This window comes from Promicromonospora iranensis, from assembly GCF_028994775.1.
GTDB lineage: Bacteria > Actinomycetota > Actinomycetes > Actinomycetales > Cellulomonadaceae > Promicromonospora > Promicromonospora iranensis_A.
In genome coordinates, this window is sequence record NZ_JAJQMN010000010.1 from 189,341 (window position 1) to 247,011 (window position 57,671).

The 57,671-nt window shown below is 71.7% G+C and carries 38 protein-coding genes (2 of these 38 running past the window's edge); 31 read left to right on the forward strand and 7 right to left on the reverse strand.

Features of this window, described 5'->3' with window-relative positions:
• On the forward strand, positions 1-1,542 hold the 3' portion of the coding sequence (gene typA, locus LUU90_RS19620) for a translational GTPase TypA (RefSeq protein WP_425596264.1). The gene continues 402 nt to the left of window position 1, outside the view; 1,542 of the gene's 1,944 nt are visible here — the last part of the coding sequence; the start codon falls outside the window, past its left edge; its stop codon occupies positions 1,540-1,542.
• A 103-nt stretch (positions 1,543-1,645) separates the two neighbouring features.
• Positions 1,646-2,749, forward strand: a complete 1,104-nt coding sequence (locus tag LUU90_RS19625) for a PIG-L family deacetylase (protein WP_275005517.1) — start codon at positions 1,646-1,648, stop codon at positions 2,747-2,749.
• Positions 2,750-2,768: 19 nt separating this feature from the next.
• On the opposite strand, the gene LUU90_RS19630 is transcribed toward LUU90_RS19625, so the two are convergent.
• Positions 2,769-3,287, reverse strand: a complete 519-nt coding sequence (locus LUU90_RS19630; RefSeq protein ID WP_275005518.1) for a hypothetical protein — start codon at positions 3,285-3,287, stop codon at positions 2,769-2,771.
• Positions 3,288-3,426: 139 nt separating this feature from the next.
• On the opposite strand from LUU90_RS19630, the gene LUU90_RS19635 reads away from it, so the two are divergent.
• The 5 genes from LUU90_RS19635 (at position 3,427) to LUU90_RS19655 (ending at position 10,714) form a co-directional block, all read left to right on the forward strand.
• Positions 3,427-3,795: a hypothetical protein gene (locus LUU90_RS19635; RefSeq protein WP_275005520.1), complete on the forward strand. Its 369-nt coding sequence runs from the start codon at positions 3,427-3,429 to the stop codon at positions 3,793-3,795.
• A gap of 449 nt (positions 3,796-4,244) precedes the next feature.
• Complete coding sequence (locus tag LUU90_RS19640; protein WP_275005522.1) at positions 4,245-7,799, forward strand: VanW family protein; 3,555 nt, start codon at positions 4,245-4,247, stop codon at positions 7,797-7,799.
• Positions 7,800-7,839: 40 nt separating this feature from the next.
• Positions 7,840-8,679, forward strand: coding sequence for a hypothetical protein (locus tag LUU90_RS19645; RefSeq protein ID WP_275005524.1), 840 nt, complete (start codon positions 7,840-7,842; stop codon positions 8,677-8,679).
• The gene (locus tag LUU90_RS19650) at positions 8,670-9,662 is read left to right on the forward strand and encodes a prephenate dehydratase (RefSeq protein ID WP_275005526.1); all 993 of its coding nucleotides are present in this window, start codon (positions 8,670-8,672) and stop codon (positions 9,660-9,662) included. Before LUU90_RS19645 ends, LUU90_RS19650 begins: the two co-directional genes overlap by 10 nt.
• A complete protein-coding gene (locus tag LUU90_RS19655; protein ID WP_275005528.1) occupies positions 9,659-10,714 on the forward strand; it encodes a prephenate dehydrogenase in 1,056 nt (351 codons plus the stop codon). The genes LUU90_RS19650 and LUU90_RS19655 overlap by 4 nt, the downstream gene beginning before the upstream one ends.
• Positions 10,715-10,736: 22 nt before the next feature.
• Here the strand turns inward: LUU90_RS19655 and LUU90_RS19660 are convergent, their stop codons facing one another.
• Positions 10,737-12,452 carry an FAD-binding dehydrogenase gene (locus LUU90_RS19660; protein WP_275005530.1) on the reverse strand — a complete coding sequence of 572 codons (1,716 nt, stop codon included), beginning with the start codon at positions 12,450-12,452 and terminating at the stop codon, positions 10,737-10,739.
• Positions 12,453-12,498: 46 nt separating this feature from the next.
• The gene (gene glgX / locus LUU90_RS19665) at positions 12,499-14,826 is read right to left on the reverse strand and encodes a glycogen debranching protein GlgX (protein WP_275005531.1); all 2,328 of its coding nucleotides are present in this window, start codon (positions 14,824-14,826) and stop codon (positions 12,499-12,501) included.
• A 73-nt stretch (positions 14,827-14,899) separates the two neighbouring features.
• Here glgX and LUU90_RS19670 point away from each other — a divergent pair, with 73 nt between their 5' ends.
• The 7 genes from LUU90_RS19670 to LUU90_RS19700 all read left to right on the forward strand — a co-directional run bounded on the left by LUU90_RS19670 (position 14,900) and on the right by LUU90_RS19700 (position 24,382).
• Complete coding sequence (locus LUU90_RS19670; RefSeq protein WP_275005532.1) at positions 14,900-15,745, forward strand: electron transfer flavoprotein subunit beta/FixA family protein; 846 nt, start codon at positions 14,900-14,902, stop codon at positions 15,743-15,745.
• 96 nt (positions 15,746-15,841) lie between these two features.
• On the forward strand, positions 15,842-16,819 hold the full coding sequence (locus tag LUU90_RS19675; protein WP_275005533.1) for an electron transfer flavoprotein subunit alpha/FixB family protein: 978 nt from the start codon (positions 15,842-15,844) through the stop codon (positions 16,817-16,819).
• 197 nt (positions 16,820-17,016) lie between these two features.
• Positions 17,017-18,195: a HesA/MoeB/ThiF family protein gene (locus LUU90_RS19680; RefSeq protein ID WP_275005534.1), complete on the forward strand. Its 1,179-nt coding sequence runs from the start codon at positions 17,017-17,019 to the stop codon at positions 18,193-18,195.
• A 126-nt stretch (positions 18,196-18,321) separates the two neighbouring features.
• Positions 18,322-20,520, forward strand: coding sequence for a PhoX family protein (locus LUU90_RS19685; RefSeq protein WP_275005536.1), 2,199 nt, complete (start codon positions 18,322-18,324; stop codon positions 20,518-20,520).
• Positions 20,521-20,810: 290 nt separating this feature from the next.
• Positions 20,811-21,974: a cysteine desulfurase family protein gene (locus LUU90_RS19690; RefSeq protein WP_425596269.1), complete on the forward strand. Its 1,164-nt coding sequence runs from the start codon at positions 20,811-20,813 to the stop codon at positions 21,972-21,974.
• Positions 21,974-23,251 (forward strand): tRNA 2-thiouridine(34) synthase MnmA, encoded by a 1,278-nt coding sequence (gene mnmA, locus LUU90_RS19695; protein ID WP_275005539.1) that lies wholly within the window; start codon positions 21,974-21,976, stop codon positions 23,249-23,251. Before LUU90_RS19690 ends, mnmA begins: the two co-directional genes overlap by 1 nt.
• A 93-nt stretch (positions 23,252-23,344) precedes the next feature.
• The gene (locus LUU90_RS19700) at positions 23,345-24,382 is read left to right on the forward strand and encodes a hypothetical protein (protein WP_275005541.1); all 1,038 of its coding nucleotides are present in this window, start codon (positions 23,345-23,347) and stop codon (positions 24,380-24,382) included.
• 124 nt (positions 24,383-24,506) lie between these two features.
• On the opposite strand, the gene LUU90_RS19705 is transcribed toward LUU90_RS19700, so the two are convergent.
• Positions 24,507-26,675 (reverse strand): prolyl oligopeptidase family serine peptidase, encoded by a 2,169-nt coding sequence (locus tag LUU90_RS19705; RefSeq protein WP_275005542.1) that lies wholly within the window; start codon positions 26,673-26,675, stop codon positions 24,507-24,509.
• 384 nt (positions 26,676-27,059) lie between these two features.
• On the opposite strand from LUU90_RS19705, the gene LUU90_RS19710 reads away from it, so the two are divergent.
• From LUU90_RS19710 to LUU90_RS19730, 5 genes are all read left to right on the forward strand, one after another.
• Positions 27,060-28,667, forward strand: coding sequence for an ATP-binding protein (locus tag LUU90_RS19710; RefSeq protein ID WP_275005543.1), 1,608 nt, complete (start codon positions 27,060-27,062; stop codon positions 28,665-28,667).
• Positions 28,664-29,077: a roadblock/LC7 domain-containing protein gene (locus LUU90_RS19715; RefSeq protein WP_275005544.1), complete on the forward strand. Its 414-nt coding sequence runs from the start codon at positions 28,664-28,666 to the stop codon at positions 29,075-29,077. Before LUU90_RS19710 ends, LUU90_RS19715 begins: the two co-directional genes overlap by 4 nt.
• A 110-nt stretch (positions 29,078-29,187) precedes the next feature.
• A complete protein-coding gene (locus tag LUU90_RS19720) occupies positions 29,188-29,541 on the forward strand; it encodes a DUF742 domain-containing protein (protein ID WP_275005546.1) in 354 nt (117 codons plus the stop codon).
• A complete protein-coding gene (locus LUU90_RS19725; protein WP_275005547.1) occupies positions 29,522-30,133 on the forward strand; it encodes a GTP-binding protein in 612 nt (203 codons plus the stop codon). Before LUU90_RS19720 ends, LUU90_RS19725 begins: the two co-directional genes overlap by 20 nt.
• Positions 30,130-31,392 (forward strand): cytochrome P450, encoded by a 1,263-nt coding sequence (locus tag LUU90_RS19730; protein ID WP_275005548.1) that lies wholly within the window; start codon positions 30,130-30,132, stop codon positions 31,390-31,392. Before LUU90_RS19725 ends, LUU90_RS19730 begins: the two co-directional genes overlap by 4 nt.
• Positions 31,393-31,476: 84 nt before the next feature.
• Here LUU90_RS19730 and LUU90_RS19735 read toward each other — a convergent pair whose 3' ends face one another.
• The gene (locus tag LUU90_RS19735; RefSeq protein WP_275005549.1) at positions 31,477-32,997 is read right to left on the reverse strand and encodes a flavin-containing monooxygenase; all 1,521 of its coding nucleotides are present in this window, start codon (positions 32,995-32,997) and stop codon (positions 31,477-31,479) included.
• Positions 32,998-33,153: 156 nt separating this feature from the next.
• On the opposite strand from LUU90_RS19735, the gene ligA reads away from it, so the two are divergent.
• Positions 33,154-35,559: an NAD-dependent DNA ligase LigA gene (gene ligA, locus LUU90_RS19740; protein WP_275005550.1), complete on the forward strand. Its 2,406-nt coding sequence runs from the start codon at positions 33,154-33,156 to the stop codon at positions 35,557-35,559.
• 10 nt (positions 35,560-35,569) lie between these two features.
• On the opposite strand, the gene LUU90_RS19745 is transcribed toward ligA, so the two are convergent.
• Complete coding sequence (locus LUU90_RS19745; protein WP_275005552.1) at positions 35,570-36,190, reverse strand: TetR/AcrR family transcriptional regulator; 621 nt, start codon at positions 36,188-36,190, stop codon at positions 35,570-35,572.
• Positions 36,191-36,305: 115 nt separating this feature from the next.
• Between LUU90_RS19745 and LUU90_RS19750 the strand changes: the two genes are divergently transcribed.
• The 3 genes from LUU90_RS19750 (at position 36,306) to LUU90_RS19760 (ending at position 41,921) form a co-directional block, all read left to right on the forward strand.
• Positions 36,306-37,361, forward strand: coding sequence for an SRPBCC family protein (locus LUU90_RS19750; protein WP_275005554.1), 1,056 nt, complete (start codon positions 36,306-36,308; stop codon positions 37,359-37,361).
• On the forward strand, positions 37,358-38,770 hold the full coding sequence (locus LUU90_RS19755) for a methyltransferase family protein (protein ID WP_275005555.1): 1,413 nt from the start codon (positions 37,358-37,360) through the stop codon (positions 38,768-38,770). The genes LUU90_RS19750 and LUU90_RS19755 overlap by 4 nt, the downstream gene beginning before the upstream one ends.
• Positions 38,771-38,882: 112 nt before the next feature.
• On the forward strand, positions 38,883-41,921 hold the full coding sequence (locus LUU90_RS19760; RefSeq protein WP_275005556.1) for a family 16 glycoside hydrolase: 3,039 nt from the start codon (positions 38,883-38,885) through the stop codon (positions 41,919-41,921).
• A gap of 143 nt (positions 41,922-42,064) precedes the next feature.
• Here LUU90_RS19760 and LUU90_RS19765 read toward each other — a convergent pair whose 3' ends face one another.
• Entirely contained in the window at positions 42,065-43,186 is a 1,122-nt protein-coding gene (locus LUU90_RS19765) for an ROK family transcriptional regulator (RefSeq protein WP_275005558.1), read from the reverse strand.
• Positions 43,187-43,321: 135 nt separating this feature from the next.
• On the opposite strand from LUU90_RS19765, the gene LUU90_RS19770 reads away from it, so the two are divergent.
• The 8 genes from LUU90_RS19770 to LUU90_RS19805 form a co-directional block, all read left to right on the forward strand.
• Complete coding sequence (locus LUU90_RS19770) at positions 43,322-44,860, forward strand: sugar ABC transporter ATP-binding protein (RefSeq protein WP_275005559.1); 1,539 nt, start codon at positions 43,322-43,324, stop codon at positions 44,858-44,860.
• Positions 44,861-44,895: 35 nt separating this feature from the next.
• The gene (locus LUU90_RS19775) at positions 44,896-45,834 is read left to right on the forward strand and encodes an ABC transporter permease (RefSeq protein ID WP_275005577.1); all 939 of its coding nucleotides are present in this window, start codon (positions 44,896-44,898) and stop codon (positions 45,832-45,834) included.
• A gap of 80 nt (positions 45,835-45,914) precedes the next feature.
• Positions 45,915-46,970: a substrate-binding domain-containing protein gene (locus LUU90_RS19780; protein WP_275005560.1), complete on the forward strand. Its 1,056-nt coding sequence runs from the start codon at positions 45,915-45,917 to the stop codon at positions 46,968-46,970.
• Positions 46,971-47,045: 75 nt separating this feature from the next.
• Positions 47,046-48,224 carry a Gfo/Idh/MocA family protein gene (locus LUU90_RS19785; RefSeq protein WP_275005561.1) on the forward strand — a complete coding sequence of 393 codons (1,179 nt, stop codon included), beginning with the start codon at positions 47,046-47,048 and terminating at the stop codon, positions 48,222-48,224.
• Positions 48,225-48,346: 122 nt separating this feature from the next.
• A complete protein-coding gene (locus LUU90_RS19790; protein ID WP_275005562.1) occupies positions 48,347-53,959 on the forward strand; it encodes a ThuA domain-containing protein in 5,613 nt (1,870 codons plus the stop codon).
• A gap of 110 nt (positions 53,960-54,069) precedes the next feature.
• Complete coding sequence (locus LUU90_RS19795) at positions 54,070-54,741, forward strand: hypothetical protein (RefSeq protein ID WP_275005564.1); 672 nt, start codon at positions 54,070-54,072, stop codon at positions 54,739-54,741.
• Between the two features lie 59 nt (positions 54,742-54,800).
• Complete coding sequence (locus tag LUU90_RS19800; protein WP_275005565.1) at positions 54,801-55,802, forward strand: sugar phosphate isomerase/epimerase family protein; 1,002 nt, start codon at positions 54,801-54,803, stop codon at positions 55,800-55,802.
• A 188-nt stretch (positions 55,803-55,990) separates the two neighbouring features.
• Positions 55,991-57,671 carry the 5' portion of a PQQ-dependent sugar dehydrogenase gene (locus tag LUU90_RS19805; RefSeq protein ID WP_275005567.1) on the forward strand. 989 nt of this gene lie beyond the right edge of the window, so the window shows 1,681 of its 2,670 coding nt (coding positions 1-1,681); it begins with the start codon at positions 55,991-55,993; its stop codon lies beyond the right edge, outside the window.

Here is a 57,671-nt window from a genome sequence, read left to right on the forward strand (position 1 = left end):
TTCGTGCTGCGCAAGGCGCTGGCGGCGAAGCTGCCCGTCATCGTCGTGGTGAACAAGGTGGACCGTCCGGACGCTCGCATCACCGAGGTCGTCGCCGAGACCACCGACCTGCTGCTCGGCCTGGCCAGCGACCTGTCCGACGAGGTCGAGGACCTCGACCTGGACGCCATCCTTGACGTCCCCGTCGTGTACGCGTCGGCGAAGGCCGGCCGTGCCTCCACCGAGCAGCCCGCCGACGGCGGCCTGCCCGCCAACGAGGACCTCGAGCCGCTGTTCGCGACCATCCTCGAGAAGACCCCGGCACCGACCTACGAGGAGGACATGCCGCTGCAGGCGCACGTCACCAACCTCGACGCGTCGCCGTTCCTCGGTCGCCTCGCCCTGCTGCGCATCCACAACGGCACCCTGGTCAAGGGCCAGAACGTCGCGTGGGCCCGCCACGACGGCTCGCTGCAGACCGTGAAGATCACCGAGCTGCTGGAGACCAAGGCGCTCGACCGCGTGCCGACCGACAAGGCCGGCCCCGGTGAGATCGTCGCCGTCGCCGGTATCGCCGACATCATGATCGGCGAGACCCTGACGGACGTCGACGACCCGCGCCCGCTGCCGCTCATCACCGTCGACGACCCGGCGATCTCGATGACCATCGGTATCAACACCGGCCCGCTCGCGGGCAAGGGCGGCAAGGGCCACAAGGTCACCGCCCGCCAGGTGAAGGACCGCCTCGACGCCGAGCTCGTCGGTAACGTCTCGCTCAAGGTCCTCCCGACCGAGCGTCCTGACGCCTGGGAGGTGCAGGGCCGTGGTGAGCTGGCCCTGGCCATCCTCGTCGAGCAGATGCGCCGTGAGGGCTTCGAGCTCACGGTCGGCAAGCCGCAGGTCGTCACCAAGATGGTCGACGGCAAACTGCACGAGCCGATGGAGCGCATGACCATCGACGTGCCCGAGGAGTACCTCGGCTCCGTCACGCAGCTCCTCGCGCAGCGCAAGGGCCGCATGGAGACCATGACGAACCACGGCACCGGTTGGGTCCGCATGGAGTTCATGGTCCCGGCGCGCGGCCTCATCGGCTTCCGCACGCAGTTCCTCACGGACACCCGCGGTACCGGTATCGCGGCGTCGATCTCCGAGGGCTACGAGCCCTGGCACGGCCCGATCGAGTCGCGCATGACCGGCTCGCTCGTCTCCGACCGCGCCGGCAAGGTCACGCCGTTCGCCATGATCAACCTGCAGGAGCGCGGCTCCTTCTTCGTGGAGCCCACGCAGGAGGTGTACGAGGGCATGATCGTCGGAGAGAACTCGCGCAACGAGGACATGGACGTCAACATCACCAAGGAAAAGAAGCTGACGAACATGCGCTCCGCCAGCGCGGACAACTTCGAGAACCTGATCCCGCCGCGCAAGCTCACGCTCGAGGAGTCCCTGGAGTTCGCGCAGGAGGACGAGTGCGTCGAGGTCACGCCCGAGGTCGTGCGCATCCGCAAGGTGCTGCTCAACGCCACGGACCGCGCCCGTGCGACGGCTCGGGCCAAGCGCAACTGACCCTCGCCCTTCGCTGAGTGCTGGGTATTTGCGGATGAACGACCGTTCTGACCGCAAATACCCAGCACTCAGTCTTTTCGCTGGCGGGGCTTTCTCGGGCGGCGTGCTTGCCGTCCACGCGCATCCCGACGACGAGACGCTGACGACCGGTGCCCTGCTGGCGGCCTTCGCGGCGGCCGGGCTTCCGGCCTGCGTGGTGACCTGCACCCGCGGGGAACGGGGCGAGGTCATCGCCCTGCCGGGGACTACGTCGGAAGGCCGGGCCGGTCTCGAGGGCGACGGACCGGCGCTCGGCGCCTACCGCGAGACCGAGCTCGCCGCTGCCCTGGCGCAGCTGGGCGGCGGCGTCGAGGGCGCCGTGGAGCATGCCTTCCTGGACGCGCTCCCGCTGCCGGGCCCCCGGGTGAGTCGGTCGAAGCACGTGCCGGACGCGTCAGGTGGCGTGCGATACGAGGACTCCGGCATGACCTGGGTGGCGCCCGGCGTCGCCGGCCCGGCACCGGACTCCCCGCCGACGGCGTTCGCGAGGGTGCCGCTCGACGAGCCCGCCGGCCGGCTCGCAGCCCTCGTCCGTGCGCGGCGCCCCGCCGTCGTCGCCACGTACGAGCCCGGCGGTGGCTACGGACACCCTGACCATGTGCGCTCGCACATGGTGGCGGTCCGGGCGCTCGAGCTCGCGGCGGATCCTGCCTGGCGGCCCGGCGATGAAGGTGCGCCGGCGGGGGAGGGTGCGCCGGACCCCGTCGTCGGACGGTGGGACGAGCCCTGGGCCGGTGCGGAGCTGTGGCAGGCGGTCGCGCCGGCGGACGAGCTGCGCGAGGCGCGAGCGACGCTCGCGGCACTCCCGGAGGCGACCGGACTGGCCGCGGCCGAGGCCCTCACGTTCCCGGACCCGACCGCCCCGCTGCCGCCGTTGGCGAAACCCGACCTGTCCGCGTGGTCGGCAGATGGTCAGGTGATCGGCAGTTCGAGCGGCCGATCACCTGACGTTCTGCCGATCACCCGGTCCGGCCGGGTGGTGCGGGTGGGTGTCGCGGGGATCGTCGGGCGGGTTGTCGCGGGGCTGCGGGCGCATGCTTCGCAGGTTCAGCATGCGACGGTCCTGACGCGGCCCGAGGGCACGGTCGCCGGGTGGTACGCCCTGTCCAACGGCGTGCTCGCCCCGATCCTCACCTTCGAGACGTACCTCGTCGGTCCGGCTGGATAGCCACGGGGCCGGCCCCCGCTCAGCGCTCCTGGAGGGCGTCCAGGCCGATCGCCATGGCCGTCACGAGCCGGCGATCGATGCGCGGGTCGTGGATGTCGACGACGTACCGGTCACGCAGGCCCCACTTCTTCTCCACGGAGAAGGCCGGCTGGCCGTCGATCAGGAAGTCGAAGTGGTAGGGCAGCCAGTCGATCTCGGAGAACCGGCGGACGATCGCGACCAGCATGCTGCGCTCGGCCCCGGTGGCCGTGCCCAGCCCCGGCTGCTCGACGTGCCAGGTCGTGCGGAGCAGCGACTTGGCGAAGTCCTTGCGGAACGAGCCGACCGGGTTGCCGCCGCCGTCGACGACGTCGTAGGTGGCGCCGAGGTCGATCATCTGGCGCGCCTTGAACCCGAGGACCGGCTCGCGCTTGGTGTCGTCGGTGTAGAGCGTCACCTGCTCACGGAAGGCCATGCGCTTCTGCTGGGCGAACGCGTAGAGCTCGCCCTCGGAGCCGTCCGGCCCGGCGCCGTGCACCTCGTATTGGTTGACCATCATGCGGATGCGCTGTCGAACGATCAGCCGCGTCTGTGCCTGGAGCGTATTCACCCGCCGGAGTGTTGCACATTCGCAGTGTCCTCCCAGGTGAATGCTGGATAATGGCGGGGTGAACTCATCCCGACGTCACCTCGGACGAATGATCGTGCGCACAGTGCTCGCCGTGCTGCTCGGCGTGGTCATGGGCGGCCTCGGGACGGTGGTGCACCGGTTCGGCGACGAGTCGTGGTACCTCGGCCTGGCTCTCGCCCTGGCTCTGACGGCCGCGGCAGGCGTGCTCGCACGCGCCTGGGCCGGGTACGGCACGCTGCTGGGATTCGGGGTCGGCTGGGTCGCCATGGTGCAGGCCCTGTCGCTGCCGGGTTCCGGGGGTGACGTCGTGGTCCCGGCGGGCGTGCTGGGCATGGTCTGGTCGTACGCGGGGGTGGCGGTCCTGGCGGTCGTCGCGTTCCTGCCACCGTCGTGGTTCGCCGAGGTTCCAGCACGCCGAGATCGGTCTGCTGCCTGACGTCTGCGGTCCTTCGCAGGCTGGTTCAGGATGGTGGTCAGGATTGATACACAACCTCCACCTCGGGGCGTCCGGTACGCGGCCTTGGGCGGGATTCTCGCTGGATAGGATGCCCGGCAGGGCGACCCCGTCCAGCGGATTCGCCGCAGGTCAGGTGCGCCCTTGGGGGACGCGGAGAGCCCGCGTCTCGGGTAGTTGCACGGAGCGTGCCGATGGGTCAGCCGACCGAGCGTGACGAACCGCTCGAGCCGACGTCAGACGAGAACGCCGGGACGAAGCCTGCCCCGGTGACGCCTCCCCGCTTGTCCCAGACGCGCCCTGGCAGCGTGCCGAGACAGGCAGCGAAGTCCTCGGTACAGCCGCCCACCCCCGGGGCAGCGCAAACCTCAGTACCGGCCGGTCACCCGACCGCTCAGCCGGCCCCCAGATCCCCAGAGAAGGCCCAGCCCGTGACCCCTCCGGAGCAGTCCGAGTCCCCCCAGGACCCGCGCCCGCCCGTCGTGCCGCCCGCAACAGCGCCCGCGGCACCCGAGAGCGCCCCTAGCAACACGGGAGCGGACGCCGAGGTGCCGGTCGGCACACCGAGCAAGCCCGAGTCCTCAGCCCAGGCCACGCCGTCGAGCACGCCGGAGACCCCGGGCGAGCCCGAGTCGCCGGCCACGCCCGCGGCGCCCAGCCGACCGGACGTGCCGGGCAAGGCTGCTGCTTCGAGCGAGCCGAGCGTGCCGGGTAAGGCCGCTGCTCCGAGCGAGCCGGGCGTGCCGGACAAGGCTGCGGCTTCCAGCGAGCCGGACGCGCCGGGTAAGGCCGCAGCTCCGAGCCAGCCCGACGTGCCGAGCAAGGCCGCAGCTCCGAGCAAGGCAGAGTCTCCGAGTGCGTCGGAGTCCTCGAGCAAGCCCGAGTCCCCGCGCCGGCCCGAGTCCCCGGGCAAGGGCGAGTCCCCGAGCACGCCGGAAGGACCTGGCAAGGCGGCGGCCGCGGACAAGGCTGCGGCCCCGGACAAGGCCCCGAGCAAGCCCGCCACCGACTCCGGGCAGAGCACGCCGTCGAACGAACCGGACGCGCCCGCCGTGGACGACTCCGACCCGGTAGCGGTGCTGCAGACCGTCGTGGAGAAGCTGGCGCCGCAGACCAAGGCAGCCGCCCCGAGGAGTGGATACACGCCGCGCGTCTTCGCGTTCGACCGTCCGCCCAAGACGGCGCCCGCGGCGACCGGCGCGGAAGATTCGGCGACGCAGCCGCAGGCCGGCCCCGCGAAGCCGGCTGAATCTGCGGCTGCGCAGTCGGCTGCCGCCACCCGCGCCGGCAAGGCCCCGGACGAGGCGACGACGGCAGGCTCGGCCGACTCAGCCACGGACCGCTCTGTGTCCGGAGGCGCTACCTCCGGAAGTCCTGCGTCTGGCAGTTCTGCGTCTGGCAGTCCTGTGTCCGGAAGCGCGGCGCCCGCAGCGGCGGCGTTCGGAGCCGCCGGTGCAGCCGCCGGTGCGACAGGAGCGGCCACGGCCGGTGCGGCGTCGACCGGGTCGACCTCCGCTGGTCCCGCTCCGGCAGCTCCCGGTTCCGCCGGTACGGCTGCCGCAGGCCGCGCCCCGGTCGCCGTCCCCCGGGCGAGCTCGTCGGGCGGCACAGCGGGCACGACCCCGCGGGACACCACGTCCGACCCGGCGACGGCTGCCGAGGCCACGGCGGGTATGCCGGCATCGAGCGCTCCGGCGCCGAGCAGCAACACGCCGGGCACCAGCAAGCCGAGCACCAGCAAGCCGGGTACCAGCAAGCCGGACGCCGAGCGGTCCGGACGGGAGCCGTCCGGCACCGAGCCGTCCGGCACCGAGCCGTCCAGCACCGAGCCGTCCAGCACGGCGACGCCGAGCACCCCCGCGCCGAGCCAGCCGGCGTCGGGCACGACAGGTGCCGGAGCCGCGGCCGCCACAGCAGCGGCGGCTGCCGCAGGGACCTCGGCAGCGGCAGGCGCGGCGGCGAGCGCTGCCGCGGCGTCCGCGCCGCCCCCGCCCTCGGTCCCGCCTCGTTCGCTCATCCCGCAGTCGGACGCGGTGCCACCGGGTCCGGGTGCGGTGCCTCCGCCGGGAGCGGGCCAGAACTCCTTCCTGAAGCCGCTGACCGGAGCGATCCAGCGGGTGTCACGCCCGCTCGCCGGTACCCGCTGGGCGCCGGTCCGTCCGGAGGGGGCACCACAGGCCACCTCCGCGCAGGCACTCGGCGGTCCGCAGGGCCCCGCCGGCCCGCACGGCCCCGGCGGGCCGGGCGCTCCGCAGGGCCCCGGCGGCCCGCAGGGCCAGGGGCCGTCCGGGCAGGATGAGTTCTTCGGCCTGACCGGCGACGGTGCCCCGAGCCGCGGTCCCAGGATCGCGCTGGTCTCCGTGCTGGCCGTGGTCCTGCTGTTCGCGATCTACGCCCTGGTGGCGTGGGGTGTGAGCGACAAGGCGCCGCGGGACACCACGGTGGCCGGGGTGAACGTCGGCGGCATGACGCAGACCGAGGCGGCAGCAGCGCTCACGGAGCAGCTGGCCCCCCGGGTCAAGGAGCCGATCGAGCTCACGGCGGGGGAGGGCAAGGCACAGCTCTCCCCGAAGCCGAGCGGTCTCGCGATCGACGCCGAGGCGACGGCGGCGGAGCTCACCGAGTTCTCGCTGAGCCCGACGCGGATGTGGGCGCACATGTTCGGCGGCTCCGAGGAAGAGCTCGTCCTCGCCGTCAACCAGAAGAAGTTCGGCGCCGCGGTGGCGGGCCTCGAGGAGTCCCTCGCGATCGAGCCCGTGGACGGCGCGGTCTCGTTCGTCGACGGTCAGCCGGTCAAGACCGACCCGAAGGAGGGTTCACGGGTCGTCGCGAGCGAGACCGCGCGGATCATCCAGGAGCGCTGGATCGTCCAGGAAGGCCCGTTCGAGCTGCCCGTCGAGCTGGTCGAGCCCGCGGTCACCCAGCAGGAGACGGACGACAGCTTCGCGGTGGCGCAGAAGGTCGTCTCGGCGCCGGTCACGGTGTCGGTCGGCGGTCAGTCGCCGGTGCTGTCGCCCGAGGTGCTGGCGGGGCTGCTCCGGTTCGAGCAGCGCGACGGCAAGCTCATCACCATCGTCGACCGGCAGGCGGCGGTCGAGGCGATCGTGAACGGAACCGATGACCTGCTGGAGGTTCCGTCCGACGCCCACTTCGAGTTCGCCGGTGGCAGGCCGACGGTTGTCGCGGGCAAGACCGGCACCACGCTCGATCCCGCCGAGGCGGGCAAGGCCGTGCGGATCGCCGCGACGACCGACGACCGGGAGACGTCGGTGGAGCTCGTCGAGCAGGACCCGAAGGAGACCGTCGAGTCCCTGGAGGCCCTGGGCGTCAAGGAAGTGGTGTCGGAGTTCCACACGCCACTGACCAACGAGCCGGTTCGCACCCAGAACCTGGTGCGCGGCGCCCAGATGATCACGGGCGACCTGATCAAGCCGGGCGAGACGTTCTCGCTGCTGGAGGCGCTCGCTCCGATCACCGTCGGGAACGGGTACTTCGACGCCGGCGTGATCGAGGACGGCAAGCACGTGGAGGCGGTCGGCGGTGGCCTGTCGCAGATGGCCACCACCACCTTCAACGCCGGTTTCTTCGCCGGGTACGAGGACGTCGAGCACCACGCGCACTCGTTCTGGTTCCCGCGCTACCCACCGGGTCGCGAGGCCACGATCTACGTGGGCGCCAAGGACATGAAGTTCACCAACGACACGCCCTACGGTGCCGTGATGCAGTCCTACGTGGCGGGCGGCGAGCTCTGGGTCAAGATCTGGAGCACCAAGCACTACCGGGTCGAGGAGAGCAACAGCGGCAAGACGAACATCGTCCCCAAGACGGTGGTCCACGACTCGTCGGCGGGATGCGAGCCGTACCCCGGCGGCGAGGACGGGTTCTCCATCACCATCAACCGCAAGGTCTACGTGGGCAACGAGCTGGCCAAGGAGAACTCGTTCAGCCACTCCTACAACCCCGACAACGCGATCGTGTGTGACTAGCGGTAAGGCCCGGAGGGCCGACCGGCGGTAGGTTTCGCACATGCTTGGACGTAGCGAGCGGGAGTCTCCCGCGCACGCGGTGTTTGCCGCGCAGATGGCGGGCTGGAACGACCCGGTCGAACTGCTGGATCTCGGCACCACGGCGGACACGCTCGCCACGGTGGCCGGTATCGAGGGCCTGGCGGCGGTGGTGCACCTGGGACACCCGGAGCACCCCGCGCCAGGCCTCGAGCGCGCCCTCCTGGAGGGTGCGTCGTCGCTCATCGTGACGGGCGCGGTAGCCGTACCCGGCCAGTGGGTCTGGGTCGGAGCGGGTGCCGCCGGGGGCCAGGTGGTGATCGACGAGGCGGGGATGCGCGACTGCGCGAACGTCCTGCGGAGCCTCGGGGCGAGCCCTCGCCTGGTGCCCACGCGGGCGACCGTCGAGGAGCGCATCGCCCTGGCGGGTGAGGGCGGGTCGCTGGTGATCGAGCGGACCCGTGTCCCCGCGGGCTTCACCGAGCTGCCCGACAGCGCCGCGCTCGCCGAGGGCGGCCCCGTCTGGTACGGGCTGCTGGAGTCGCGTGCCGACTGGCCGGAGTTCGCCGGCCCGGCGCAGGTCTGGCTCGCTTTCGGTCCGTCCGACGACCATCTCGGCTCTCTGCAGCCGACCCTCGCGCTCATCGCGGATGCCGGGCTCGACCTCGATCACCTGCGCAGCCAGCCGTCGTCGGCCGGGCCGCACGTGTTCTTCACGTCGTTCTCCTGCCCGGCGTCGGGCGTGCTGAACGACCTGGTCGCCGCGCTCACCGAGCGGGGCGTCGCGCACCGCACGCTGGCCGTGCTGCCGGGCGAGGCCTTCGTGCCGGGGCCGGACGCACTGACGCCGCGGTGGGCGTGACCGTGGCGGGCACCGAGCGCGGCACGCGCGTCGCCTACCTGGGGCCGGAGGGCACCTTCACGCACCAGGCCGCGCTGGAGTGGGCGCGCCGGCACGCCACGGCCGGCGGCGCCGCGGGTGACGTGACCGCCGAACCGCTGGACACGGTCAAGAACGTGCACGACGTCGTGGCCGACGGCGCCGCCGACGTCGGGGTCGTCGCCATCGAGTCCTCCGTCGAGGGCTACGTGGTGCCGTCGCTGGACACGCTGCTCTCCAGCGCGGACGTCGTCGCCGTGGACGAGGTGGCGCTCGACGTGTCGTTCGACGCGTTCGTACGCCCGGACCACGGCGAGCTCACCGAGGTGTCCGCGCACCCGCACGGCCTGGCGCAGTGCGCCGGCTTCGTCACGGGCACCGGGCTGGCGACCGCTCCGGCGTCGTCCAACGCGGCCGCGTGCCGCGACGCGGGGCCCGGGACCATCGCGCTCGGCCCCACGATCTGCGGCGAGCTCTACGGGCTGGAGACGTACGCCAAGGCCGTCGAGGACTTTCGCGGCGGCCGCACCCGGTTTCTCGTCCTGACCCGGCGGAGCACGGCCGACGCGCGGCTGGCGCGGTCGCGCGCGGCCGGCGCGACGGCCTGGAAGACGATGCTGGCGATCACCCCCGCGGTGACCGGGCCGGGGGTGCTGGCGCGGATCACCGCCGCGTTCGGGGACCGGGGCGTGAACATGTCGAGCCTGATCACCCGCCCGCTCAAGGCCCAGGAGAGCAAGTACGTGTTCGTGGTGACGTTCGACGAGGCGCCGTGGGACCAGGGTGCCCGTGAGGTGATGAGCGACCTGCTCGCGGCCGGTGACTCCCTCAAGACGCTCGGCCTGTTCCCCGCCGGTGCGGGCTTCCGGGCGCTCGACGGGGTCCTCGATCCCGACCACGTCCCGGTCGGCTCGGTCTCGGCCAAGGACGCCGACCAGGCACGGGACCGGGGTCTGCTGTGGTGAGCGGCGTCGGGGCGCATCGTGGGCCGGTCGGCATCGTGGGCCTCGGCCTGATCGGTGGCTCGCTGGCCAAGGCGCTGCAGGCCGTGGGCGTTGCGGTGGTCGCGACGGACCCGGTCTCGACCGAGGAGGCTCGCGCGGCGGGCCTCTCCGTGGTGGACGACGTCGCCGGGCTGGCGCTGCACCGCCCGGAGATCGTGGTGCTCGCCGCGCCGCTGCGCGCCATGCGGACGGTCGCGGGGGAGCTCGCGGAGGCGCTGGCCGGCGAGCAGGGCTGGGACCCGACGGTGACCGATGTCGGCTCGGTGAAGACGCCGGTGCGTGAGGCGGTCACCGACGCCGGTCTGGCCGACCGCTACGTCGGGGCACACCCGATGTCGGGCACGGAGCGGAGCGGGTTCGCGGCGTCGTCGGCCGAGCTGATGCAGGGCATCCCGTGGGCGGTGACGTGCGCGGCGGCCGAGGCCGGCGTGGCGGGGACCGACCCGGGCCGGCTGGAACGGGTGCTGCGCCTGGTCACGGGCCCGCTCGGCGGGACGGCCGCCGTGCTCACCGACGACCTGCACGACGAGGCGGCCGCCCTCGTGTCGCACGTGCCGCACGTGCTGGCCAACCAGCTCCTCGGGGCCGTGTCCGGCGCACCGGTGCGGGACCTGGCCCTGGGGCTCGCGGCGGGCTCGTTCCGGGACGGGACCCGGGTCGGGTTCACCGACCCGCGCCGTACGGAGGCGATGGTCACGGAGAACGCCGCCTGGGTGGCCCCCGTGCTCCGGCTCGCCGCCCGGGACCTCGAACGGCTCGCGGACGACCTCGACTCCAACGCGCCGACGCACTGGTTCTTCGACCGGCCCGACGGGGTGCGCGAGCTGATCGGCCGCCCGGCCGGCCCGCGCGTGACGGGACTGCGCCCGGGTGACGGTGCGGGTGGCCCCGACGTCGGCTCGGACGTCGAGGTAGTGCCGCTGACCGGCGACTGGCCGGCGGAGCTGGTGGGCCGCTGCGCGGCGGGCGCCGTGGTGATCGGCCTGGAGGACGACAAGGCGCTCCTGCGGTAAGTGGTGCCAGGGAGCGGCTGCCCTACAGCGCCTCCGCCAGGGCACGTCCTGTCGTGCGGCCCGTGAAGAGGCAGCCGCCCAGGAACGTGCCCTCCAGCGCACGGTGCCCGTGGGAGCCACCGCCGCCGAAGCCGGCAGCCTCGCCGACCGCCCACAGGCCTTCCAGCACGTCTCCCGCGGGAGTCAGGGCGCGTCCCGTCTCGTCGCACCAGATGCCGCCGAGCGTCTTGCGGGTCAGCACCGACAGGCGGACGGCGAGCAGCGGCCCGTCCTTGGGGTCGGTGAGGGCGCGCGGCGGAGACACCCGGATCGCCTTGTCCACGATGAAGTGCCGCGCGGCCGACGTCGCCACGACCTGGGGGTCCTTGCCCAGTCCCGTGGCCACCTGCGCGTCGCGGGCGGCGATGAGGGCGGCGAGCGCGTCGCCGTCGACGTGCCCGGTCGAGCCTTCGGTGGCCTCGGTGAGCGCGTTCATCTTCGCGGCGAGCTCGGCGGGCGTGCTCGCCCAGAGGAACTCCTCCGACTGCTCGGCGAACGTCCGCACCGGTACCGACCGCCCGCGCACCCGCTCCAGCAGGAGCGGCACGGACTTGCCGGTCAGGTCGGGGTTCTGCTCGGAGCCCGACAGCGCGAACTCCTTCTCCATGATGGTCTTGTTCAGCACGAACCAGGAGTGGTCGTCGCCTCGCGTCGTCACGTGCCGGAGCGCCCCGAGCGCGTCGAAGCCCGGGAACAGCGGGCCGGGCAGGCGGCCGCCGTCGGCATCGAGCCACAGCGACGACGGGCCGGGCAGGATCCGGATGCCGTGCTCGGACCAGACCGGCGAGTGGTTCGCGATGCCCTCGGGGTAGTGCCACATACGGTCCTCGTGCACCAGGGCCGCACCGGATGCCGAGGCGACGCCGAGCATGAGCCCGTCCGTCGAGTCGGGCACGCCGGACAGCATCCGCGTGGGCAGTCGCCCGGCGTCCGCCGACCAGTGGGCGCGCGCCAGGTCGTGGTTCGCACCGATGCCGCCGCTCGCGACCACCACGGCCTGCGCGGACAGCTCCACCTCGCCGGTCACCGTACGGCTGGAGGGCTCGCCGCGGCGGACGCCGTCGTCGGCCAGGACCTCCGCCCGTACCCCTGTGACCCGGCCGTCCGTGGTGACCAGGGACGTCACCCGGTGGCGGAAACGCAGGTCCAGCAGGCCGGCCCGGTTCGCCTCGTGCGCGGCGGCGACGAACGGCGCGACGACGGCGGGCCCCGTGCCCCACGTGACGTGGAAGCGCGGCACGGAGTTGCCGTGGCCGCCGGCCGGATACCCGCCGCGTTCCGCCCACTGCACCAACGGGAACCAGCGCACCCCCTTGGCGTGCAGCCACGGCCGCAGGTCCCCGGCGGCGAACTCGACGAACCCCTTGGCCCACCGGTACCCGAAGCGGTCCGGCCCCTCACCACGCTCGGCGCCCGGCGCGAACTGGGCCGAGCCGAGCCAGTCGGCGAAGGCGAGGTCGAAAGAGTCCTTCACCTTCAGGCGGCGCTGCTCGGGGGAGTCCACGAGGAACAGCCCGCCGAACGACCACCAGGCCTGACCGCCCAGCGACGCGGCAGGCTCCTGGTCCAGCAGGACCACCCGCTTGCCCGACGCCGTCAGCTCGGTGGCGGTGACCAGCCCCGACAGCCCCGCGCCGATGACGATGACGTCGGTGTCGACCGCGGCGGCAACGGCGTTGTTGTGGACGGAGTCAGTCATGAGCGCACCTTAACCAGGACATACGCCTCGTGGTGGGATCACCAGGTCATCTCGGGGGTGAAACGACGCCCGGCGAGAGCAGCACCTGGAGGCTGAGCGCGTCCAGCGTCACCGAGGTCCGCGGGCCTGCCTCGTCCTCGGGCACGGACGGGAAGTCCCAGGACGAGTCCCAGACGAGCTGCCACGGTGCGCCGTCCGCGCGGGGGTGGGGCGGCAGCGTCACATGGGCGTCGTCCAGGCTGCCGTTCACGACCAGGAGCACGTCCGAGTCACCGGCGGCCGGTCCGGTCCGCAGCATCTGCAGCACGCGCCGGCAGGTCTGGTTCCAGGTGTCGGGCTCCATCAGCACGCCGGCGTCGGAGAACCAGAGCAGGTCCGGGTCGGACTCGTTCGGCCGGGGCGAGCCCAGGTAGAACGAGTCGGCCCGCAGCGCCGGGTGCTCCCGCCGCAGCCGCAGCAGGTACCGGGTGGTCTCCAGCAGGTCGGTCGCCGCGTCGTCGAACGCCCAGCGCAGCCAGGAGACCTCGTTGTCCTGCACGTACGCGTTGTTGTTCCCGCCCTGGCTGCGGCCGAACTCGTCGCCCGCGGTGAGCATGGGGGTGCCCGCGGAGAGCAGCAGCGTGCCCAGCAGGTTGCGCTGCGACCGGCGTCGTGGCGGCACGATCGCCTGCCACGGCTCGGTGGTGGCGTCGTCGCCCGTCGTGGTGTGGCCCTCGATCCCGTGGTTCCACGACAGGTTGTTGTTCGTCCCGTCCCGGTTGTTCTCGCCGTTGGCCTCGTTGTGCTTGTGGTCGTAGGCCACCAGGTCCGCGAGGGTGAAGCCGTCGTGGGCCGTCACGTAGTTCACGGAGGCGACGGGACCACGCACCAGAGGGGGGTCGCCCGGCCCGAACAGGTCGGCGCTCCCCGCGAGCCGCGTCGCGAGGTCACGCAGGCCGAGCATCTCCTGGCCGCGCGCGCCCTGCTTGGGCGCGTCCAGCCAGAAGCCGCGGGCGGCGTCGCGGAACCTGTCGTTCCACTCCGCCATGGGCGGCGGGAAGGATCCGGTCTGCCAGCCGCCGGGGCCGACGTCCCAGGGCTCCGCGACGAGCTTGAGGCCCGACAGCACGGGGTCGGTCTGCAGGGCCACCAGGAACGGGTGGTCCGGGTCGAAGCCGACGTTCCCGCGCCCCAGCGTCACCGCGAGGTCGAACCGGTAGCCGTCCACACCGACGGTCTCCGCCCAGTACCGCAGCGAGTCCAGGGCCATCTGGATCACGCGCGGACGGCGGAAGTCCAGCGAGTTGCCCGTGCCGGTGACATCCGCGAGAGCGGCGGGCGAGGCGCCGTCGTGCAGGTAGTAGACCGGGTTGTCGAGGCCGCGCCAGGCCACGTGCAGCCCGTCGTCACCGCCCTCGCAGGTGTGGTTGTAGACCACGTCCAGCAGCACCTCGATGCCCGCCTCGTGCAGCAGGTGCACCATGCCGCGCACCTCGTCGAGCACGGCCTCGGCGCCCTGCTCCTGCGCCGCCCGCGTGGCGTACGCGGCGTTGGGCGCGAAGAACCCGAGGGTGCTGTAGCCCCAGTAGTTGGGCAGCCCGCCGGCAGCCAGCCGCGGCTCGGCCACGCTCTTGTGGATCGGCAGCAGCTCGAGCGTCGTCACGCCCAGGCTCAGCAGGTGCTCGACCACCGCCGGGTGCGCCACGCCCGCGTAGGTGCCGCGCAGCTCCGCCGGGATGTCCTCGCGGAGCATCGTCAGACCACGTACGTGCGCCTCGTAGATCACCGTGTCGGCCCAGGGGACGCGCGGCCGCGACAGGGGAGCGGGCGGCGGCAGCGGCGCCACGACGACGGAGTGCGGCACGTACGCGAGCGAGTCCCGCTCGTCCGGAGCGCCGTAGGGCTCGCCGAGCCACCAGCCCGGCTCCCGTTCCGTGGACACCGAGCCCACCACCTCCGGCCCGTAGCCCAGCCGGCCGGCGAACCCGCGGGCGTACGGGTCGACCAGCAGCTTGGCCGGGTTGTGACGCATCCCCGCCTCGGGGTCCCACGGCCCGTACACCCGGAAGCCGTAGCGCTGGCCGGGGGCGACGTCCGGCACGTGCGTGTGCCAGACGCCGTACACCGGGCCCACCATCTCGACCCGGCGCTCGGTGTACCGGTTCGGGTCGTGCTCGTCCAGGGCCGGATCGGTGACGTCGATGAGGCACAGGTCGACGGCGGTCGCGTGCGACGCGAGGACAGCCGCGTCGATCCCGCCGTCGGGTGTGACGTAGACGCCGAGGGGCGGGACGTGGCTGCGCCGGGCCGTCGGCCGGATCAACGGCCGGACGACCGGACGGGGTACCGGGTCGCCCGGCGCGCGCTGTGGTTCTGCTCGTGGAGACTGCACCATGGGACCAATCGTTGCAGAGACGGCATCGTGGACGACATCCGTCCCACGCCGCCCGACGTCGTACCGTTACCCCATGCGCATAGTCGTCACCGCCAAGTACGTCCCGGACATCAACACCGAGCGCGGTTTCCGGGACCGTCGGGTAGTGCGCGACGCCGGCGAGGGCACCCTCAACGAGCTGGACGAGAACGCCGTCGAGGCCGCCCTGCGGCTCGTCGAGGCCGAGCGTGAGTCCGGCCGGCTCGGACCCGACGACGGCGAGGTGGTCGTCGTCACCATGGCCGGGCCCGACGGCGACGTCGCACTCCGCAAGGCGTTCCAGCTCGGTGTGGACCGGGGCATCCGCGTGTCCGACGACACGCTGGCCGGCTCCGACTACTTCGGCACCGCCGCCGTGCTCGCCGCCGCCGTGCGGAAGCTCGGCGAGGAGGCGCCGGTGGACCTCGTGGTGACCGGCATGGCCGCCCTCGACGGCCTCGGCTCCGTGGTCCCGACACTGCTCGGCGCCGAGCTCGGCCTGCCCACGCTCAACCTCGCCAAGAAGGTCGAGCTGGCTCCCGCGGAGGATTCGGACCCTTCGACAGGCTCAGGGCGCGTGCTGACGATCACCCGCGAGATCGACGACGTGACCGAGCGCCTGTCCGGCCCGCTGCCCGCCGTCCTGTCCGTGACGGACACGGCCAACCAGCCGCGCTTCCCGGGGTTCAAGCTCATCATGGCCGCCCGCAGCAAGGAGATCGAGGTGTGGTCCCCGGCCGACCTCGGGCTCGACCCCGCCGTGGCCGGCACCGCCGGCGCGCGCACCGAGACGCTGTCCGCCGCCCCGCGTCCCGAGCGCGCCGAACCCGAGATCGTCACCGACAAGGGCGAGGGCGGCGTGGCGCTCGCCGACTTCCTGATCCGCAACGACCTGGTCTGACGCGGAGGTGCAGCGCAGGGCGGGGCCGTTGATCGAGCCACCCGCCCGAAGCGGAACCGCAGTGTCCGGCCCGACGAGTTCAGTTTGAGAGAGACGATGACCAACCGCACAGTCCTGGTCCTGCTCGACCCCGCGACCGAGGTCCGCACCAGCGTGCTCGAGCTGCTCACCATCGCGCGCGGCCTCGGCCGGGTGGAGGCGGTCGCCCTGGAAGCGCCCACCGTCGAGGTGCTCGCGCAGCTCGGCGCGTACGGCGTCGAGACCGTGCACCAGGCCGAGCCCGCCCGCGGCGGCGCCTCCGTGACCGGCGACGAGCGGCACCTGCCCGCCGTCGTCGCGGCCGGCCTGGCTGCCGCCGTGCGCCTCACCGACGCCGACGTGGTGCTGCTGCCCACGTCGTTCGCCGCGAAGGAGGCGGCGGCGCTCGCCGCCCACGACCTCGGCGCCGGCCTCGTCATCGACGCCGCCGCCCTGCGCGACCAGGACGGCCGGATCGTGGCCGGCAAGCGCGTCTTCGCCGGCTCGTGGGACACCGAGTGCCTGGTGACCAGCGACGTCGCCGTGGTGACCGTCCGGGCCAACTCCGCGGTCGCGCAGCCCGCCGGGACCGCCGTCGAGCCGGTGACCGAGGGGTTCGCCGTCGAGGTGGCGCCGTCCCCGGTGACGCTGCTGTCCCGAGCGGTGAAGACCGACACGAGCGGCCGCCCGCCGCTGGACCAGGCGGCCGTGGTCGTGGCCGGCGGGCGCGGCACCGACGGCGACTTCGGGCCCGTCGAGGACCTGGCGGACGCGCTCGGCGCAGCCGTCGGGGCGTCGCGTGACGCGGCGTTCGAGGGCTGGTGGGACACCTACGTGGGCCAGACCGGCGTCACGGTGGCTCCGCGGGTCTACATCGGTGCGGGCATCTCCGGCGCGCCGCACCACCGCGGCGGCATGCAGGCGTCCCAGGTGATCATCGCCGTGAACAGCGATCCGGAGGCGCCGATCTTCGAGATCTGCGACTTCGCCGTCGTCGGGCAGCTCGCCGACGTTCTCCCGCAGGCCGCGGCGGAGATCCGCAAGCGCAAGGCCTGAGCGTGCTGCCGGTTGGCTGCTCCGTCGGCGGTTGGCTGGCCGGCCGGCGGGCGGCTGGCCTCTTCGAGGTCTAAGTTTCTCCGCTCTGAACCGTTTCAGAGCGAAGAAACCTTGACCTCGAAGGGGTGCCCTCAGACGTGCCCCCGGAGGCGGCACCCGGGGCGCCCGCTGGTTCGTCGACGTGGTGGAATGAGTGGATGGAGCAGCTCGAGTCCGACCGGGGTTCGCTGGCACCCGCGGAACGGCGCCGGGTCGCGCGGCACCTCCTGCTCGACGGGTTCGGCCTGGCCGCGCAGGAGCGCCTGGCCCGGTCCCGCGTCGTGGTGGTGGGCGCGGGCGGTCTCGGGTCGCCGGTGCTCCAGTACCTTGCCGCCGCGGGCGTCGGCACGCTCGGCATCGTCGACGACGACGTCGTCGAGGCCTCCAACCTGCAGCGGCAGGTGCTGCACACGGTGGCCGACGTCGGGCGCGCCAAGACGGAGTCCGCCGCCGACGTGCTGCGCGGGCTGGCCCCCGACGTCGAGGTGATCGCGCATCGCGAGCGGCTGACCCGTGACAACGCCGCGGCGATCCTCGGCGGGTACCACCTGGTGGTCGACGGCTCGGACACTTATCAGACGCGCTACGCCGTGTCCGGGGCGGCGGCGAGCCTGGGCCTGCCCGTCGTCTGGGGAACGGTGCTGGGCTGGGACGGTCAGGTGAGCGTCTTCTGGTCGGCGGCACCCGAGGGGCGGGCGATCACCTACCCCGACGTCTTCGGTCCGCAGCCGCCCGAGGGGGAGTCGTGCGCGACGGTGGGCGTGCTGAGCCCGGCGTGCGGCGTCGTGGGCTCGACGATGGCGGTCGAGGCGGTCAAGGTCCTGACGGGTACCGGCGATCCGGCGCTGGGCCGACTGCTGGCCTACGACGCGCGCACCTCCGCGTGGGACACGATCGAGCTGGCGCCGCCGCCGTCCGCTACCGGACCGACCGCGGAGACCGGACCGACCGCGGAGGCCGCGCTGACCGCGGAGGCCGTGCGGGCCTCGCAGGTCGTCGAGGGGTCGGCGCTCGCGCCGCCCCCGGAGCCCGCTGCGGCCCCTCAGCAGGTGTCACCGGGGCCGGGGCCGGGTACCCCCGAGCCGAACCCGGGCGAGCTCGAGGCGTCCGGCATCCTGCTGCTCGACGTCGGGCTGCGCCCGGGCGCGGTACCCGGTGCGGTCTTCGCCCGGCTGGAGGACCTCGCGGCCGGTAACCTGCCGCCGGAGCTGCTCGACCACCCGGTCGACGGGCCGGTCGTCGTGGTGTGCGAGCGCGGTCTGCGGTCCCGCGGTGCGGAGCAGCTGCTGCGCGCCGAGGGGTGGCGCGACGTCACGAGCCGCGCGATCCTCGGCTGAGGAGCACTGACCCACTTCCTGGACACGTCCCGTTCATCTGGACGTACCGGACCTGACGCAGGCGAGACACCGCCTGCTTCTAGGTTGACGACGACCTACCCCCCAGCTCGGACCGGAGAACCTCCGATGACGATCGCCCCCGAACACCGCTCGCTGCTCACGGTGCACACGCACGCGCGCGGCAAGCGCAGCCCCGTCACGTGCCGTCTCAAGTGCAACGACGCGTGCCTGCACCCCGCCCCCAACGAGAGCGCCAACGAGTACTTCAAGGACGTCGTGAGCTCGGTGCTGTCGCGCCGCGCGATGCTCGGCACGCTCGCGGTCGCCGCCGGCGCCGTGGTGATCGGGGCGCAGGGCGTCGACAACGCGCCGTCCGCCACCGCCGCGCCCCTGCCCGAGGGACGCTTCCCCGGCCACGGCGGCGGCCGCGGCCTGGCCTTCGGTGCGATCGACCCGCAGCCCGTCGACGTCGACGCGCTCGTGGTGCCCGAGGGCTACACCTGGGACCCGATCATCCGCTGGGGCGACCCGATCCTCCCGGGCGCACGTACTTTCGACCCGAACAACCAGTCGCCGGAGCAGGCGGCCAAGCAGTTCGGCTACAACTGCGACTACCTCGACATCCTGCCGTTCGACGTCGGCGACGAGCGGCGCGGCACCCGCGGCCTCCTGGTCTCGAACCTCGAGTACACCAACCCGGCGATCATGTTCCCGCCCACGGCGAAGTACTGGGAGACCGACGCCGCCGGGAACGTCACGGGCACGAAGAACGCCTACGCCCGTGCGATCGAGCGCGCTGCGCACGGCATGGCCGTCGTCGAGGTCCGCCGCAAGGCGCCGGGCAAGCCCTGGTCGTACCAGCGGATCAGCCCGTTCAACCGCCGTATCCACATGGACACGGAGTTCGTCATCGACGGCCCCGCGGCTGGCACCGACCTGCTCAAGACGTCCGCGGACCCGACCGGCACCCGCGTGCTCGGCACGATGAACAACTGCGCGGGCGGCACCACCCCGTGGGGCACCGTCCTGTCGGGCGAGGAGAACTTCAACGGCTACTTCAAGGCCGCAGGCGCCAACCCCGCCGCCGACGCCCGCTACGGCATCGGCAGCTCGACCAGCTACGGCTGGGAGGCCGACGACCCGCGCTTCGGTGGCGGCGCCGGGTTCGAGAACGAGTCCAACCGCTTCGGCTGGATCGTCGAGCTCGACCCGCACGACCCGTCCGCGCCGCCCGTGAAGCACACCGCCCTGGGCCGCTTCAAGCACGAGGGCGCCAACGTCACGCTGTCCCGCAAGGGCCACGCCGTCGCGTACATGGGTGACGACCAGGCGTTCGACTACGTCTACAAGTTCGTCTCCAAGGACCGCGTGGCCAAGGGCAGCTCGCGCTGGGCCCGCGCCCACAACAAGACCCTGCTCTCGGAGGGCGACCTCTACGTCGCCAAGTTCACCGGCGACTCGCCGGCCGCCGAGATCGACGGTTCCGGCGCGCTCCCCTCCGACGGCGCCTTCGACGGCTCAGGCGAGTGGCTGCCACTGGTCGTGGACGGCCGCAGCAAGGTGGCGGGCATGTCCGTCGAGGAGGTGCTCGTCTACACCCGGATGGCCGCGGACAAGGTCGGCGCCACCAAGATGGACCGTCCCGAGGACGTCGAGATCAGCCCGGTCACGGGCCGCATCTACGTGGCGTGCACCAACAACTCGGGCCGCACCCCGGGCAACGCCAACGAGGGTGCCACGGAGATGAACCCGCGCGACCGCAAGGTCCAGAACGGCGCCACCATCAACGGCAACCGGGACGGGCACGTCGTCGAGATCATCCCCTCGGGTGACCAGACCTCCACCCGCTTCACGTGGAACCTGCTGCTCGTCGCCGGTGACCCCGCCGTCGAGGGCACGTACTTCGCGGGCTACCCCAAGGACCGGGTCTCGCCGATCTCCTGCCCGGACAACCTCGCGTTCGACGCCGAGGGCAACCTCTGGATCTCGACCGACGGCCAGCCGAGCTCCAGCGGCATCGCCAAGTGCGACGGACTGTTCAAGGTGCCGGTCGTGGGCCGTGAGCGTGGCCACGTGCAGCAGTTCCTCTCGGTGCCCGCCGGCGCCGAGACCTGCGGCCCGATCATCGACTCGCGTGACGGCATGGTCTACGTCAACGTGCAGCACCCGGGTGAGGACGGCACGTTCGCCGCACCGCAGTCCTTCTTCCCGGACTACGTGGCCGAGGGCGTCCGCCCCGAGGCCGGCGACTTCCGGGGACCGCGCCCCACGGTCGTGCAGGTCTACCGCGGCAAGGGCAACGGCAAGGGCGGCTCCGGCCGCTGATCCGCACCATCCGGCGCCGCTGGTCGTGCCCGCCGGGTCCCGAGCTTGTCGGAGCTCGGGGCCCGGCGGGCACGACCAGCGGCGTACGCGTGCCGTCCCGGGGTAAGGCACGCCTGGCATCACGTCACACCGTGGGATGCGATCAGGGCTCCGTGACGTTCGTAGACTTGATGACCGTGACGACCCCGCCTCCCGATCCCGCACGCACGCCCCTGACGGCGAGCGGCGCGCACGGCCAACCGCCGCGCGAGCCGGACGGCGCGTACCTCGATCACGCCGCGACCACGCCCATGTCGGCCGCGGCGCTCGCGGCGTTCGTGGCCGAGGCGCAGCGCACCGGCAACGCGTCGTCGCTGCACTCCGCGGGCCGCACGGCACGGCGCGCCGTCGAGGAGGCACGCGAGACGCTCGCGAAATCCCTGGGCGCACGGCCGAGCGAGGTCATCTTCACGGCGGGCGGCACCGAGTCGGACAACCTGGCGATCAAGGGCATCTTCTGGGGACGCCGCGCGCAGGACACCCGCCGCTGCCGCATCCTCGTCTCCGCGGTGGAGCACCACGCGGTGCTCGACCCCGCCTTCTGGCTGGCCGGCCACGCGGGCGCCGAGATAGTGCTCCTGCCCGTCGACGGCGAGGGCCGGCTCGACCTCGACGCCCTGCGCGCCGAGCTCGCCGCCCATGCCGACGAGACCGCGCTGATCAGCGTCATGTGGGCCAACAACGAGGTCGGCACGCTGCAGCCGATCCGCGACGTGGTGCGCGCCGCGCGCCCGTACGGCATCCCCGTGCACACCGACGCCGTACAGGCAGTGGGCCAGGTGGACGTCGACTTCACGGGTTCCGGCGTCGACGCCATGACCGTCAGCGGCCACAAGCTGGGCGGCCCCGTGGGTGTCGGCGCCCTGCTCGCGCGGCGCGACCTCGCGCTCGACGCGGTGCTGCACGGCGGCGGCCAGGAGCGCGGCGTGCGCTCCGGGACGCTCGACACCGCCTCGATCGCCGCCTTCGGCGTCGCCGCACGCCACGCCGTCGAGTGCCTGCCGCAGCGCGCCGCCCGCCTGGCCGCCCTGCGTGACGACCTCGTCACCCGCGTACGCGTCGCCGCACCGTCGGCGGTGCTGCGCGGCCCCGATCCGGGATCGGGCGACCGGCTGCCCGGCAACGCGCACTTCACCTTCCCCGGTGCCGAGGGCGACTCCCTGCTGTACCTGCTCGACTCCGCAGGGGTGCAGGCCTCCACCGGCTCGGCCTGCCAGGCTGGCGTGCCCCAGCCGTCGCACGTGCTGCTCGCCATGGGCGTTCCCGAGGCCGAGGCCCGCGGCGCCCTGCGCTTCACGCTCGGGGCCACCTCCACGGAGTCCGACGTCGACCGGCTCGTCGCCGCGCTGCCCCAGGTGGTGGCCAGGGCGCAGGCCGCGGGTCTCGTGTCCGGCCGTGCGATCGGAGGTATGTGATGCGGGTGCTCGCAGCCATGTCGGGTGGCGTGGACTCCGCGGTCGCCGCGGCGCTCGCGGTCGAGGCGGGGCATGACGTCGTGGGCGTGCACATGGCGCTCTCCCGGAACCGGGACCAGTTCCGCACGGGGTCCCGCGGCTGCTGCTCCATCGAGGACGCCGGTGACGCCCGCCGCGCGGCCGACGTGCTCGGCATCCCGTACTACGTGTGGGACCTGTCCGAGCGGTTCGAGGACACGGTCGTGGCCGACTTCCTGTCGGAGTACGAGGCCGGCCGCACCCCCAACCCGTGCGTGCGCTGCAACGAGCACATCAAGTTCGAGGCCCTCCTGGACAAGGCGACGGCCCTCGGGTTCGACGCGGTCGCGACGGGCCACTACGCGCAGATCGTGACCCGTGAGGTCGCGCTGCGCGACGGCGGCCGGCGCAGCGTGCGCGAGCTGCACCGCTCGCCGAACGACGCCAAGGACCAGTCGTACGTGCTCGCGGTCGCCGGTCCGGAGCGGCTCGCGCGCGCGATGTTCCCGTTGGGCGGGTTTGCGTCGAAGGACGAGGTGCGGGCCGAGGCGGCGCGGCGCGGGCTGTCGGTCTCCGCCAAGCCCGACTCCTACGACATCTGCTTCGTGGCCGACGGCGACACCCGTGGGTTCCTGCAGTCCCGCCTGGGTTCCCGGCCCGGCGCCGTGGTCGACACCGACGGCGAGGTGGTGGGCGAGCACGACGGCGCCTACGCGTTCACGGTGGGGCAGCGCAAGGGGCTCGGGCTCGGGAGACCGGCCGCCGATGGCAAGGCGCGGTACGTTGTCGACGTGCAGCCCACCACGAACACGGTGGTGGTGGGCCCCGCCGAGCTGCTGAGCGTCGACCGGATCGCGGGGGAGAAGGCCCTGTGGTTCGACGGCGTGCTACCCGCTCCGGTGGTCGAGCCCGTCGAGACCACCGACGTCGTCCCCGACCCGGACGGCTGGTTCGACGCGGAGGTGCAGGTCCGCGCGCACGGCGCGCCCGTCCCGGCACGGGTGCGGTCGATCGCCCGGGCCGGAGACGCGTATGGTGACGGCGTACCGGAAGGTGAGCGGCCGGCGTCGTCCGCGGCCGGGGCGGACTCGTCCGCACCCGCCATGGAGATCGAGCTGACCGGCGCACCTCTGCGCGGCGTCGCGCCGGGCCAGTCGGTGGTGGTGTACCGCGGTACACGGGTACTGGGTCAAGCGACGGTCTCCCGAGCCTGGCGAGCACCTGCGCCGGCTGCCACGGCCATGGACCGAGCTCGCTGACCTCGGTCCGTCGGGACCGGTCGAACGGCTGACCGGTCTCGTCCCGGTGATGCGTGGGACGCCGCAGGACCGACATCTGAACAAGGAGAGCTGATGACCGCTGTGACCGGACACGGGCCGTGGCCCGGAGGCGAGCGCGACGTGCTCGAGGCGCAGCAGACCGCGTTGGACGAGCTCGCGGAGCTGCCCACGGGCGTCGACGCGATCCCGTTCCTGACGCAGCTGGAACAGCGTGGTCCCGGCGCGGACCCCCTCGGGCGGACGGCGGTGCGGCTCGCCGAGATGCCCGTCGAGCTGGGTCCGCACGGCTGGAAGCTCACCGAGCGGCCGGGCATCGACACGCGGCGGGGCGAGACGTTCTGGCGCGAGGACCTCGAGGCCCTCGCCATCGCGGCTCACGGCCACACGGGACCGCTCACCGTGGAGATGCTGGGGCCGTGGACGCTGGCGGCCCAGCTGTGGTCCGCACGCGGGGACCGCGTCCTGGCCGACACCGGCGCCCGGGCGGACCTCGGCCTCGCGCTCGCCGGGAGCCTGCGGACGCTCGTGGCCGACCTCGTGGCCCAGGTACCCGGCGCCGAGGTCACCATCCAGCTCGCGGAGCCGTTGCTCGGTCAGGTGCACGCGGGCGTGCTGCCGACGTTCTCCGGGTTCTCCCGGCTGCGGGCGGTGGCCGGGCCCGAGATCGTGGAAGGGCTCGAGCCCGTGCTCACAGCGGTGCGCGACGCCGGCGCCCGCTCCGTCGTCCACCTCGGCAGCACCTGGGTCGGGGTGCCGCCCGTGGTGCTCGCCGGTGCCGACGCGCTGGGCCTCGACCTGGCCGACGTCGGGCCCGGCGGCTGGAACGAACGGGCCTGGGAGCTGGTGGCTCGTGCCATGGAGCGGGGCACCGGGCTCTGGGCGGGGCTGCCGCCGGCACAGGTCTCGCAGTGTGCGGGACCGGCGCTCGGCGAGCTGGCCGACATCGTCGCCGTCCCGTGGCGGCGGATCGGCCTGCCCGCCGCGAAGCTCACCGAGGTGACCCTCCTGGCCGCGTCCCGCAAGTCGCTCGCCTCGACGGACGCACACCGCGCGGAGCTGGCCAACCTGGGCCGGGTGGCGGAGTCCCTGTCGGAACGCGCGGAGGCCTGACCCCCGCCCCCTTCGAGGCCATCCCCTTCGAGGTCTAAGTTTCTCCGCCCTGAATCGCTTCAGAAGGGAGCAACTTAGACCTCGAAGGGGGACGACGGCGCCGGGTGTGAGCGCGGCCTCGGCGTCAGCTGGTCAGGCGGTTCCAGAGGAACGTCCAGTGCGTCGCCGCCATGTACGCGGCCTGCGCGTTGTTCGCCGCACCGCCGTGGCCGCCCTCGATGTTCTCGTAGTACGTCACGTCCTTGCCCGCCGCCAGCATGAGCGCGGCCATCTTGCGGGCGTGGCCGGGATGCACCCGGTCGTCCTTGGTCGACGTCGTGAACAGCACCGGCGGGTAGTCCCGGGCGGCGTCGAACAGGTGGTACGGCGAGTACTTCTGGAGGAACTCCCACTCGTCGGTGTCCGGGTCGCCGTACTCGGCCATCCAGGACGCGCCGGCGAGCAGGTGGGAGTACCGCTTCATGTCCAGCAGCGGCACACCGACGATGATCGCCCCGAACAGGTCCGGGTACTGCGTCAGCATGTTGCCGGCGAGCAGCCCGCCGTTCGAGCGACCTTCCATCCCGAGCTGCGCGGGGACGGTGATACCGCGCGCGACGAGGTCACGTGCCACCGCGGCGAAGTCCTCGTACGCCCGGTGCCGGTGTTCCTTCAGCGCTGCCTGGTGCCAGGCCGGCCCGTACTCGCCGCCGCCGCGGATGTTCGCCACGGCGTACACGCCGCCGCGCGCCAGCCACGCCCGGCCGACGGTGCCCGAGTACCCGGGCAGGATCGCGTGCTCGAACCCGCCGTAGCCCCACAGCAGGGTGGGCGCGGGACCGGCCTCGCCGGAGACGAGGTCCGCACGGCCGACGACGAAGTACGGCACACGCGTCCCGTCGTCCGACTCGGTGAACTGCTGGCGGACCTCCAGCCCGGCCGCCTCGAAGTACGACGGCGCGGACTTGAGCACCTCGGGCGCGGGCTGCTCCTGCGCCCCGACCGTGGTGCGCCCCAGCGTCGACGGGGTCAGGTAGCCGGTGGTGACCACCCAGACGTCGTCCGAGTCGACGACGTCCACCGCGCCGACGCCGACCGTCAGCAGCTCGCCGCCCACGGACAGGTCGGAGCGGGTCCACCCCTGGTCGCCGCCCGACGCCGTGCCGTCGCCGGGCGGCGTCAGCACGTGGAGGAGGTTCTTCACGTCGTCCAGCACGTTGAGCACCAGGTGGTTCCGCGTCCAGGTGATCCCGGCGAGCGACGTCGTCGGCGTCGGCTCGAAGAGGACCGTCAGGTCGCGCGACCCGGCCATGAAGTCGTCGAACGGGGCCACGAGCAGCGACCCGGCACGGTAGGTCGTGCCGCCGAGCGCCCAGTCGTCACGCAGCCGGACCATCATCCACTCGCGGTGCAGGCCGACGTTCGCGGAGTCCGGCACGTCGATCTTGGTGAGGGTCTGGTCGGGGGTGCCCACGTTCGTCGCCAGGTAGGTCTCGTTGGCGTAGAACCGCAGGGCACGGTGCACCAGGTCCCGCTCGAATCCTGGGGTGTGCGAGCGCGACGCGCTGATGTACATGTCCTGGTCGGTGCCCTCGTAGACGAGGGTCGCCTCGGCCAGCGGAGTGCCGCGGCGCCACCGCTTCACCTGCCGGGGGTAGCCGGACGGCGTCATGGTGCCCTCGCCGAAGTCCGTGAACACGTAGACCGTGTCCTCGTCGACCCAGGACAGCCCGCCCTTGGCCTGGGCGCGGACGAAGCCGCCCTCGCTCTCGGGTACGAACTGCTTCGTGACCAGGTCGAACTCGCGAGTCACGTCGGAGTCCGAGCCGCCGGGGGACAGGTCGACCAGCGCGCGCCTGCGCGGCTCGCCCGCCGCGAGCTGCTCCGGCGTGGGGCGCAGGACGCTCGCGCCGTGCCAGACCCAGCTCTTGCCCTCCTGCTCGGCCAGGGCGTCGAGGTCGAGGACGATCTCCCACTCGGGGTCGGCGGTCCGGTAGGAGTCGAGGGTGGTGCGGCGCCACAGTCCGCGCTCGTGCTCGGCGTCCTGCCAGAAGTTGTAGTAGTGCTCGCCGACCTTGGAGACGTGCGGGATCTTGTCGTCCGAGTCGAGGACCTCGCGCACCGCCCGCTCCGTCTCGGTGAACGCGGGACCCCCGAGGGCCTCCGCACTGTGCGCGTTGCGCTCGCGGACCCAGCTCAGGGCGGTGTCGCCGTCGACGTCCTCGAGCCACGCGAACGGGTCGGGAGCGGTGGGGTCGAGAGGGGTGTCCGGGAGAGCGGTTCTGGGGGCGGTCTGGGTGTGCTCGACGCTCATGAAGAGCACCCTACGCGGCCCCTCCGGGCTGCCGCCGTCCTGGGCCGCGTCCCACGCTCTCGCATCGCGCCAGTCCACTTTTAGCCGTAATGTGGTGTTATTGCGCCACGGGGCAGCCACATTCCTCAATGGCACAGATTTTCGCTGGTCGCACCACGGTCGTGCCCTTCCACGCCCGGGACGCGCTGTGGTAGAAACTGCACTCCAGGGGGTTGTTCGCCCTCTCCAGCCGAGTTCGTGGAGCAGGTCGCGGTATCCGCCGTGTCCGGCCTTCCAAACTCTGACGAGACAACTATTAGGGGGATCGGCTCGGTGAGCTCGATGTCTTCTTCTCCTCCGCCGAGCAGGCTGCGCCAGGTTGCACCCTGGGTGTGCGTCGCCGGCGTGCTTGCTTATGTACTCGTAGCACCCGTCCTGTTCACCGCCACCGGGGCCTCCTCCACGTGGCCCGCATGGCTCGTCGGCATCGCCGCCGTCGGGCTCGCCGTGGCGGCCGCACTGATCGCCGCCCGGTCCTCACGCGACGATCTCGCCGCGCACGAGGACCTGGTCCTGGCCTACCGCCGGGCCGAGGAGCGTGCCGAGGCGGCCTCCCGGGCGCTCGACGCGCTCGCGAAGGAGCAGCTGCCCGCGTTCCTCGACAGCGAGCCCGCCCCTCCGCTCCCGCACCTTCCGGGTGACGCCGGCGCCCAGGCCCGTCTCGACGAGGCCGCCGCCATGCTCGCCCGGGTGCAGGAGGAGCGCGTCGCCCGTCGCGATGCCGTCCAGGTCGCGGTGGTCGCACTGAGCCGCAAGGTCCAGGCCGCCGCGCACCGCATCCAGGAGGAGGCGGCGCGCATGGTGCAGCGCCACCCCACCGACCCGGACATCCTGCAGACGTCCATGCGCGTCGACCACGCCGCCGCCCAGCAGGCACGGCAGGCACAGAGCCTCGCGGCGCTGTGCGGTGAGTGGCCTGGCCAGCAGTGGAGCGAGCCGCTCCCGCTGCCCGACGTCGTCAAGGGCGCCGCCAGCCGCATCACGGCGTTCCACCGGGTCGAGGTGTCGGGTGACCCCGGCGTCGCCGTCTCGGCGCGGATCGTCGAGCCGCTCATCCACCTCGTGGCCGAGCTGCTGTCCAACGCCACGCAGTCCTCGCCGCCCACCACGCAGGTGCTCGTCTCGCTGCGTCAGGTGCAGCGCGGCGCGGTCGTCGAGATCGACGACTGCGGTGTGGGCCTCGACCTCAAGCAGCTCGAGCAGGCGCGCGACATCGCCTCCGGCAAGCGCGAGATCAGCATCACCGAGCTGGGCGAGATCCCGCAGACCGGCCTGGCCGTCGTCGGTACCTACGCCCGGCGCCACGGCTTCCGCGTGGACGTCACCGAGTCGGTGTACGGCGGCCTCCGCGCCATCGTCATGATTCCGGCGGAACTCACCGAGGCAGTGGTGCCGACGGGCATGCTCACGCCGGCAGCCACCCTGCCGAGCGCCGGCAACCACACCAGCGGGGCCTCAGCACTCGGGTCCCGCCGCAGCGCCACCGCGGTCGTCGAGGCGCCGCTGGCGCCCGAGCTGCCCAGCGCCAAGCCCGCGGACGACGACGAGTGGCCCGCGCCCGCGGCGCCCGACCCGGCGACCGTGGTTCCCGTCGAGCCGCTGAGCGCGCCCGGCGACGTGGCCGACGAAGAGGAGGAGACGCCCGTGGCCGGTGCCCCGGTGCAGGCCCCTGGCGAGCTGCCCCTGCGTCCTGGGCGAGCCCGCCCCGAGGACGACGAGTTCCCCGAGCCGTCTGCGCTTCCGCAACGGCGATCGCGCCGTGGAGAGGCGGACACGCCGGACCGGACCAAGGCCACGGAGCCCCGTACCGAAGCTCCTGGCCCCGCTCAGACGGCCGAAGAGGCCGGTGAGTGGATGGGTGCCTTCTTCAGTTCGAGCGAGGCGCGGTTCGGGGACTCACCTGACAGCAGCGAACCGTCGGCTGGAGCCGGCGGAACTTCGGAGGACCGATGACTACGCAGGCCGACGGCATGACGAGCACCGACGGCAACAGCTGGATGCTCGAGCTCATCAGTGGTGTACGGGGGGTCAAGCATGTTGTCGTGCTCACCTCGGACGGACTGATGAAGGTTCGGACGGACCAGACCCCGCTGGACGTGGCCGACAAGGTAGCCGCGGCATGTGCCGGACTTGTGGCACTGGGAATGGGAATGAGCAGGGAGTTCGGGAACAGCGAGACGATCCGCCAGGTGATGGTGGAGTTCGACGGCGGTTTCCTCTTCGTCCGGGGAGCCGGTGACGGCTCACGCCTCGCGGTCGTCACGGAGACGGTGATCGACCCGGCTCTGATCGCCCAGCAGATGCAGGCCCAGGTGCTCATGATCGGGGAGCGCACGCTGGGCACGGAGCGGATCTCCAGCTGATCCCGCCCCAGGCACCGTTTCGGAAAGCACCACCTGGGCCTGAAGAGGCTCTGGCGTATCAGGCACCACCAGCTCGACCGATACCTGACCGACCGACAGGGGGCGAGGGGATGGACACCGAGGAGTACCGCGACCACCCGGTGCGCTCGTACGTGCTCACCTCGGGGCGGGCACACCCGTCGCGCAACACGCTACGACCGGAGACACTCGTGCGGGCCGTCGAGAGCCGGCCCGTGCTCTCGACGGCGAGCCGCCTGGAGCGCGAGCTGGTCGAGCTGTGCCGCGGGACGCTCGCCCTCGCCGAGGTCGCCGCGTACCTGCAGCTGCCCGTGAGCCTCGTGGCGGTCATGGTCTCGGACCTGGTCGACACGGGGAACCTGACGATTCGTTCCAACCATCAAGCGCACGTCCTGCCCGGCAAGGACATCCTGGAGAAGATTCTCGATGGACTCCGCAAGCTCTGACCGCACAGCACCCGGCCAGCATCTGGCACCGACCGTCGCACGGTCGGTCAAGGTGCTCGTGGTCGGTGCCTTCGGGGTGGGCAAGACGACGCTGATCGGCGCGGTGAGCGAGATCGACCCGCTCCGTACCGAGGAGCGCATCACCACGGCGAGCGTCGGCATCGACCCGGGGCAGCCGAACAAGGAGACGACGACGGTCGCGATGGACTTCGGTCGCATCACCGTGACCGAGGACATCGCGCTGTACCTGTTCGGCACCCCGGGCCAGCGCCGCTTCTGGGACCTGTGGGCGGGCCTGGCCGACGGCGCCGTCGGTGCGCTGGTCATGATCGACACCCGGCACCTCGAGGACAGCTTCGAGGTGCTGGACCAGCTGGAGCTGCGCACGAAGATCCCGTTCGCGGTGGTCGTCAACCAGTTCCCGGACTCGCCGAACTATCCGCTGGAGCGGGTCCGTGCGGCGCTCGACCTGCTCCCGGAGACCCCGATCGTCGAGTGCGACGCGCGGGACCGGCAGTCCGCGGTACTCACCCTGATCACCCTCGTCGAGCACGCCATGACGTTCCCGGTGTTCCAGAAGGTCACCGCGTGACACTGGCCAACAGACTGCACCTCCGGCTGGAAGACATCTCGGACCGGATGCAGCTGTCGGACATCACGACGGCCCGGGATCCGCACAAGCTGTACGAGCAGCTCCGTGACGAGTGGGGCCCGGTCGCGCCGATGGACCTGGAGCCGGGCGTGCCCGCCTGGCTCGTGCTGGGGTACGACGAGGCGAGCAGCGTCATGCGCAACGAGCTGCTGTTCTCCCGTAACTCCCGCAACTGGCGGTACGTCCAGGAACGTTCCCTACCCGCGGACTCCGGCGTGTTCGCCGCCCTGGCCCCGCGGGAGAGCGCCTACTACCTCGACGGGATGCAGCAGCGCCGGCTGCGCGCCCCCCTCGACGACGCTCTCGGCGCCATCGACGAGAAGCGCCTGGCCCGCACCGTCGCGGTGACGTGCGAGGCGATCATCGACCGCCTCATGCCCCGGGGCGAGGCGGATCTCGTGAAGGACTACGCCGTGTCGGTCCCCGTGATGGTCATGACCGAGATGTTCGGCATGAGCCTGTCCGACGGGAATCGGATGCACGAGCTCACCGAGGCGGTGTACGAGGGCCGTGAGAAGGCCCGCGCCGCCGCGATCGAGCAGGAGTCGCTGTTGGCCGTGCTCGTGGCGACGCACCGGGCCGAGCCCGGCGAGGACCTCACCACGGCCCTGGTGAACCACCCGAACCACGAGAACGACGTCGAGGTGATGGCCTCGATCGGCGTCATGTTCAGCCTGGGGCACGACGCGGAGATCGCGTGGATCGCCAGCACGCTGCACATGATCCTGACCGACCCCGCGTTCGCGGCGCGTGTGCGCCGCGGCCGGCTCGACCTGGACGACGCCCTGGACGAGGTGTCGCGCCGCAACCCGCCGGCTCCGCACGTGCTGCCGCGGTTCGCCCGGCAGGACTGCGAGCTGGGCGGACGCCGGATCGCGTACGGCGATGCGCTCGTACCGGCCGTCGCCGCCGCGAACGCCGACCGGGCCATCCGTACGGACGACCCCTGGGAGGAGCTGGGCAGCCGGTTCCACCTCACGTGGGGCGCCGGCGCGCACGCCTGCCCCGCCCACCGGATCGGCCCGCTCATCGGCCGCATCGCCGTCGACACGCTGCTGCGCCGGATCCTCGACATGGAGCTGTCGGTGTCGGCGGACTCGCTCAAGATGTCGGTCTCACCGTGGTCGCGCTATCCGCGCAGCCTCCCGGTCCGGTTCACGTCACCGCCCACCGAGGGCGGCCCGCCGACCGAGCGCTGACCCCGCCGAGGTGGTCCCGGCGAGGTGGTCACCCTGCTCTCGCCGGGGACCACCTCGCCAGACGACCACCTCGGCGGAACGGCGTCAGGCCTCGGTGCCCACGCGCTCCTTGGGGGCACGCTCCTTGATCCGCTCCTTGAGGCGCGGCACCACGTTCTTGTAGACGGACGGCTCGATCGGCAGGAGCCACTGGATCGCGCGGGCGCGCGAACTGATGTTCACGCCTGCCTCGTCGAGCGTCTCGTCGATCTGGTGCATCGAGAACGGGATGACGTTGGTGCCCCGCGCGTGCTTGCCGCGGGTGCGCTTCTCCATCCACGCCACGCGCTCGGTCACGTGCTTGCGCCGCTCCTCGATGGGCGGCAGGTCGAGCGCCCCACCCAGGTACGCGGCGATCCAGATGGCGCCGGCCTCGGCCGACAGGGGAGAGAAGAGTGACGAGTTGTAGCCGGAGAACGTCAGGTTCGGCACGTCGTGGGGCAGGATCTGGCGGTAGAGCTCGTAGTTGCCCTGGTCGTCCAGGAGACGCGCGGAGATCGTGTCGTCGAGGAACGGGACGCGCTGGTGGAACCCGGTACCGCAGACGACGAGGTCGGTGGGGAGCCGCGTGCCGTCGCTGAGCACCGACACGGGACGGTCGCCCTCGACCTCGAACCGCTCGATCTCGGTGTCCCGGTGGACGGCGATGGTGCCGGCGGCGACCTGCTCGTAGAACCCGTCGGTGGACAGCGACACCGTGCTGTTGGCGATGTCCGCGAACTCACCGTGCGGGACCAGCCCGAGCTTCTTGAGCTTCAGCTGCATGGTCGCCACGGAGCCGATGCTGTCGAGCATCGACGCGCGGACCTTGTCGCCGGGGCCGTGCAGGAACTTCTCCATGCGGTTGTTCAGGTCCTGGTAGCGGAACAGCGCCTCGCCCAGGCGGGACAGCAGCAGGTACTTCATGTTGAGCACCTTGCCCACGCGCTTGGGCATCTTCCACAGCAGCTGGCGCGCCACCACCGTGGTGGACTCGGCGACCGGGCCGATCTCGGCGGCCACGTCGCACGCCGACTTGCCGTACCCGACCACGACCACGTGCTTGCCGCGGGCATCGTCCAGCGTGTTGAGCTGGCTGGAGGCGACGAGCTTGCCACCGGCGCGGACGAGGTCGGCGTAGCCCTCGTACTGCGGGAAGACCGGGTCGGAGAAGATGCCGTTGGCGACCACGAGGTGGTCGAACTTCTCGGGCGCGGAGACCGGGGCACCGACGCGGCGGGCGGTGATCATCCAGCCGTCCTCGGCGTCCGTCAGCTCGGCGCGGACGACCTCGGTGGCGAGCCGCAGGTGGGGACGGAGCCCGAACGTCGAGACGTACCGCTCGAGGTAGGCCTGGACCTGCTCGCCGGTGGGCCACTCGGGGTAGTCACGCGGCATCGGCAGGTCGGAGAACGCGTACGAATCCTTGTTGTTCTGCGTCCGGAGGCCCGTGTACCGGCGGGTCGCGCTCCACACCCCGCCGACGTCCGGCGCCTTCTCGAAGACGGTGACGTCGTGCTCGAACTCGCGGAGGATCTTCGCGGTGGCCAGACCTGCAAAACCGGCACCGACGACGGCGATCTTCAAGGTACCCCTGCTCTCAGTAGATTCCTGGCATTTTTCTCGAATGGTAGCGGCAGCGGACCATGCGCGATAGGGGCGGATCGAGGCGAATGCCCAGGTCGGCTGACCTTTCGGCGCAGGCTTCAGCGGCTGGCCGCTCGGATGTCAGTGGTTCAGTCCATGATTGTGTCTGTGAGCGAGACGACAGGCATCCCGGAACCCGCAGCAGCGACCAGCGACGAGGCCACCGCACAGCGCCGGTGGGCCGAGCTCGTGGCCCGGATCGAGGAGGACCGGCGGGCGTACTTCGAGGCTGATGCCCCCGTCTCGTCCGACGCCGAGTACGACGCCCGGATGCGCGAGCTGCAGGAGCTCGAGGCGGCACATCCGGCGCTGGTGACGCCGGAGTCACCCACGCAGAGCGTCGGCGGCGCCGCGGCGGCAGGGTTCGCCACCGTCGAGCACATCGAGCGCATGCTCTCGCTCGACAACGCCTTCAGCACCGACGAGCTGGCGGTGTGGGCGGAAAAGGTGAACCGCGACCTGGGCACGGACAAGCCGGGGTTCCTGTGCGAGGTCAAGATCGACGGCCTGGCCATCTCGCTCGTCTACGAGCGGGGGCGTCTGGTGCGGGGCGTCACGCGCGGAGACGGTCGCGTGGGCGAGGATGTCACCCGGAACGTGCTGCGCATCGCGAGCATCCCGCAGCAGCTCACCGGCGAGGACCACCCCGACGTGGTCGAGGTGCGCGGAGAGGTGTTCATCCCGGTCGCCACCTTCGCCCGGCTGAACGAGCTGCAGGCCAAGCTCCGCGAGCGGGTCGTCGAGGAGGCGCGGGAACGTTCCGGCCGACACACCGGCGGCAAGGAGTTCGACGTGGAACGGGCGCGGGTCGCCGCGCTCCGCCGGTTCCCGCAGTTCGCCAACCCGCGCAACGCGGCGGCGGGCGGTCTGCGGCAGCTGCTGGAGAACAAGGACGGTCTCGAGCTGGAGGCGGGTCTCGCCCGCGTCGAGGGCCTGCGGATGTACGCGCACGGTGTAGGCGCCCTGCAGTGGGAGGAGGGTACGCACGAGGAGCTGGAGCGCCAGTCCGACGCGTACGCCTTGTTCGAGCAGTGGGGCATCCCTGTCTCGCCGCACAACCGGGTCGTCGACGGCCTGGACGGCGCGCTGGAGATGATCGAGTACTTCCGTGAGCACCGGCACGACATCGAGCACGAGCTCGACGGGATCGTCCTCAAGGTCGATGCCCTGGCGCGGCAGCGCAAGCTGGGCTCGACCAGCCGCGCACCCCGCTGGGCGATCGCGTTCAAGTACCCGCCGGAGGAGGTCAACACGCGGCTGCTGGCCATCCAGGTCGGTGTGGGCCGCACCGGCCGGGCCACCCCGTACGCGGTCATGGAGCCGGTGGCGGTCGCAGGCTCCACGGTGCGCCAGGCCACCCTGCACAACCAGGACGTGGTGCGGGCCAAGGGTGTGCGCATCGGTGACGTGGTGGTGCTGCGCAAGGCGGGCGACGTCATCCCCGAGATCCTCGGACCGGTCCCCGCCCTGGCCGACGACGGCTACCCGCGCGAGGACTTCGTCATGCCGGCCCAGTGCCCGGAGTGCGGCACGCCGCTGCGCCCCATGAAGGAGGCCGACGTCGACCTGCGCTGCCCCAACGCGGAGTCCTGCCCGGCGCAGGTGCGCGGGCGGGTCGAGCACATCGGCTCGCGGGGCGGCCTCGACATCGAGGCTCTCGGTGAGGTCACGGCCTCTGCACTCACGCAGCCGCAGGTTCCGGCGGATCCACCGCTGCGTACTGAGGCCGGCCTGTTCTCGCTCACGCTCGACGATCTCGTGCCGATCGAGGTCGTGGTCCGCGACCCCGAGCTGGGTGCGCCGAAGGTGGACGATGACGGTGTCGCGCGGGTGCGCACCCCGTTCCGCAAGAAGCGCAAGCTCTCGAAGAGCGAAGAGCGGGCGGCGATCGAAGCGGGAGAGTCGCTGTACGAGCCTTCGTCCGGGGCGCATACGCTGCTGAACGAGCTGGAGCGGGCCAAGACCAAGGACCTGTGGCGCAAGCTCGTCTCCCTGAACATCCGGCACGTCGGGCCGGTCGCGGCCCGGGCGCTCGCGGGCTGGTTCGGTTCCGTGGACGCGATCGAGGCGGCGTCCGAGGAGGAGCTGGCGGCCGTCGACGGTGTCGGCCCGGTGATCGCCGCCGAGATCAAGGCCTGGCTGGCGGTGGACTGGCACCAGGAGATCCTCGCCGCGTGGCGTGCGGCGGGTGTGGAGCTCGCGACGCCGGGGCACCCCGGTCCTGCGGCGATGGCGGAGGCGGACACGGAGCCCACCGGCCCCCTCGCGGGCCTGACCGTCGTGGTGACCGGCTCGTTGGAGGACTTCACGCGGGACGGCGCCAAGGAGGCCATCATCGCCGCGGGCGGCAAGGCCTCCGGCTCGGTCTCCAAGAAGACGGACTACGTCGTGCTCGGGGAGAACGCCGGCACCAAGGCGGCCAAGGCCGAGGCGCTCGAGATCCCCACCCTGGACGAGGACGGGTTCAAGAAGCTGCTGGAGGGTGGCCCGGAGGCGCTCTGAGCGGGCGGCCTCACCGGCGGCCCGGCAGCCGCATGGTCAGCAGCTTGGCCTGCGGTGCGAGGCGAGCGGCGAGGGCGAAGACGCCGTCGGTCCGCTGCCGGTCCGGGTCGATCACCGAGAACAGGTTCACGCCCAGGTAGAAGGTGATGGCGGCGTCGGCGACGTCGCGTGCAGGCAGAAGCTTGCCGAGCGGTGATCCGCCCACGACGCGTTCCCACTGCTCGGCGACGAAGCCGACCCAGGGCTCGGCGCGCACGCTGATCTCGGCCCGCAGTGCCGGCTTGGTGACGGCCGCGGCGACGAGCTCGCCGAACTGCGCGAGATAGCCGCGCTCCAGGTCGGTGCGGTAGATCGTGGTCGCCGCCTCGACCAGCTCCTCGACCGTTCGAGCCTTCGCGGCGGTGGCGCGGTGCAGCGCCATACGCTCCTCGGTCGCGCGGTCGAGCGCCGCCAGTAGCAGCTGGTCCACACCCCCGAAGTGGTAGAAGACCAGCGCCGAGTTGGCGTCCGCCGCTGTCGCGATGGATCTGGCCGTCGCTCCGGCGTAGCCCTGTTCGCGCAGCACCTGGTCCGCCGCGTCCAGCAGCCGCTTGCGTGTCTCCTCGGCCGTCCCACGCCCGGTCTGGGCCATCGTCAGCTCCTTCCGCCGTCGCTTGATCATATGCTTTAATCACCTGATTAAACCGAGTGATCAAATCAAGTGATCAAACTGGACCGATCGCTCGCTTGCCAAGAGGAGCACGCGCATGGAGCAGAACCCAGCCCGGCAGTCCGCGGACCACAGCGATCACGGGACCGGCGGCGCACGGGACGCCGAGCCCTTTCGTGTGCCGGAGGACTCGTCCCTGCCCCTCGAGCCCACGCGCCCTCCGCTGCCACGCGGCGCCCGCCGCGCCCGGCTCCAGCTGGCCGGGGTCGCGCTCGCCCTGTTCGCCGCGATGCTCGTGGCCAAGCTCCTCGACTCGGCGGACGTGCAGCAAACGGCCCTCTTCTACGTGGGTATCCCCGCGGTCATCGCTCTCACGGTGATCCTCACCGCACGGCCCCGGAGCGCGGTCGGCACCGCCCTCGCCACCACGACTGTGGGTCTGGCGCTCGCCGGCCCACTCCTGAACGAGGGCGTGGTGTGCCTGGTCATCGCCGCGCCGCTGTTCTACGGCGTGGCCGCTGCCATCGGCGCGACCGTCCAGAGGTCCCGCAACCAGCGCGGCCGGGCGCTCGCCGTCGCGCCGCTGCTCCTCCTCCTGATGGCCGAGGGGATCGGCGGGTTCAGCCTGATGCCGCGCGACGACGCCGGTGTCGCGACCGTCGTCGTGGAGGCGACACCCGAGCAGGTGGCCGCCGCCCTCGCCGCTCCGCCCACCTACGGCGAGTTCGAGGCCCCGTTCCTGCGGGCCGTCCCGTTCCCGGAGCCGGTGTCCGCCACGGGGCACGGGCTCCGGGTCGGCGACGAGCGGCACGTGACCTTCAGCCCGCGCCGCAGCCTGGGGATCAACGCGGGGACGACGCCGCGTGCGATGTCGCTGCGGGTCGCGCGGTCCGAGGTGTCCGACACCGGAGGTCACCTGCGCCTCGACGTCACCTCCGACACGACCTTGGCTCGCTGGATGGACCTGCACGCCGCGGACATCACATGGGAGGCGGCCGGTGCCGGCCGCACGCGGGTCACGTGGGCCCTCGAGTACACCCGCACCTTCGACCCCTCCTGGTACTTCGGCCCGATCCAGCACTACGCATCCGGCCTGGCGTCGGAGTATCTGATCGAGACGTTCGCGAACACGGCGGAGCGAGCGGGCGCGTGACCGGCCTGCTCGACCCGGCCACGGCCGCCGTCGTCGTGCGAGGGGCGGCGGTGGTGGTGCCCCTGCTCGCGGTGGTCGTTCTCTGTGCCTGGCGGACGCCGGACCCGCGCGCCGTCGGTGCGGCGGTCACCGCGACGGCGTGGGCCGCGCTGCTGCTCCTGCCGCTGAACGTCGCCGCGCCGTCGTTCGGCTGGTGGACGTTCCACGCCACAGGGGCCGTCTGGCTCGGTGTGCCCGTCGACCTCTGGCTCGGCTGGTCGCTGCTCTGGGGTGCTGTGCCCGCACTGGTGCTCAGCTGCCTGCGGGGAGATCGGGCGCAGGCCGCCCACCCGAACGTCGTCCGACCCGCTCGCCCCGACAGGTCCGGGCCGGGCAGCGGGCACTGGCCGCTCCTGCTCCTCGCCGCCGCCCTGGTCTGGCTGGACCTGGCCGTCATGCCGCTCGGTGAGCCCGTGGTCGTGCTCGGCGAGCACTGGCTGGTCGGTGAGGCGGTAGGGGTTGTGACCGCCCTGGCCCCGGCGTTGTTCCTGGCCCGCTGGACGCTGCACCGGACCCACGTCGTCGTCCGGGCATGGGCGCAGGCGGTGTGGGCCGGCGGCCTCCTGCTCACCCTCCCCGTCATCACGCTGGCGCCCGAACCGCACTGGCCGGCGGTCGTCACGTCGACGGGCGTCCAGCTCACGCTCCTCGTGTGCCTGCCAGGCCTGGCCGCGATGCGGGAGCTCGCCGCCGTCGGGCGCGGCACCCCGCTGCCGTACGACCCGCCGTCGCGCCTGGTCACCTCCGGGCCCTACGCGTACATGCGCAACCCGATGCAGACCACGATCGCCGCCGCCTACACAGGGCTCGCGCTCACCCTCGGGGAGCCCGCGCTGCTGCTCGGCACCCTGGTCGCCGTCGGATACTCCGCGGGGCTGGGCGAGTGGCACGAGGGAGAGCAGCTCCGGCAGGCGTTCGGTGAGCCCTACCGGGCCTACCGTGCGTCGGTGCGGTCCTGGCTGCCGCGCTGGCGTCCCGCGCCCGTGATACCCGCGGCCACGCTGTGGGTCGCCGCCGACTGCGTGCAGTGCACCGGCGTCGCCCGGTGGTTCGTGCGCCACAACCCGGTTCACCTGCGCATTCGCCCAGCAGCGGAGCATCCGGAGGTCCTGTACCGCGTCACCTACGAGGTGTTCGGCATGCTCGGTGAGGCCTCCGGCCCGACGCTCGTCGTGCGTGCCCAGGGTGTCGCCGCGATCGCCCGCGCGCTGGGGCACGTCCACCTCGGCTGGGCGCTCGCGGGCTGGGCGCTCGATCTGCCGGCCGTGCGGCACTTCGCTCAGCTGGGCGCTGACGCTTTCGGGGCGGGGCCGAGGGCGTCCCGAACGGGAACGTGTTCCTCGGGTGTCGCCGCGAGCGGGCATGCGTGAGCAGGCGGTTCGTCGAGCGATAACGCTGTCCAGTTTACAACTTTTGCTTGACTGCCGACAGAAGTACCTCGTAGGTTCTAGCCGCAAGGTCAATGCCGACCGAGGAGATCTCATGACACAACGTGGAACCAGTATCCGCGCGAGACAGGCTGCCGCAGGCGCGACCGCCGTCGCGCTGACAGCAGTGATGCTGGCAGGGACCGTCCCCGCCGCTTCGGCGGCAGACGACCTGCCGCCGCAGGAACCCGGCGTCACCCTGAGGACCTATGACATGGCGCGCGACCTGAGCGAGCTGTGCACGCTCCGCTCCGGCCAGACACCGAACGTCGACCAGCTGAAGCCGACCATCGACTACGCGACAGAGGCCGACTTCGGCATGGGCGAGCGTTTCATCGCGCACGCGCTCGCCAACCTGTCGGTGCCGTCCGCCGGGAACTACGAGTTCCGGCTCACGAGCGACGACGGTTCGCGACTCGTGATCGACGACGCCGAGGTCATCGACAACGACGGCCTGCACGGCGCGGAGTCGAAGGAGGGCACCGTCGCCCTCGAGGCGGGGGTCCACGACCTGCGCGTGGAGTACTTCGACAACACCAACGACAACATCCTGAAGCTCGAGTGGCGTCCGCCGGGCGCGACGGACTTCGTCGTCGTCCCCGAGAGCGTGCTGAGCACCGAGGCCGGCGTCGTGCGCGTGACGGCACCGGGCACCAAGTACTGCGAGGGTTCGGACGAGACGGCGGGCGACGGCATGCGCCTCGACTCCGTGTACCCGGGCTACACGCTGACGGACCTGCGCCCCGAGGGCTTCGAGCCCATGGTCGCCGGGCTCGACTGGACCGACGACGACCGCCTCGCCGTGGTCACGTCCGGCTCGGTGAGCCCCGGCGGCTGGGTCGAGAACCCCGAGCCGGGCGAGGTGTTCCTGCTCGACAACGTGACGGGCGAGACCTCGAAGGACGAGGTGACCTACGAGAAGGTCGCCACCGACCTGTTCAACCCCATGGGCATCGCCGTGATCGAGGACTCGATCTACGTGTCCGAGCGGGACAAGCTCACCGAGCTCACGGACCCCGACGGTGACGGCTTCTACGACGAGCACCGCACGGTGGCCGAGTGGCCGTTCGGCGAGAACTTCCACGAGTTCGCGTTCGGCCTGCTGCACGACGACGACTACTTCTACGTGAACCTGTCGGTCGCCATCAACAACGGCGGCGCCACCACGGACCCGCAGCCGGCCGAGAACCGCGGCACCTCGATCAGGATCGACCGCGAGACCGGTGAGGTCGAGTACGTGGCCGGCGGCCTGCGCACGCCGAACGGCATGGTCAAGGGCCCCGACGGCGAGCTGTTCGTGATGGACAACCAGGGCGCCTGGCTGCCCAGCTCGAAGCTGGTGCACGTCGAGGAGGGCAAGTTCTTCAACCACTTCACGAACCCGGCCGGTCCGTTCGACGACCAGCCCGTCTCCGCCCCGGCGCTCTGGGTGCCCCAGAACGAGATCGGCAACTCGCCGAGCGGCCCGGTGCAGCTCGAGGAGGGTCCGTACGCGGACCAGCTCGTGTTCGGTGACGTCACCTACGGCGGTCTGCAGCGCGGTTTCCTCGAGAAGGTCGAGGGTGAGTACCAGGGCGCGGTGTTCCGGCACACGGCCGGCCTGGAGGCCGGCGTCAACCGTACGATCGTCGGGCCCGACGGCGCTCTGTACGTCGGCGGCATCGGCGAGGGCGGCAACTGGAGCGAGCCGGGCAAGCTGCGCTACGGCCTGCAGAAGCTGACGCCGAACGGCGAGGACGCCTTCGACATGACCGAGATGCGGGTCACCAAGAAGGGCTTCGAGGTCGAGTACACGCAGCCGCTCTCGGACGAGACGGTGGCGAAGATCGCCGAGGACCCGAACGCCGCGTTCCGGATGGACCACTGGCGCTACGTGCCCACGCGGTCCTACGGCGGGCCGAAGATCGACGAGCAGCAGCTGTTCGTCTCTCGCGCCAAGGTCTCCAAGGACCGCACGAAGGTGACGCTCACGGTGGACGGGCGCCAGCCCGGGTACGTGGTGCACCTGCGCAGCCCGCGTCCGTTCGCGGACGTCGAGGGTCGCGAGCTGTGGAACACCGAGGCCTGGTACACGCTCAACGCGATCCCCGGCTACAAGGCTCCCGCAGGGTTCCAGGAGGCGGAGGAGGCGACGCTCCGCGGCAGCGCGAACGCGGCCAACGAGCACAACGGCTACTCCGGCTCCGGGTTCGCCGCCGGGTTCAACCAGCCAGGCGCCTCGGCGACCTTCACGACCACCGCGCGCCGCACGGGCAGCGTCCCGGTGCACCTGCGGTACGCCAACGGGCCTAACCCGTTCGAGGGCACCAAGACGCTGTCGGTGCTCGTCAACGGCGAGGAGGTCGAGCCGTGGGCGCTGGAGTCCACCGGCACGTGGAAGACCTGGGCGACCGCTACCCGGTCGTTGGACCTGCGCAAGGGCGTCAACACCATCACCCTGCGCTACGACGAGGACGACGACGGCAACGTCAACCTCGACTTCCTCAAGGTCGGCGGCGGTGACGACATCTGCGAGGCGAAGGAGTACGAGCAGGGCTACACCGCGCTGTTCGACGGCACGCTGGCCTCGCTGGACGGCTGGAACATGGCTGGTCCGGGCTCGTTCGCCCGGCAGAGCGACTGCACCATGCGCGGCAACGGCGGCATGGGCCTGCTCTGGCACTCCACGGAGCTGAACGAGTACAGCCTGAAGCTGGACTGGAAGCTCAACAAGGACGACAACGGCGGTGTCTTCGTCGGCTTCCCGGACCCGGGCAACGACCCGTGGGTCGCCGTCAACCAGGGGTACGAGATCCAGATCGACGCCACCGACGAGGCGGACCGCACCACGGGCGCGATCTACACCTTCCAGGGCGCCGACCCGGAGGCCGTGGAGCGGGCGCTCAAGCCGGTGGGCTCGTGGAACTCCTACGAGATCCGGGTGGAGGGGCAGACCATCAAGGTCCTGCTCAACGGTGAGCTGGTGAACGACTTCGTCAGCACCGACCCCGCGCGCGACCTCAGCCAGGGGTTCATCGGCCTCCAGAACCACGGCCAGGGCGAGGCGGTGGGCTACCGCGACGTCCGGGTCAAGGACCTGAGCGACGCCGGCTGACCTCGCGGTCGAGCTGACACAGCGCTGGTCGAGCTGACACCTCGCTGGTCGAGCTGGTCGAGACCCAGGTCTCGACCAGCTCGACCAGCGGTGGCGGCTCGACCAGCGTCGTGCTCTGTCGCCGGCGACCCGTCCGGCGCCTGCTACGCCACCAGACGGTCGACCGCCTCCGACGAGAGCGCCTGGTCGACCGCCATGGCGCTCGCACCGAGGACGCCGGCCTGGGTGCCGGTCCGGGCGGTGACGATGCGCAGGTGCTGCGTCGCCAGGGGCAGGGACCGCTGGTAGACCACCTCGCGGATGCCTGCCACGATGTGCTCGCCGGCGTCGGCCAGGATGCCGCCGATCACGATCATCGACGGGTTGAGCAGGCTCACGCTCGTCGCGAGCACGGCACCGATGTCGCGGCCGGCCTGGCGGACGGCCTGGCTCGCGGCGACGTCCCCCGCCCGCACCATGGCGACGACGTCCGCGGGCTTCTCGGCGCCCTCCAGCGCGTTCGCGACGGCGAGCCCGCTCGCTATCGCCTCCAGGCAGCCGACGTTGCCGCATCGGCACACGACGTCAGTGACGCCCGGCACCGCGACGTGCCCGATGTCGCCCGCCGAACCCTGGGCGCCGCGCCGGAGCGCGCCGTCGGCGATGATGCCGGCGCCGATGCCCGTGGCGACCTTGACGAACAGCAGGTCCGCGACCTCGGGCCAGGCTGTCCGGTGCTCGCCGAGGGCCATGATGTTCACGTCGTTGTCGACGAGCACCGGCGCGTGGAACCGCGCGCCGAGGATGGCGGGTACGTCGGCGTCGTCCCAGCCCGGCATGATCGGCGGGTTGTTCGGCTTGCCGGTCGCGTGCTCCACCGGCCCCGGCAGGCCGACGCCGACGCCGGCGAGCTCGCTGGTGGACCGGCCGGCCTCGCGCAGCAGCTCGGCGCCCGTCCGCGCGACCTGGTCGAGCACGGTGTCGGGACCGTCGGTGATCAGCAGCGGCAGCTCACGCTGCGCCAGGATGGTGGAGGCGAGGTCGGTCAGGGCGAACCGCGCGTGCGTCGCGCCGAGGTCGACCCCCAGCACCACCCGGGCGGACGGCGCGAACGCGAACGTCGCCGGCGGGCGGCCCCCGGTCGAGGAAGCCTCGCCGGCCGGGGCGATGAGCCCGGCCGTCATGAGCAGGTCGATGCGTGCCGCGACGGTCGACCGGGCCTGGCCCGTGACGGCCGCGAGATCGGCCCGCGTGCGGGGCCGCCCGTCGCGCAAGAGCTGGAACATGTCCCCCGCTCCAGAGACCTTGGGCGCCTGCTGAAACACTTCCCGTGCCACTTCCACCATGCCTCTAGTCAATCATGGTCAACGAAGTTGCGACTTTTGCTTGACCGTCGCCAAAAGTCCCTCTACGTTCATTCCATGGTCGACGTGGACCCCCCTGGGGCAGAGCAACGGGCGCAGCAGCCCCTGCTGCAGATGCGTGGCATCGTGAAGGAGTTCCCCGGCGCGCGGGCACTCGACGGCGTGGACCTCGAGGTCCGCCCGGGCGAGGTGCACTGCCTGCTGGGTCAGAACGGGGCTGGCAAGTCCACCCTGATCAAGGTCTTGGCCGGTGCGCACCAGCCCACGGCGGGTGAGGTGCTGCTCGACGGCGAACCGGTGACCATCCCGGATCCGGTCGCGGCCCTCGGTCTCGGCATCGCGACGATCTACCAGGAGCTGGATGTCGTCGACGGGCTCACCGTCGCCGAGAACATCTACCTCGGGCACGAGCTCGCACGGGGCGGCGTCACCCGCCGGTCCGACGCGGCCCGGAACACCCGGGAGATCCTGAAGCGGCTCGGCCACCCGGAGATCTCGCCGCACCGCGAGGTGGGCAGCCTGCCGGCGGCCGGCAAGCAGATCGTCTCGCTGGCCCGTGCGCTGTCCCGGGACGCGCGCGTGGTCGTCATGGACGAGCCGTCCGCCGTGCTGGACTCCGAGGAGGTCGAGAACCTCCACCGGATCGTGCGTGAGCTCACCGCCGACGGTGTCGCCGTCATCTACATCTCGCACCGGCTCGAGGAGATCCGCCAGCTCGGTCACCGCATCACGGTGATCAAGGACGGCCGCACGGTCGCGACGAGCCTGTCCGTGGCGGACACGCCGACGGACGAGCTGATCAAGCTCATGACGGGTCGCGCGGTCGAGTACTCGTTCCCGAAGCGTCCCGGCGTCCCCGAGGACGCCGCGCCGGTTCTCGAGGTCAGCGACCTCGGGCTCGGCGACGTCTTCTCCGACGTCTCCCTGACCGTGCGGGCGGGCGAGATCGTCGGCCTGGCGGGCCTCGTCGGCTCCGGCCGCTCCGAGATCCTGGAGACGATCTACGGCGCCCGGCGGGCGACGTCGGGCACCGTGCGGATGGGCGGCAAGCGCCTACGACCCGGTGTGCACGCGGCGGTCGCCGCGGGCATGGGTCTGTGCCCCGAGGAGCGCAAGAGCCAGGGCCTGCTCCTGGACGAGCCCGTCTACCGGAACATCACCCTGTCCTCCTTCGCGCGCCTGGCGCACGGCGGCTGGCTCGACGAGGGAGCGGAGCGTGCCGCGGCGCGCGAGCAGGTCGAGGCACTCGAGCTGCGGCCCGCCTCCGTGGACCGCGAGGCGCGCACGCTCTCGGGCGGCAACCAGCAGAAGGCGCTGCTCGCCCGCTGGCTCGTGCACGGATGCCGTGTCCTGCTGCTCGACGAGCCCACCCGGGGCGTCGACGTGGGAGCGCGCTCCGAGATCTACAACCTGATCCGCAGGCTGGCCGACGACGGCGCCGCAGTCATCGTCGTCTCCAGCGAGATCCCCGAAGTACTGGGCCTGGCAGACCGGGTTCTGGTCATCTCTGACGGCCGGACTGTTCACGACAGCCCGGCCGACGACATCGACGAGCACCGAGTGCTCGACCTGGTCATGGAAGGAAGTGTCTCGTGAGCGGACGATCGGCCCTGTCAGGGCCGGCCCTGCGAATGGGGGGCCTCGTGCTCGCCCTGATCCTGCTGTGCGTCGTCGGGATCGCCACCACAGGTGGACGGTTCGCCAGCGCCGGCAACATCACCACGATCCTCAGCCTCGCTGCGGTGACCGGGGTGGTCAGCATCGGCATGACGTTCGTCATCACCGCCGGTGGCATCGACCTCTCGGTCGGCTCGGTGCTCGGTCTGGCCACCGTCTGGGCCTCCACACTGTCCACCCAGTACATGGCCGAGGACTACGGCTGGTGGGTCATGGTGGTCACCGCGCTGGCGGTCGGCCTGGCGGCGGGCCTGATCAACGGCGCCCTCGTCGCGTACGGCAAGGTACCGGCCTTCATGGCCACCCTCGCCATGCTGGCCGCGGCCAAGGGCCTCGCCGAGCTCATCGCCGGCCGGCAGACGCAGCGTGTCGAGGTGGACCCGTTCCTCGACGTCTTCCGCGCCGACCTGCTCGGCCTGCCGGTGATCGTGTGGATCTTCGTCGTGGTCGCGGCCGCGGGCTGGTTCCTGCTGAACCGCACCACCTTCGGTCGACGCACCGTCGCGGTGGGCGGCAACCCGGAGGCCGCGCGCCTCGCCGGCATCAAGATCAAGCGCCACACGCTCTACCTGTACGGGCTGACGGGCCTCACCGCGGGTATCGGTGCCGTGATGATGCTGGCCCGCACCACGGCCGGTTCCTCGACGACCGGGACGCTCCTCGAGCTGGACGTCATCGCGGCGGTCGTGGTCGGTGGCACGCTGCTGGCCGGCGGCCGCGGCACCATCACCGGCACCGTGCTGGGCGTGCTCATCTTCTCGACGCTCACCAACGTGTTCATCCTCAACAACATCGACAGCTCGGTCCAGGCGATCGCCAAGGGCGCGATCATCGTGGGCGCCGTGCTCCTGCAGCAGTGGTTCGCCGCGCGCGAGAAGTCGACGAGCACCTGAGCCGCGGCCGCGGGACGGCCGCCTACCCCGACACCTTTCAGTCAACCCAGTAGCTACACCCCGGATCAAGGGAGATCACCATGACTTCGTCCACAGCAGTACGCACGCGCAGGGTTTCCGGCGCCTTCATCGCGGCGGCCTGTGCCGCGCTCGTCGTCACCGGCTGCGTCAGCAACGAGCCCCGTGACGAGGAGACGGCCGCGGCCGGCCCCGTCACCACGACGGAGAACGACGAGCCCGGCGACGAGGTCGTCATCGGCTTCTCCGCTCCGGCCGCCGACCACGGGTGGATGGGCGCCATCACCGCGGCGGCCGAGGCCGAGGCCGAGAAGTACGAGGACGTGGAGCTCCGCGTCGCGGAGGGCACGAACGACGTCAACGTGCAGATCAGCCAGATCGAGGGCTTCATCACCGACGAGGTGGATGCCATCGTCCTGCTGCCGTTCGACGGCGCCGCGCTCACCGAGGTGGCGCTCGAGGCGATGGAGGCCGGTATCCCGGTCATCAACGTGGACCGCGAGTTCACCAGCCCCTTCGCCGCCCGCACCACGGTGCTGGGTGACAACTACGGCATGGGCGTGAGCGCCGGCACCTACATCTGCGAGCAGCTGGGTGACAACCCGGACGCCGTGGTCGCGGAGATCGCCGGGATCGACGCCCTGCCGCTGACGACGGACCGTAGCAACGGCTTCAAGGACGCGCTGGAGGACTGCGGCCTCGACGTCGACGCCCGCGTCGCCGCCGACTTCACGGTCGCGGGCGGCGAGGAGGCCACGGCGAACCTGCTGTCCGCCGAGCCCGAGATCGACGCGATCTGGAACCACGACGACGACCAGGGCATCGGCGTGCTCGCGGCCATCGAGAACGCCGGCCGCGACGAGTTCTTCCTGGTCGGCGGTGCGGGGTCGAGCGACATGATGGAAGAGATCCAGTCCGGCGACAGCGTGGTGCAGGCGACGGTCATCTACCCCTCCACCCAGGCCGCGGACGGCGTCAAGCTCGCCCGCCTGATCGCGCAGAACAAGACCATCGGCGACCTCGCGTCGATCGGCGTGCCGCGCACCGTCCAGCTCTTCGCGCCCGTCGTCACGGCGGACAACGTCGAGGAGTACCTGCCCATCGGCTTCGATTCCTGACGCGGTGACGCATCAGGACGACGCCCGCTCGGGTGTGCGACACGGCGGTGAGACAACAGTGGCGGGAGGCGCGGTATGAGTAGCGGTAAGAGCGAGCTCGGGGTCGGCATGGTCGGCTACGCGTTCATGGGGTCGGCACACTCGCAGGCCTGGCGCACGGCGCCGCGGTTCTTCGACCTGGCCCTGGCACCGCGCATGCGCGCGGTGGCGGGGCGGGACGAGGCCGCGGTCCGTGCGGCGGCCGACAAGCTGGGCTGGGACGAGGCGGTCGTCGGCTGGAAGGACCTGCTGAAGCGGGATGACATCGGGCTGATCGACGTCTGTACGCCCGGTGACACGCACGCCGAGATCGCAGTGGCGGCGCTGGAGGCGGGCAAGCACGTCCTGTGCGAGAAGCCGCTGGCCAACAGCGTGGCCGAGGCGGAGACGATGGTCGCGGCGGCCGAGGCCGCCGCGGAGCGGGGTGTGCGCGCGATGGTGGGTTTCACCTACCGCCGCGTGCCCGCCATCGCCCTGGCCCGGCAGCTGGTCGAGCAAGGGCGCATCGGCCAGGTCCGGCACGTGCGCGCGCAGTACCTGCAGGACTGGATCGCCGACCCGCAGGCGCCGATGTCCTGGCGTCTCGACAAGCAGAAGGCGGGTTCCGGCGCGCTGGGTGACATCGGTGCCCACGTGGTGGACCTCGCGCAGTACGTCACGGGTGAGTCGCTCACCGGGGTGAGCGGCCTGCTCGAGACGTTCGTGCACGAGCGCCCGGAGGCGTCGTCGTCCTCGGGCCTGTCCGGTGTGGCCGACGGCGGCCGTACGGGCAAGGTCACGGTGGACGACGCCGCGGTCTTCCTCGGGCGGATGTCCGGCGGCGGGCTGGCGACCTTCGAGGCGACCCGGTTCGCCTGGGGCCGCAAGAACGCGATCCGGCTGGAGATCAACGGCTCGAAGGGTTCGCTCGCGTTCGACTTCGAGGACATGAACCTCCTGCACTTCTTCGACGCGGCGGACGACGCGGCGACGGCGGGCTTCCGCCGCATCGTCGTGACCGAGCCGGAGCACCCGTACGGCGGCGCCTGGTGGCCGCCGGGCCACGGCCTCGGGTACGAGCACGCGTTCACGCACCAGGTCGTCGATCTGATGGGCGACCTGGCCGCCGGGCGGCAGCCGACGCCGTCGTTCAGTGACGGCCTGGCGGTCCAGCGCGTGCTGGACGCGGTCGAGCGCAGCGCAGCCGGCGGCGGAGGGTGGGTGTCGCTCGTCTGAGTTCCGGGCTCAGGGCGGTGCGGTGACCGCACTGCCCTGAGCACCACCCGCACCACAGCAGTAGCAGTAGCAGTAGCACCTGCACCGCACTAGTACTGACCCGACTCAATGAGGAGCTCCAGGTGAGAAACGTGCAACGAGCCCGCCGCGTTCTGCGGTCGGTGGTCGTGGCAGCCGCCGTGACCGCTCTTGGTATCCCCGTAGCGCTGACGTCGGCCGCACAGCCGGCCGCGGCGCCGGAACCGGTCGCACTGCCCGGCATCGGGGCGGCCGCCGCACCTGGTGACGCGGCAGCCGAACCCTTCGACGCCCTCGTCTTCTCGAAGACGGCGGGCTTTCGGCACGGCTCGATCCCCGCAGGCGTCGCGGCGATCACGGAGCTCGGCGCGGCGAACGACTTCACGGTCACCGCCACCGAGGACGCCGGCGTCTTCACCGACGAGGGCCTCGCCGACTACGAGGTGGTCGTCTTCCTGTCCACGACGGGTGACGTGCTCAGCGGCGAGCAGCAGGCCGCGTTCGAGCGGTACATCCAGGGTGGCGGCGGCTACGCCGGCATCCACGCGGCCTCCGACACGGAGTACGACTGGCCCTGGTACGGCGAGCTGGTGGGGGCCTACTTCAACTCCCACCCGCAGAACCAGGACGCCACCATCAAGGTCGAGGACCACGCGCACGAGTCCACCGCGCACCTCCCCGACCGCTGGGACCGCCACGACGAGTGGTACAACTTCCGCACCAACCCCCGCGACGAGGTGCACGTCCTCGCCTCGCTGGACGAGTCCACCTACGCCGCCGGGACGGGCGCGATGGGCGCGGAGCACCCGATCGCCTGGTGCCACGACTACGACGGGGGCCGGTCCTGGTACACGGGTGGCGGGCACACCGACGCCTCGTACACCGAACCGGAGTTCCTCGAGCACCTCCTGGGCGGGCTGCAGACCGCGGCCGGGGTCGTCGACTCCGACTGCGCCGCGACGCAGAGCGACAGCTACGAGATGGTGCCGCTCGACGAGGACACCTCGAACCCGATGATGCTGGACGTGGCCGACGACGGCACCGTCTTCTACGTCGAGCGCGACGGCCGCGTCCAGGTGATCGATCCCGAGTCGAGCACCACGAGCACCGCGGTGACGTTGTCCGTGACCCAGTCGAACGAGGACGGGCTGACCGGCATCGTGCTCGACCCGGACTTCGCGTCGAACGGCTGGGTGTACCTGTTCTGGTCACCGCAGGACGTCGGTGACGACGGCCCGCACAACCGGGTCTCGCGTTTCGAGTACGACGCCGCAGCCGGCACGATCGACCCGGCCACCGAGGAGACCGTCCTCGTCATCCCGACGCAGCGTCAGACGTGCTGCCACGCGGGTGGTGACATGGTGTTCGACGCCGACGGCAACCTGTACGTGGCCACCGGTGACAACACGAACCCGTTCGAGTCGCAGGGCTACTCGCCGGTGGACGAGCGGGCCGGGCGGGCGAACTACGACTCCCAGCGCACGTCGGCCAACAGCAACGACCTGCGCGGCAAGGTGCTGCGGATCACCCCTCAGGACGACGGCTCGTACACGGTTCCCGAGGGGAACATGTTCGCCCCGGGGGAGGAGGACACGCTGCCCGAGATCTACGCGATGGGCTTCCGCAACCCGTTCCGGATCGGCGTCGACCCGGCGACCGGCAACGTGCTCGTGGCCGACTACGGCCCGGACGCCGGCTCGGCGAGCGCGGCCCGTGGGCCGGCCGGCACGGTGGAGTGGAACGTCGTGAGCGAGCCCGGTTTCTACGGGTGGCCGTACTGCACGGGAGCGAATGCCGACTACCGCGCCTACGACTTCGCCACCGGGCAGTCCGGTGCGGCGTTCGACTGCGCCGGCGGTCCGGTGAACGACTCCCCGAACAACACCGGCATCACCCAGCTGCCGCCCGCCGTGGAGGCGGAGGTCTGGTACGGGTACGCGACCAACCCGCTGTTCCCCGAGATCGGCGGCGGTGGCGCACCGATGGGCGGCCCGGTGTACTCCTACGACCCGGACCTGGAGTCCGACGTCAAGTGGCCGGCCTACTGGGACGGCAAGGCGCTGTTCGGTGAGTGGAACCAGGGGCGGATGTACTCGTTCCAGCTGGCCGGCGAGCAGCGAGACGACCTCGTGGACATCAACCGGGCCCTGCCGGGCATCTTCGACCCGGAGGCCGGGTTCGACCGGCCGATGGACTTCGACTTCGGGCCCGACGGCGCGCTCTACGTCGTCGACTGGGGTTCTGGCTTCGGTGGGAACAACGACAGCTCGGGCGTGTACCGGGTCAACTACGTCAAGGGTGAGCCGGCACCGGTCGCGCAGGCCTCGGCCGACGTGACCGACGGCCTCGCCCCGCTGACCGTGCAGTTCTCGTCGGAAGGTACCCGGCACCCGGCCGGGGAACCGATCACGTTGCAGTGGACCTTCGGCGACGGCTCGGAGCCGAGCACCGAGGCGAACCCGACCCATACCTACACGGAGAACGGCCGCTACACCGCCCAGCTCGTCGCCACCGACGCCGCCGGGCAGACCGGCGTGGCGAACGTGACGATCGTGGTCGGCAACATCGCCCCCGAGGTGACGATCACCTTCCCCGAGAACGGTGGTTTCTTCGAGTGGGGTGACCAGGTCCGCTACGAGATCGACGTCGAAGACCCCGACGGCGACGTGAGCTGTGAGGACGTCTCGCTGTTCACCTCGCTCGGCCACGACTCGCACGCGCACCCGTTCGACGAGCTGACCGGCTGCGAGGGCGTCATCCAGACGGCCCGCGACGAGGGCCACGGCATCGAGGCGAACATCTTCTGGGTGATCGAGGCGTTCTACACCGACGACGGCGGGGCGGCCGGCGCACCGCTGACGGCCACCGACCTGCAGGTCCTGCAGCCCAAGCTGGTCCAGTCGGAGTTCTTCACCGGCACCGGGCGGGTGGACGGCATCGGCGACGGTACGGGCACCCCGGGTGTCCAGGTCGAGGAGACAGGTGACACCGCAGGTGGCGGCCAGAACATCGGGTACATCGAGCCCGGTGACTACTGGGCCCACGAGCCGGTGGGCCTGGCCGGCGTCGACGCCATCTCGTTGCGCGCGGCCTCCGGCGCCGCCGGTGGGGAGATCTCGGTGCGCTGGGACGCGCCGGACGGTCCCGAGATCGGCCGTATCACGGTGCCGAGCACCGGTGGCTGGCAGCAGTACGTCGACGCCCGTACCGAGCTGACCGATGTGCCGTCGGGCTCGGGGTCGCTGCACTTCGTCCTGCTCTCCGGCGGGGTCAACGCCAACTGGATGGAGATCGACGGCCGAGGGGTCACCGACAACGAGAGGCCGGAGGTCGAGCTCACGGTCGACCCGGTCGCGGGTGACGCCCCGCTGACCGTGACCGCCACCGCCGAGGCCACCGACCCCGACGGAACCGGAGACCTGACCTACGCCTGGGACGCCGGACTCGGTGACGGGTTCGTCGACGGCACGTCCGCCTTCGAGCACACCTACGACGAGCCGGGCACGTACCGGCTCCAGGTACGCGTCACCGACGAGGGCGGCGCCTATGCCGTCGAGTACGTCATGGTCGAGGTCACCGGAACCCTTCCGGAGCCGACGCCCTGCCTGGCGGGCCGGTCGGACGACTTCCTCGGTGACGAGCTCGACCCGGACCGCTGGACGGTGCTGGACCGCAACCAGGATCTGCAGGTCGCCGACGGGGTCCTCACGATCCCGGCGAGCGTCTCGGACTTCTACGGCACGAACAACACGACCGTGCCCAACGTCGTCCTGCAGGAACTGCCCGACGGCCCGTTCACCGCGACGGCCAAGGTCACCATCCCGGCCCACGCGCAGTACCAGCAGGCGGGGCTGTTGATCTACGGGGACGCGGACAACTACGCGAAGATGGTCATCCAGGGCCGTTCGGCACCTGCCGACCCGGCGACGCGCATCTTCCAGTACGTCCGTGAGGAGGCCGGCGCACCGAACGAGGTCGGCGGCTCCAACACCGCCGCGCTCGGTCAGGCATACCCCGACACGGTGTACGTGCGACTGGCGAGCAGCGACGGCGAGGACCTGACGGCTTCGTACTCCGCCGACGGCGTCCAGTTCACGGCGATGCCGCAGACCAAGTCGCTCGACGGCATCGCCGATGCGCGGATCGGTCTCTTCGCGCTCGCGGGTGCGGGCTCGGCGGCTGACGTGGTGGACGCGCAGTTCGACTGGTTCCACATCACCCCGGACGACACGGCCGGGACCCCCGGGCCCGCGGACGAGTTCGACGGGGACACCCTCGACGGCTGCCGCTGGGACGTGGTGCGGGAGGATCCCACGGGCTACCGGGTGACAGGTGGTGCGCTGGAGATCGACACGACCGCCACGGACATCTACACGGGCAGCAACACCGGCACGCCGAACATCGTCGTGCAGGACCTGCCGGAGGACGACTGGACGGTCGAGACCCGGGTGGACGGGTCGGACTTCGACCAGCAGTACCAGCAGGGCGGTCTCATCGTGTACGGGGACGACGACAACTACGTCAAGCTCGACCTCGTGACCGACAACGCGGCGGGCGACCCGGTCGCGCAACGCATCGAGCTGCGCAGCGAGGTCGGCTCCGTGGTGCAGGACCCGCAGCCGAACGCGAACGACCTCACATCGGGCGTGTGGCACCTGCGGCTGTCGAAGCAGGGGTCGACCTTCACCGGTGAGTACAGCGCCGACGGCGAGGACTGGACGGCGCTCGCCGATCCGGTGACCCACGACGGGCTCGAGGACGCCCGGGTGGGTCTGTACGCCCTCGGGGCCTCTCAGCAGTCGGCGGCCACGGCCACGTTCGAGCACTTCCGGACGGGGGACGCCACCGAGCCGCTCGAGGTGACGGGTACGTTGTCGCCGGCTGAACCGGACGGCCCGGACGGGCAGTGGCTCGGGCCGGTGACCGTCACGGTGGAGACGGCCGGGGGCCCGGACGGTGCGCAGGTGTACCGGGAGGTCAACGTCGACGACGGGGGCTGGGCCGAGTACACGGCACCGCTGGAGATCTCGGCGGCCGGCGCTCACACCGTCCAGGTGCGGGCCTCGGTGGACGGCGAGACCGTGGTGGGCGAGACCCTCGAGTTCACCATCGCCGAGCCGCAGCTCACCGAGGCGACGCCTGCGGTCGACGTCGTGCAGCCCACGTGCTCGTACGGGCCGTCCGGGGCCGAGGTCGTCACGGGGGGCGCGCTCGTCCCGGCCGAGATGGCCGGCGTGCGCTCGTACGTGGTGCGCGAGTGGGTCGACGGCGCGGCCGGCGACCTCGTGGCGGACCTGGACGACGTGGCTCCGGGGACGTACCGGGTCGCGGCCCGCCCGGCCGAGGGGTACGTGCTCGTGGGCGAGGGCGACTGGAAGGTCCGGGACAACGGGCTCGCCGTGCTCTTCGTGACGCTCGAGGATCCGGAGTGCCCCGACCCGAACACGCCGGACGTCGTGGTCGTGGCCGCGACCTGCGACGCCGATGGTTCGATCGACCCGGTCGAGCTGCCGGGGGTGCGCAGCTACGTCGTGCACCGCTGGGTCGACGGCGAGGCGGACGGCAAGGTCCGTGACCTGGGCGACCTCGCCCCGGGTGACTACCGGGTGGTCGCCACGCCTGCCCGCGGTGCGGAGCTGACGGCGGCCGGGGACTGGGAGCTCAGCCCGTCCGGCAAGGCACACCTCATCGCGACCGTCGAAGAGAGGTGCGACTGACAGGGCTGGGGCGTGCACCGACCACCGGTGCACGCCCCGTCGCACCATGGTCGGAGGTCAGCGGCAGAGCTGGTGACCGCAGGGCCCCCGTGAGTCGGAGAGGAACGAGCATGAAACGGTTCACCAGTCTCGGCGCGGCGCTCGCGCTGGCGCTCGGGCTCGCCGTCGCCGCCACGGCGCCGGCCGCCGCGCACGGCGGCAAGGTCGACATCGAGCTCGGCACCGATGGCGCCGGCGGTGTCTCCGCCGCGCTGACCTGGGCGGGCGACGGACATCCGGTCGAGGAGTCGGCCGTCGTCGTCGTGCACGCGGTCTCGGACACCGGCGACGAGGTCGGCCCCGCCACGCTCGTCTCCGCGTCCGAAGGGGTCGGCTGGTACCGCTCCGACCCCGAGCTGCTCGGCGCGGGGCACTGGACGGTGACCGCGCGGGTGACGGAACCGAAGAAGGCGAAGGTGGAGGTGCAGCTCGACGTCGCCGCACCGGCCGCCCCGCCGTCCGAGGACGAAGCAGCCGACTCCGCACGGTCCGAGCAGGCAGGGTCCGAGCAGGCAGGGTCCGAGCAGGCAGGGTCCGAGCCGGCAGAGTCCGAGGCGGAGTCCGAGGCAGAGCCGTCCGGCCGAGGAGCCGCAGGTACCGGCGCGGACGCCGCCGGCGCGGCGGCCGGCGACGGGTCGCCGTCGTCCAGCGGCGTGCCCGCCTGGACCGGCTGGGTGCTGGGGGCGCTCGTCCTCGCCGGAGGGGCGGCGGCCGTCGTCGTCCTGCGCCGGCGCAGGACGTGACCGAAGACCGAAGGGCACGACCGGCGACGCCGGATCGTCACGCACAGGAGGAAAGAAAAATGGCACGACCGATCACCCTGTTCACCGGCCAGTGGGCCGATCTACCGCTCGAGGAGGTGGCGCGGCTCGCCGCGTCGTGGGGCTACGACGGCCTTGAGCTCGCCTGCTGGGGCGACCACCTGGACCCGTGGCGCTGGGACGACGACGAGTACGTCGCCGGCCGCCTGGAGCTGCTGGAGCGGCACGGCCTGAAGGTATGGGCGATCTCCAACCACCTCAAGGGCCAGGCGGTCTGTGACGACCCGATCGACCAGCGGCACCGCGACATCGTCTCCGACCGCGTCTGGGGCGACGGCGACCCCGAGGGCGTACGGCAGCGCGCCGCCGAGGAGATGAAGAACACCGCCCGGCTCGCCGCGAAGCTCGGCGTCAAGACGGTCGTCGGGTTCACCGGCTCGGCGATCTGGAAGTACGTGGCGATGTTCCCGCCCGTGTCGGACGCCGCGATCGAGGCCGGCTACCAGGACTTCGCCGACCGCTGGAACCCGATCCTCGACGTGTTCGACGAGGTGGGCGTCAAGTTCGCCCACGAGGTGCACCCGAGCGAGATCGCGTACGACTACTGGACCACCGTCCGGACCCTCGAGGCGATCGGCCACCGCGAGGCGTTCGGCCTGAACTGGGACCCCAGCCACATGGTGTGGCAGGACCTCGACCCGGTCAGCTTCCTCTGGGACTTCAAGGACCGGATCTACCACGTGGACTGCAAGGACACGAAGAAGCGCATGACGAACGGCCGCAACGGCCGCATGGGCTCGCACCTGCCGTGGGCGGACCCCCGCCGCGGCTGGGACTTCGTCTCCACCGGGCACGGCGACGTCCCGTGGGAGGACGCCTTCCGGATGCTCAACACGATCGGCTACGACGGCCCGATCTCCGTGGAGTGGGAGGACGCGGGCATGGACCGCCTCGTCGGTGCGCCCGAGGCGCTCCAGTTCGTGCGCTCGCACGCGTACGACGCGCCCGACGCCGCGTTCGACGCCGCGTTCTCGACCCGCTGAGGCCCCGACCCGCCGCAGTCACCGACGCCGGCGGCAGACACACCGAGCAGGGAGGTACCACCAGCTAGGCAAGGCACGACCGGCGGCGCAGCGCGGCGCCGGAGCGACATCAGGACCGGGCCCCGGACGAATGGGATGCGGACGAGGCCCGGTCGGCGTGACGAACTCGAAGAGGAGCTGCATCACGTATGAACAGTATCCAGACTCGCGCCCGCGCGAGGCGAAAGAAGACCCTGGCGGCGCTCGCCGCGACCTCGCTGGTCGGTGCGGCACTCCTGGCCACGCCGGCGGCGTCCGCCCACGAGGGTCACGACACCGCGACCCAGGACGGCGAGGCCGCCGCGGCGGCCGACACCGACTGGAGCAACTACGAGAAGGTCCTGCTCACCAAGGACGTCGGTGAACCCATCGACATGGCGGTGCTGCCCGACAAGCGGGTGCTCCACACGGCCCGCAACGGCGAGATCCGCGTGACCGACCCGGCCACGGGCGTCACCAAGGTGGTCAACACCCTCGACGTGTACGCGAACTCGGAGGACGGGCTGCAGGGCATCGCCATCGCGCCGGACTTCGCGGAGAGCAACGAGGTCTACCTCGTGTACGCCCCGCGGGACGCCGACGGTGACGGTACGGCGGACACGCCGTCGGGCAACGCGCCCAACTCGCTGCCCGCGGGCGAGGACGAGAGCTACTGGGACCGCTGGGTGGGCGTGAACCGACTGTCGAAGTTCACCTGGACGGGTGACGCCCTCGACCCGGCCTCGGAGCAGCCGATCCTCGACGTCGAGGTGCAGCGTGGCCAGTGCTGCCACGTCGGCGCCGACATCGACTTCGACGCCGAGGGCAACCTCTACCTGTCGACCGGGGACAACACCCCGGCCGGCACCCCGGGTGCCAGCGGCTACGCCCCGAACAACGACGCGCCGAACATGAACCCGGGCTTTGACGCACGTCGCGGCGCGGGCAACACGAACGACCTTCGGGGCAAGATCCTGCGGATCGACGTGAGGGACGAGATCCCGGCCGGCGCACCGCCGGGCGAGGGCAGCACGTACGACATCCCCGAGGGGAACCTGTTCCCTCCGGGCACGGAGGGCACGCGTCCGGAGATCTTCGTCATGGGCGTGCGCAACCCGTTCCGCATCGAGGTGGACCCGGAGACGAGCTCGCTGTCGTGGGGTGACTACGGGCCCGACGCCGGCGCCGCGAACCCCGACCGCGGACCGATGGGCTACGTGGAGTGGAACGCCGTGGGCCTCGACGACCCGCACAACTCCGGCTGGCCGTACTGCCACGGCCCGAACGCGGCCTACAACGAGTGGAACTTCGCGACGGCCACGCCCCGCGAGTTCTTCGACTGCGACGCGCCGCAGAACAACTCCCGCTGGAACACGGGCCTCACCGACCTCCCGCCGTCGCGGGCGGCGACCCTGTACTACGGGGACCAGCCCGGGCAGCAGCCGCGCGACGAGCTCGTGAACTTCGGCTCGGGTAGCGGGCAGGGCCCCATGGGCGGCCCGGTCTACCACTACGACCCGGAGAGCACGGCGCCCGGCAAGTTCCCGGAGCACTGGGACGGCAAGGCGTTCTTCGGCGAGTTCTCCCAGGACTACTACGCGGCGTTCAGCGTGGACTGGTCCACCTTCGAGGTCGGCGAGATCGAGGACTTCTTCCCGAACACCGCGCTCGAGGCAGCGGGCATGCCCCGCAACGACAACCCGATCGACCTCGAGTTCGGCCCGGACGGCTCGCTGTACGTCCTGGAGTACGGTGACGGCTTCTTCCGCCAGAACCCGGACTCCGGGCTGTACCGGATCGACTACGCGGAGGGCAACAAGGCGCCCCAGGCGCGGTTCACGGCCACCCCCT

Excerpts from the sequence above, each read along its gene's own strand:
- LUU90_RS19720 (WP_275005546.1), top strand. The coding sequence starts at position 29,188 with ATGGACACCGAGGAGTACCGCGACCACCCGGTGCGCTCGTACGTGCTC.
- LUU90_RS19780 (WP_275005560.1), top strand. The coding sequence starts at position 45,915 with ATGACTTCGTCCACAGCAGTACGCACGCGCAGGGTTTCCGGCGCCTTC.
- LUU90_RS19765 (WP_275005558.1), bottom strand. The coding sequence starts at position 43,186 with ATGTTCCAGCTCTTGCGCGACGGGCGGCCCCGCACGCGGGCCGATCTC.
- LUU90_RS19690 (WP_425596269.1), top strand. The coding sequence starts at position 20,811 with ATGTCGGCCGCGGCGCTCGCGGCGTTCGTGGCCGAGGCGCAGCGCACC.
- LUU90_RS19685 (WP_275005536.1), top strand. The coding sequence starts at position 18,322 with ATGACGATCGCCCCCGAACACCGCTCGCTGCTCACGGTGCACACGCAC.
- LUU90_RS19635 (WP_275005520.1), top strand. The coding sequence starts at position 3,427 with ATGATCGTGCGCACAGTGCTCGCCGTGCTGCTCGGCGTGGTCATGGGC.
- LUU90_RS19700 (WP_275005541.1), top strand. The coding sequence starts at position 23,345 with ATGACCGCTGTGACCGGACACGGGCCGTGGCCCGGAGGCGAGCGCGAC.
- LUU90_RS19725 (WP_275005547.1), top strand. The coding sequence starts at position 29,522 with ATGGACTCCGCAAGCTCTGACCGCACAGCACCCGGCCAGCATCTGGCA.
- LUU90_RS19670 (WP_275005532.1), top strand. The coding sequence starts at position 14,900 with ATGCGCATAGTCGTCACCGCCAAGTACGTCCCGGACATCAACACCGAG.
- LUU90_RS19675 (WP_275005533.1), top strand. The coding sequence starts at position 15,842 with ATGACCAACCGCACAGTCCTGGTCCTGCTCGACCCCGCGACCGAGGTC.
- LUU90_RS19680 (WP_275005534.1), top strand. The coding sequence starts at position 17,017 with ATGGAGCAGCTCGAGTCCGACCGGGGTTCGCTGGCACCCGCGGAACGG.
- LUU90_RS19750 (WP_275005554.1), top strand. The coding sequence starts at position 36,306 with ATGGAGCAGAACCCAGCCCGGCAGTCCGCGGACCACAGCGATCACGGG.
- LUU90_RS19785 (WP_275005561.1), top strand. The coding sequence starts at position 47,046 with ATGAGTAGCGGTAAGAGCGAGCTCGGGGTCGGCATGGTCGGCTACGCG.
- LUU90_RS19800 (WP_275005565.1), top strand. The coding sequence starts at position 54,801 with ATGGCACGACCGATCACCCTGTTCACCGGCCAGTGGGCCGATCTACCG.
- LUU90_RS19660 (WP_275005530.1), bottom strand. The coding sequence starts at position 12,452 with ATGACTGACTCCGTCCACAACAACGCCGTTGCCGCCGCGGTCGACACC.
- LUU90_RS19705 (WP_275005542.1), bottom strand. The coding sequence starts at position 26,675 with ATGAGCGTCGAGCACACCCAGACCGCCCCCAGAACCGCTCTCCCGGAC.
- mnmA (WP_275005539.1), top strand. The coding sequence starts at position 21,974 with ATGCGGGTGCTCGCAGCCATGTCGGGTGGCGTGGACTCCGCGGTCGCC.
- LUU90_RS19795 (WP_275005564.1), top strand. The coding sequence starts at position 54,070 with ATGAAACGGTTCACCAGTCTCGGCGCGGCGCTCGCGCTGGCGCTCGGG.
- LUU90_RS19770 (WP_275005559.1), top strand. The coding sequence starts at position 43,322 with ATGGTCGACGTGGACCCCCCTGGGGCAGAGCAACGGGCGCAGCAGCCC.
- LUU90_RS19715 (WP_275005544.1), top strand. The coding sequence starts at position 28,664 with ATGACTACGCAGGCCGACGGCATGACGAGCACCGACGGCAACAGCTGG.
- LUU90_RS19760 (WP_275005556.1), top strand. The coding sequence starts at position 38,883 with ATGACACAACGTGGAACCAGTATCCGCGCGAGACAGGCTGCCGCAGGC.
- glgX (WP_275005531.1), bottom strand. The coding sequence starts at position 14,826 with ATGGTGCAGTCTCCACGAGCAGAACCACAGCGCGCGCCGGGCGACCCG.
- ligA (WP_275005550.1), top strand. The coding sequence starts at position 33,154 with ATGATTGTGTCTGTGAGCGAGACGACAGGCATCCCGGAACCCGCAGCA.
- LUU90_RS19645 (WP_275005524.1), top strand. The coding sequence starts at position 7,840 with ATGCTTGGACGTAGCGAGCGGGAGTCTCCCGCGCACGCGGTGTTTGCC.
- LUU90_RS19630 (WP_275005518.1), bottom strand. The coding sequence starts at position 3,287 with ATGATGGTCAACCAATACGAGGTGCACGGCGCCGGGCCGGACGGCTCC.
- LUU90_RS19745 (WP_275005552.1), bottom strand. The coding sequence starts at position 36,190 with ATGGCCCAGACCGGGCGTGGGACGGCCGAGGAGACACGCAAGCGGCTG.
- LUU90_RS19775 (WP_275005577.1), top strand. The coding sequence starts at position 44,896 with ATGGGGGGCCTCGTGCTCGCCCTGATCCTGCTGTGCGTCGTCGGGATC.